Genomic DNA, 57671 nt, shown 5'->3' with positions numbered 1-57671 from the left:
CAATCTGAAAGTTGAGGCCGCCCACGAGCCAGCTAACCAGCCGGTTATCGGTGGCAAAGTTGGCCGTGGTGCGCACCTGGTGGATGGCCCATTCGTCTTCGAGCTTGTTGGTAACGGCGTGGGGCACGGGGAAGGCCGTTTCCTCCACCGTGTGGGCGAGCTGGAACACGATGCTGAGCACGAAACCGGCCACGGCGGCCGAGAGCACGAAGCCCGTGAGCCAGGGCAGGAACCCAACCATATAGATGGGCAGGGCCACGTAGAGCACCAGATTCAAGGCCTTGAAGCCCCAGAACACGAGGTGGTCGCTGGTATCCATGGGGCGCAGGGGGGCAGCGCCAATTTGACGCTTGAAGTACTTCTGGTAGTCCATCACGAAAATCCAGGAGATGTACAGCATGCAGTACAGAAACCAGAAGTAGAGGTGCTGGAAGCGGTGCAGGCGGTAGCGGGGCTGCTCGGCCGTCATGCGCATGAAGGGCCGGATGTCGATATCGTCGTCGTGGCCCTCGATGTTGGTGTAGGTGTGGTGGATGAGGTTGTGCTTGGCATTCCACATGTAGCTGCTGCCGCCCATCACGTTGAGGGTGAAGGAGGCTACTTTGTTGAGCCAGGGGTGGTTGGAAAAGCTGCCGTGGGCGCCGTCGTGCATCACGTTGAAGCCGATGCCGGCGATGCTGCAGCCCAGCACCACGCATTCGAGCAGGGCCCAGGCGGTGGGCGGCGTGAAGAACACGAGGTGGGTATAGAGCGCCACCACGGCACCGATGAGAATCACGGCCTTCACCACGATGCGGAAGTCTCCGGTCGTTTGCCGACCCGATTCCTCGAAATACTGATTGATTCTGGTACGAAGCTCAGTATGAAACGAGCGGGTAGCTGCAAACTTGGGGAGGGCCATAAATGATTGGGGACGGGGGATTCCGACAAAGATACCCCTCCCAACGTGGTGCCACTAAAGTTCGTTTGACTTTAACCGGGATTTAACCCAGGTAGGCGTGCCAGTTCTGGTCGAGGGTGCCCGCCGAGAGCTTCAGGAAGCCGGTGAGCGTAGGCTTGCGCGGCTGCTGGCGGATGGTGAGGCCGGCCTCGTTGGGCGTGCGTTGGCCCTTGGCGTGGTTGCAGCGGGCACAGGCCGTCAGCAGGTTAGTCCAGGAAGACTCGCCGCCGCGCGAACGGGGCTGCACGTGGTCCAAGGTCAGGTTCTTGCCCGAGCCGCAGTACTGGCACTCGAAGTGGTCGCGCTTGAAAATATTATGGCGGCTGAGGGCAATTCCCTTGTAGGGAACGCGCACGTAGCGCTGCAAACGGATGATGCTGGGCTTGGGATAGTCGCGCGAAATGGTGCGCATGGTGCCGTGGTCGGACTTGGCGACCATCTCAGCTTTATCGAGGAAAAGCAGCACGAAGGCTTTCTGCACGCTGCAGAGGGTGATGGCGGTATAGTCGCCATTCAGCACTAATACTTTTTGGTCCATACGCGCTCAAACAAACTAACCTGCCGAAAGCTAAGCTTTTCTAGCCACATAAACAAGAGCGTTGAGCTTAAGTTCAGCCGCCGGATGCCAAAAACCCAGCGGGCGGGCTCCGGGGAGCCTATCCGCTGGGTTTAAGAATGTATGACGCGGGTGGGTGCCGTCGGCGCCGACGGGCGTTTAGCAGGCCGCTAGCGCGCGCTTCTCCGACGCGTGCTGACTGGGTTCGAGCCTCAGGCTCGTTCGTCGGAACGATGCGCTGGGCAGGTCGTTCTACCAGCGAGTCGGAGACTCGAACCCAGTCGGCACGCGTCGGAGACGCGCGCCAGCAGGACCGACGGGCCGGCCCCTACCCTATTTCACGAAGCGCCGGGGAGCCTGGGTCTGGCCGTCGACGGTCAGCAGCAGGGTGTAGACGCCGCTGCGCAGGGCCGCTACGTCGAGGCTTTCGGCGCTGGCGGGGCCGCGGGCCACGGTCTGGCCCCAGGCGTCGAGCACCTGGTAGGTGCTGTTGCTGAGGCTGCGGGTGGCGCGCAGGTAGAGGCGGTCGGTGGCGGGGTTGGGGTAGAGCTCGATGTGCTCGGCGCTGGCGGCTACGTCGCCGGAGGTGGCGGCGCGGGCGCCGGCGGCTTTGCTGATGCGCACGTAGTTGAGGTTGTATCCTCCCGTTTGGGCGTAGATGCCGAAGTTGTAGGTGCCGGCGTTGATGGTGGCGGTTTTGGACACGGTGGTCCAGGTCTGCCAGCCGCCGGTGCCGGGGATGGTGGTGTTGCCGAACTGGATGGCGCCGGCGTTGAGGTCGGCGGAGATGGTGCCGCCGCTGGCGCCGCTGGCCACGCGGTACTCAATGGTGTAGGTGCCGGTGCTGGGGAAGGTGATGTTGTTCCACACGAGGTAGTCGCCCGGGTCGATGTAGCCCATGTTCTGGCCGCCGCCGGCGTCGGTGCAGGTTTCCACGGTCATGCCGTTGTTGACGCTGGCGGCTTCGGCCTGCAGGGTGAGGCTAAAGGCGGCGCTGGCAGTTTGCACGCGCAGGGAGGTGGTTTTGTCATTCCAGTTGCCGGCGCCGAGGGCGTTGTTCACCAGGCAGCTGTTGCTGCTGCTCACGGTGAGGGACGCGCCGCTGAAGTTGTCGTTTTCGTAGAGTACCACCTGGTAGCCGCCGTTCACCTGCAGCGACGACACGTCGTCGTTCAGAATGCCGCGGGCCTGCAGGGCGGCCAGGTTGTAGTCGCCGAGGGGCAGGCTCACGGCTGCACCGGTGTAGTTGCAGTCCTTATACACGGTGGCCACGCCGCCGCCCCCGGCGGGCGCATTGCCCGAGATGCTGTAGGTGCCCAGCGAGCCGTAGTCGGAGTAGCCGTCGGTGGCGGGGTTGCCGGAGCTGGTGCCGTCAATCTGCAGGTAGTAGGTGCCGGCGCCGAGGCTGGCGCTGAAGCTCACGTTGAGGTTGCCGCCGCCGCCGGCGTCGTAGGTGCCGATGAGGCCGCCGCCGCTGTTGAAGAGGCGGGCCACGATGTCGAGGTTGCCGTAGCGGCCCACGGTGTTGACGCTCATATTCAGCGTGCCGCCGGCGGTGCTGAAGCTGAAGTAGTCCTGGTCGGCGGTGCGCTCGATGAAGCCGTTGCCGGCGAGGTTGTTGCCGTTGCGGGCCAGGGCGGTGGCGCCGCTGATGGCCCCGCTGTGGTCGTCGTTGCGGTAGCCCACGTTGTAGGTGGCGCTGGCCATGATGGCCAGGTCGTCCTCGGTATTGTTGGCGAAGTTGTACTCGCCGCGGCTCCAGTGGGTCACGGGCTTGTAGTAGCCGGCGCCCATGATGGGCGCCCAAGCGCCGCTATTATCCTGGCCGGTGTAGTAGCCTTCGTTGGGGGTGGTGCGGCCGTCGTGGCCCAGGCCCAGGGTGTGGCCTACTTCGTGGGAGGCCGCTTCGCCGCCCGACTTGGGGTCGCTCATAAACACCCAGCAGGGCGTGTTGTCGTTCCAGCGGAACGAGCCGATGTAGGCGATGCCGCCCGCGCCCGAGGCGATGGTGCTGCCGCTGCCGGGCGAGATGACGCAGCGCATGCGCATGGTCAGGGGGTACGAGTTGTACACGTTCTCGTCGGTGGTCACGTTCATGCTGAAGGGGCGGAAGTCCTCGCTCACCAGCTCCCACATAGCCTGCACGTTGGCGTCGGTCATGTTGGCCGAGGGGGCGTTGTAGGCGTTGCCGTTGTTCCAGCCGGTGCCGGCGGGCAGGGCGTAGCCGTCGGTGTCGAGCAGGATGCAGCCGCGGGCGCCGGGGAAGCTCTGCAGCGATACCACGGCCAGGCGCTGGGCGGTGCTGCCCTTCACGATGGGCAGGGGCTGGTCGTCGAGGGGCCGGTTGTAGCCGATGCAGATAACTTTGTCGATAGCCACGGGCTGCACGAAGGCGTTGCCCCGGGCATCGGCCATGTACTGCCAGGCCTGCTTGCTCTGGCGCAGCACGATGTTGCCTTCCACGGTATTGCCCTCGACGCGCAGCATGAACGACGAACCGGCCACGCCGGGGATTTCGCCCACTACATACTCGCTGGTGGCCGACAGCGCATCGTGGTAGTTAACCTTGCCGGTGAAGGCCTGGGTGGGCGACACCCGGAGCATAACCGTGGGGGCGCTGCGCTGGGCGGCGCCCACCTGGGTTTCGAGCTGGCGGGCCAGGGCCTGGGTGGTGCCGAGCGGGTAGCTGGCGGCCCCCACCGGGTTGACGGGGCGGCCTTGCTGGGCCTGGGCGCCGAGCCCGCTCAGGAGCAGGGCCGCGCTCAGGCCGTAGGAATACAGACTTTTCATAAGGGTTGTGGTGAGAGGTGTGGGTTGGTGGGAATAAATGATGAAAGAAAACCGGCCCCGATGGCGCCATCGGGGAAGCGGGTAGCGGCAAGCGGCGGCTCCGGAGGGAGGCCTGCGCGGGCCGACGGTAATCACGCGTCGGGAGCGGGCGGGCGGGGAGCCATCGAGGGGTGCAAGCTAAGCGGCGGCGGCCAACCAAAAAAGCCCCGCTGCCTCGGCCGGGGGCGGCGGGAGGGCGGGGTTAAGCGCCTATTGCACACGCGGGCGGGGCCGGGCAAAGGCCTGTGCTATGCTGGTGGCGGGCGGCGGCGGGGATAAAAAACAATGGAGCGGGGGGAAGATTTTTCCGTCGGTCCCGCGCACCCCACCCCCCGGCCCCCCGCCGCTTGATGCGCGGAATCCTTCGGGAGAGGGGGAGCCTGACGATTCTATACTGCGCATAACCGGTGCCCCCTCTCCCGAAGGATTCCGCGCATCAAGCGGCGGGGGGCCGGGGGGTGGGGTGCGCGGGACTGCGCCTCCCTACCCCGGCAGGCACGCCTCCACCCCGAAGCCCCCGGTGCCCGGCGCCACGGTGAGGCTCCCTCCTACTGCCTCGGCCCGCTGCCGCATGCTGTTCAGCCCCTGGCCCCCGGCCCGACCCACCGGCGCGGGGCCGGGGGCATCGTCCTGCACGGCCAGGCAGAGCTGGCCCGCAGCGTTTACCCACAGCCGCACCGTGACCTGGGTGGCGTGGCGGGCGTGCTTCACGGCGTTGTGCAGGCACTCCTTATAGATAAGGTAAAGCTGCTGGCTGACTTCCTGGCCGGGCTGGGCGGCGGCGGCCTCCGGGCTCACCCCGAAGTCGATGGCCAGGTTGGCCGGGGGCAGCACCTCGTAGGCGTGGTCGCGCATGTGGGTCAGCATCTCGGGCCAGGTGGCGTTGCTGGCGTGCAGGCCCCACACCACGTCGGCCATCTGACGGGCGGCGCGGCGGCTGGTGTCGCGCAGGCGCTCCAGCCGGGCCAGGGTTTGGGCGGGGGTGGCGGTGCTGCTTTCGCGCAGCAGGTCGCTTTGCAGGGTTATCTGGGTAAGCAGGTTGCCCACGTCGTCGTGCAGGTCGGCAGCCAGGCGGGTGCGCAGAGCAATGGCGGCCTGGGTGCGCTGCTGCTGCTGGTGGCGGCGATACTGCCAGAACGTGCCACCGCCCAGCAGCAGCAGCAGCGCGACCAGGGCCCCGGTCCCCAAGCGTTCCTGGCGCTGGCGCAGGTGGGCCAGCTCGCGCTGCTGGGCGCTGAGGCGGCGGTCTTTACGCAGGTCGCGGATAGTGGCCTGCTGCCCCTGCATGTCATAGCGGGTTTGGGCATCGGCCAGGGCCTTGGTGCGCTCAGCGGTTTGCAGGTGCTGGCTCAGGAGCAGGTAGCTCAGCAGGGTGTCGTAGGCGGCGGGGTGGCCCAGGCGGTGCAGCACCTCGGCCAGGTTGCCCAAGGCTACTTGCAGGGGCTGTTGCTGGCGGCTGGCCCGGCCCACCCGTACGGCCTGCCGGGCGTAGTACTCTTGCTGGCGCAGGTCGGCCAGTTCGGTGGGGGCATAGCGCATGGTGAGGCTGTTGAGCAGCGTTATTTCGGCATACTGGTCGTTGGAGCGGCGGGCAAGGGCCAGCGCCTGGTGCAGCAGCAGCACCGCCGAATCGGGGCGGCCGGCGCGGGCCAGCTCGTCGGCAATGCCGGCCAGGGCGGCCAGGCGAACCTGGCCGAAGGCATCATTCTGGCCCTGGGTGCGGGCCAGCACCTGCCGAAAGGTGCGCAGGGCCGCGGCGCGCTGGCCCAGCGCCAGCTGCTCGTTAGCCATGTTGGCACGAGCGGAGAGCTCGCAGCGCAGGCAGGGGGGCATCAGCAGCCGAAAGGTGGAGTCAGCCTGCTGGTAGTACTGCAGGGCGCGGGCGTGGTCGCCGGCGAGCACGGCCACGGTGCCCAGGGCCTGCAACGACGAGCCCATGCCCTCACGGTTGCCGAGGTGGCGGAACAGACGCAGCGCCGCCAGGGTCTTGGTCTGGGAAGTGAGGGCATCGTTGCTGGCCGTAGCAATGCTACCCTGCATCAGCAGGGCGTTGGCTTCGCCCTGGCGGTAGCCCACGCGGCGGGCCAGGCTGAGGGCGAGGTCCACGTAGCGGTGGGCCTGGGTGGGGTCGGTTACCTGGGCAAAGCGGGCGAGGTTGTTGAGGTAGAGCACGCGCAGCGTATCGGGCAGGTCGGGGCGGCGCAGCGCGGCCTGGAAGGCTTCGGCGGTGGCGGGCAGCGGCGTGGACGGGGCGGCGACGGCCGGAACCGGCGGGGCAAGGGGGCCGGGGCGCTGCTGGGCGCGGGTGGGCGCCGCCAGTAGTACCAGCAGGACCAGCAGCAAGTAGCGTAGCGGGGGCATCGGGAGCAGTAGCAGCAGAGAAACAGGTATGCACTACAACATTACAACACGAAAGCCCAACCCGGCAAGGGGATGAGCGTTCGCACACTACAGAACCGTACCTTTCCAGCTGACTTAGAGTACCCGGCGCTTCACAGCGGCACTCAGCTGCGTGCAGCCGGCGGTGGTGATGGCCAGCACCCGAATCCAGGCCACGCGCCCCGACTCCAGCGTGAGCTTCTGGCGCAGCCGGGTGCCGCCGGTGCAAAAGCGGTACTCGTCGTCGGCGGGCTGCTCATCCCCGTAGGCCACAAACCATACCAGGGCGGTGAAGTCGCCGAAGGGTTCGCACACAAGGTCGAGCTCGCCCTCCTGCTCGCCGGTAGGTTTCTGGAGCACTGGGGCGTCTAGGCTGGGCCGGTTGGCGGTTTCGCGGCTGGGGTCGAGGCCGAGCAGCTCAATGTTGACCTTGTTATTATAGGCCACGTCGGTGCGGTTGGCCCAGTCGCGGTAGGCGCCGAATACTTGGTCGAAGCGGGTTTCGGCGGCCTCCTGCTGGGCGTAGGCTACCTTGCTTTTGCCCTGGGTGGCGCCGTGGGCTTTCACCAGGTCGTCGAGAGCCTCCTGCATCTCGGCCTGGGTGTAATCGTATGTTTTGGGGAATTTACCGGCACTGGCTTCGTACATCGGCAGGATGTAGATGCCTTTGGTAATCTTTTGCGCCACGGGCATGCTCGACAGCGGCAACACGGCAAGTAAGGGTCGGCTCATACGGGTATCAGAAAAAAAAGTGAGAGGTAAACGACTGACAGGCGGCCACCTGCCGTTTCGGGGGCCAAAATACACAGAAATTTGCAAACTGAGCTATTGCCGGCACGTGATGCAGACAGTATTTTTCACATCGGCAGCGGGATGGCCGGCTGGCGGCTGGTCAAAAACAGGCAACAGCCACCTGCTTAGGCTACTAGCATCGCGCTCGGAGCGCCTGCCGGTACGCCGGAGCCCGGCCGGCACGCAAGTGGCCCCCGCCGCCACTCCCCGGGGCCCATCGGAGGCCGCGCCGGGCCCGGCGCGGCCAAAAAATCGGAAAAACCGGCGGCGATGGGCCCGGCGGGGGCGCGCAGGGGGCCCAACGTGGCGCGGCCGGGCCCATCGTGCTACGTGACGGGCCCGGCGCGGTCTAAAAATCGGAAAAAACTGGCAGCGATGGGCCCGGCGTGGGCGCGCAGGGGACCAAACGTGGCGTGGCTGGGCCGCTGCTTGCCCGCGCCGGGCCCATCGCGGATAGTATTCGGGAAGCAGTACGCTGTTACCGAACTACGCGAGCCACGACAACCGCCACGCCGGCGTCCAACAAAAAGCCCCCGGCCACGAGGGCCGGGGGCTGTTGCTGGAAGGGGACTACCGCACCTCACCGGGCGGCGAGGGAGCAGCCAGGGCCGAGGCCGGGCTTAGAGCTCGCGGGTCCAGGCGCCGCCCACGAACACGAAGCGGGCCGTGGTACCGTTCGGAATGCTCACGGTGCCGAAGCCGTAGCTCACGGGCAGTGCCTGCGCATCGGTGTTGGCGATGTATACGAGCTGGCCTTCGGCCGCGCCGGTGTTGCTGAGAGCCACGGTGCCGTTGGTAGCGCTGCCGTTGTCGGTGTAGCGGTGAATGGCCGCCGTCACGGTGAGGGAAGCATTGGCCGTGGGTGCCGTCACGGCCGCCGCCGTGCTCAGCACCACCCGACCGCTGGTCTGGGTGATGGCACCACCGATGGTGGCCCCGCCGGTGGCCGTGAGCAGGCCGCCCACCGTGCCGGTGCCCGCCACGCGGAAGCCGCCGGCCTGGTCGGTGGCCGTCTGGTTCTGGATGAAACCCGCCGTAGTGGCTGCCGTCGTTTGGGTGGTGCCGTCGGGGAAGATGAGGCCGTTGCCGGCGGTGGCAATGCGGATGTTGCCGCCCGTCACGTCCAGGCGCTGGCCGGCGCCGCCGCCAATGCCCACGTTGCCGGTGCCGGTGATGCGCATCAGTTCCGCCGACGTGGCGGCGTCGCTGCCGCTGAAGAAGACGTGGCTGTCGGCGGTAGTGCCCACCTGGTAGCGCAGGGTGTTGCCGTTGATGCCGAAGCCGAAGTACTGGTTGTCATTGTTGGCGTTTTCATATAACACGATACGGCGGTTGTTCAGCACGTTGGCCAATTGCAGGGCGGCGTTGGGGGCGGTGGTACCGATGCCCACGTTGCCCGTGATGTTGGTGATGCCGCCGGGGCGGCCCAGGTTCACCGTGCCGCTGGTGGTGCCCAGGTTGGTGGTGCCGGGCACGGTTAGGCTACCGGCCGTAAAGAGGCCGTTCATGCTCACGCTGCCGGTGCCGTTGATGCGAAACAGCTCGGTCGAGGCCGTGGCACTGTTGCCGCTGAAGAAGACGTGGTTGTCGCCGGCGTTGGCCACCTGGTAGCGCAGGGTGTTGTTGTTGATGCCGAAGCCTAAGAACTGGTGGTCGTTGTTGGCAGCGTCATACAACACGATGCGGCGGCTGGCGATGACGTTGGCCAGTTGCAGGGCGGCGTTAGTGGTGGTGGTACCGATGCCCACGTTGCCCGTGATGAAGGCATTGCCCCCGATGGTGCCGTTGCCGCTGATGTTGAAATTGCCAGCTTGCTGCGCGGTGCCGTTCTGGATGAAGTTACCGCCAGAGGTCGCCGTGGTTTGGGTGGTGCCGTCGGGGAAGATGAGGCCGCTACCGACGCTGCTGATTTTGATGCTGCCGCCCGTCACGTCGAGCTTCTGGCCGGGCGTGGCGGTACCGATGCCCACGTTGCCGTTGTTGGCAATGCTCAGGCGGTTGTTGTAGTTGGTGAAGAAGTCGATGCCCGACTGGTTGCCGCCGGCGGTGCGCTTGCTGGCGATGCCCTCGCCGCTTCCGCTGCCCCCAAAGCGCAGTCCGCTGGCTATCGCACCATTGTTGGCGCCGTTGGCATCCACTGTCAGGTCGGTGCCCACCTGCTCGCTCCCAGTGATAGAGCTGTTGCCGCTCACCACGCTGCTGCCGCCTACCAGGCTGTTGCCGCTCATGCTGATGTTGCCGCGCACGTCGAGCTTCTGGCCAGGGGCATCGGTGCCGATGCCCACGTTGCCGGCACCGGTAATGCTCATGCGGTTGTTGTAGCCGGTGAAGAAGTCGAGGCCATTGACGTTGCCGCCGGCGGTGCGCTTGCTGGCCAGGCCCTCGCCACTGCCGAGGCCGCCAAAGCGCAGCCCGCTGGCCAGCGTGCCAGCGTTGGCGTTGTTGGCATCCACCGCCAGGTCGGTGCCTATCTGCCCAGCCCCGGTCACGAAGCTGTTGCCGCCGACGGTGCTGCTGCCGGTCACGGCGATGCTGCCGCCCACGGCGCTGTTGCCGCTCACGTTGGTATTGCCCTGCACGTCGAGAGCTTGGCTGGGGGCGAGGGTACCGATGCCCACGTTGGGGCCCACCACGTTCAGGCGGGGCGTATAGCCCGTGTAGAGGCTCAGGCCGCTCTGGCCCGGGCCGGCCGTGCGCCGGCTGCCGATGCCCTCGCCGCTGCCGCCGCCGCCGAAGCGGATGCCGCTGACTATCGTGCCATTGTTGGCGCCGTTGGCATCCACTATCAGGTCGGTGCCCACCTGCTCATAGCCGGTCACGAAGCTGTTGCCGCTCACCACTTCGCTGCCGCCTACGAGGTTGTTGCCGGTCATGCTGATGTTGCCGCGCACGTCGAGCTTCTGGGTGGGGGCGTCGGTGCCGATGCCCACGTTGCCGCTATTAGCAATGCTCAGGCGGTTGGTGAAAGCGGTGTAGAAGTCGAGGCCCGCCTGGTTGCCGCCGGTGGTGCGCTTGCTGGCTAGGCCCTCGCCACTACCGATGCCGCCAAAGCGCAGCCCGCTGGCTATCGAGCCGGTGTTGGTGCCGCTGGCATCTACCCCGAGGTCGGTACCTACCTGCCCATACCCGGTCACGAGGCTGTTACCCCCCACTACGTTGCTGCCCCCCACTACGTTGTTGCCGCCCACGTTGGCGTTGCCGCTCACGCTGCTGTTGCCGCGGACGTCGAGCTTCTGGCCAGGGGTGTCGGTGCCGATGCCCACGTTGCCGCCGTTGCTGACGGACAGGCGGGGGGTGAAGTTGGTGAAGAAGTCGAGGCCATTGACGTTGCCGCCGGCGGTACGCTTGCTGGCAATGCCCTCGCCACTACCCATGCCGCCAAAGCGTAGCCCGCTGGCTATCGAGCCGGTGTTGGTGCCGCTGGCATCTACCCCGAGGTCGGTACCCGCCTGCAGGACGCCGCCCGCCACCCCGTTGCCGCTGATGTTGAAGTTGCTGGTGGGCTGCTGGGCGGTGGTATTCTGAATGAAGTTGGCACCCGTGGACGTTACGGCCGCCGTGGTCTGGGTGGTGCCATCGGGGAAGATAAGCCCCTGCCCCGTGGTGCCGATACGGATGCTGCCGCCCGTCACGTCGAGCCGCTGGGTGGGCGTGCTGGTGCCGATGCCCACGTTGGCGCCGGGGCCGCCGCTGCTGCTGCCGCCGATGGTCATCAGGGCGGTGCCGGCTACGTTGGGCGTGTTCTGGCTCGACGTGTTGGCAATGGTCAAGGCGCCGGTGCTGTTATAGAGCGACACATGGGCCACGCCGTTGCGGAGCAGCTTCAGTTCCGAGCCGGTCACGTTGCCCCCGCCCATCTGCGCACTGTAGCCGCCGGTCGGCAGCACGTCCAGCGGCGCCAGCGGGGCCGTCGTGCCGATGCCCACGCTGCCGCCCACGGTGCTGTTGCCACTCACCGCTGCATTGCCGCCTACGAGGTTGTTACCGCTCACGCTGCTATTGCCCCGCACGTCAAGCGCCTGGGTAGGCGCGTTGGTGCCGATGCCCACGTTGTTACCGAAGCCGCCGCTGCTGTTGCCGCCGATGGTCATTAGCGTGGTGCCGGCCACGTTGGGCGCGGTTTGGCTGGAAGTGTTAGCAATGGTCAGCGCCCCGGTGTTGTTATAGAGCGACACGTGGGCCGCCCCACTGCGCACCAGCTTCAGTTCCGAGCCGGTGACGTTGCCCCCAGCCAGGAGCACGTTCTGGCCGCCGGCCGGCAGCACGTCCAGCGGCGCCAGCGGGCTGGTCGTGCCGATGCCCACGCGGCCCGTGCCGGAGAAGGAGAGGTTGTTTCCGTTCAGGGGCACTTCGGTGGCACCGGCGAGGGCGGTGCCGCCCAGCCCAATGGTGTTGCCGGTTTTGGAGAGGCCGTTGCCGGCCGCGATGGCCGCCCCGGCGGCGGTGGCAATCTGCTGCCACTGCCCGCCCACGTAGTAATAGAAGCCCGCCGGGGCCCCCGTTTGAAACACAATCAGGCCGGTGGCGGGGTTGGCCACAGCCGCCGCCGAGGCCACCCGGGGCAGCAGCGCCCCCTTGGTGGTGCTGATGATGTCGAGCGCCGCCGATGGGTCGGGCGCCGTAGTAGCGCCGATGGTGACGCCCGTTTGGGCCATTGCCTGGTAGGTACCCGGCAGCAGCAGGCCCAGCAGCACCGCCAGCCGGCGCTTGCAGAAAGGGTAAGAGTTGTTCATAAAAGAGAAGTAGTGTTCCCGCAGCAGTCAGTTCTCTGAGAGTGCTGCAAAGGTCGGCCCGGCCCGCATGCGGCGGTATGGCATAAAGATGTTGATTTTGGGGTGGGACGGGGCAGTAAGCGGGTGCGCCTTCGCGGCCCGTGCGCCCTCCCGGCCGGCCGCTGACCCGTGCCGGCAGCGCAGCCGGGACGGCACGGCGCCGCGCCGGCCAGCGGCCGGGGCCAGCGGGCACCCTCCTGCCCTAGTGCTGCTGCCGCCGCAGTGCGTGGGCCATCAACTCGCCCTTCGAGTTCACCTGCAGCTTGCGGTACACCGCCCGGATGTGGTTGCGCACCGTGTCGAGGCTGATGTGGTGCCGGTCGGCGATGAGCTTGTAGCTCAACCCGTCCTCGATGCCCCGCACCACCTCCAGCTCCCGCGCCGTGAGGGGCTCGGTGCTGCGCGCAGCGGCCGCCTGCTGCACCGGCCGCGCCGCCATGCGCTGAAAGGCCTGCACCACGTGCCGGGCCACGCCGGGGCTCATCGGCGAGCCGCCCGCCGCCACCTGCAGCAGGTGCTCCTTGAGCTGCACCAGCGGGGTGTTCTTTAACAGGTAGCCCACAGCGCCCGCGCACAGGGCTTCGTACACCCGCTCGGCATCGGCATACACGCTCAGCATGAGCACCTGGGCTCCGGGCAGCCGCGCGTGTATCAGCGGCAGCCCCTCGATGCCCGTGCGGCCGGGCAGGCCGATGTCGGAGAGAATAAGCTGGGGCGGCTCGGCCACCGTGTCGAGCCCGCTGAGGAAGGCTTCCATCGAGTCCACCACCAGCTCGCAGCGGAACTCGGGCTGCTCGCACAGGTACTCACTCAGCGCCTCCCGGATGGGGGCCTGGTCTTCGATAATCGCCAGCGAGAAGGTTTGCATGGGGCAAAGGTCGGCCTCTTACCCACGCGGCGGTATGGCATGAAGATGTTGATTTCGGGGGCCTACTCCGGCAGCACCCGCTTGATGAGGCGCAGCTTGTGCGTGTAGCGACCCCAGCCCCGGTTATAGATGCCGTTGTGGTCGAGCGTGTCGATGCGCACCTCGCCGTGGGCGTGCAGTATCTGGCCGTCTTCTATCACCAGGCCCACGTGCACGATGCGCCCCTCGGCATTGTCGAAGAAGGCGAGGTCGCCGGGCCGGGCCTGGGCCACGAAATGCACCGGCCGGCCGTGGTCAATCTGCTGCCGGGCATCGCGCGGCAGCTGGATACCCACCAGCCCGTAGAGCTGCTGCACCAGCCCCGAACAGTCGAGCCCAAACACGCTCTTGCCGCCCCACACGTAGGGCGCCTTGAGGTACATCAGGGCCGTTTTGCGCAGCAGGGTGGCCTGCCGGGCAGCATCGGGCGCGGCAGTGGGGTTGGTGGCCGTGCCGTTGAAGAAGAACTTCTGCTCCCCCACCCGCACGTTCATCCCGTCGAAGAACGGCAGGCGGCAGCCCAGGGTCAGCGGAATTTTGGTGGTGGCGTCGCTCACGGCCTGCACCACGTCGAGGGCGCGGGGGTGGTCCTGCGCGCCCCAGGCCGTATAGTATTCCGGGCTCACGGGGGTGTGCTGCTTCACGTCAATCCAGCCCAGGTAGTTATCGGCGGCCAGCTGCACCTGCACCCAGCTGCCCTGCGTGAGCAGGATAAGGTAGCACTCGCCAAAAAGCAGCTCGGTAACCAGCTCGGCCTTGTCGGAAGGCTCGGCGCGGACGGGGACGGCGCTCAGGGCGCAGATGCCAGGGTTCAAGGGGGAAACAAAAAGAAGTTAGGCTACAAATGTAGGCAGAAGCGGTATTAGTGTTGGGTGTTGGGTATTGGGTGTTGGGTATTGGGTATTGGGTATTAGGATACTCGTTTCACCCAACACCCAACACCCAACACCCAACACCCAACACCCAACACCCAACACCCAACACCCAACACCCAACTCCCAACACCCAACTCCCAACTCCCAACTCCCAACACCTACATCCGCTCCATATCCCGCCGCTGGGCCTTTTCCTTGAGGTCGTTGCGCTTGTCATAGAGCTTCTTGCCCTGAGCCAGGGCTATTTCAATCTTGGCGAAGCCCCGGTCATTCACGAACATGCGCAACGGGACGATGGTGAGGCCCTGGTCCTGGCTTTTGCCGGCCAGCTGCTTGAGCTCGCGCTTGGTGAGCAGCAGCTTGCGGTCGCGCATGGGGTCGTGGTTGTTGTAGGTGCCCTGCTTGTAGGGCGCAATGCGCAGCTGGTGAATCCAGAGGTCGCCGCGGTGGTCGAAGGTGCAGAAGCCGTCGGTCAGGTTCACCTCCCCGGCGCGGATGCTCTTTATTTCAGTGCCTTGCAGCATCACGCCCGCGTCGTACTTGGCCAGGAAGGAGTATTCGTGGCTGGCGCGGCGGTTTTTGATGTTGATAAAGTCGGGCTTGTCGTCTTTTTTGGTAGCCATGGCTTTGGGGTATGAGGGTGGGAGGGTATGGGTGCAGGAGTTTTGCAGGTTTGGGGGAAGACTTAGGGAGAATGAATATCCTGCCTTCCTCCTACCCTCACACCTTCCTACCCCCATACCCTACTCCCGGCGGGCATATACGCTGTGCCACTGATTCTGGTACACGCGCTGGTAGCGGCCGATGCGGGCCGGGGCCGTTTCGGGCACCAAGTACACGTGGTTGCGGCGACGGTGGTCGGTCACCACGTAGGCCACCGAGTCGCGGGCCGCGAGGTCGAAGAATTGGGGCAGCGACAGCTTGTTGTCGTAATCGCTGGCATTAAGGTAAGCGTAATAAGTGAGGCTGTGAATGCGGTAGTTGGCTTCCTGCCCAAAGAAGAAATCGAGCGGCCCGATAATGCGCGTGCCGTGGCGCGGCATGTAGCGGGCCAGGCGGGCATTCTCCACCTCGGGGCGAATGTAGGTCTGATTTTCCCGAAGCAGGTAATAGGTGCGCAAGCCCGCTCCCACCGGGTACAGCAGCAGTAGCGCCTGCAGCCAGCGGCGGCGTGCGCGGGATAGCCCGGCTGCCCGCTCCGTTACCCGCTCCACCACCACGATGATGAGGAAGGGCACGAACAGCAGGAAATAAAACGCCGAGTTGCTCTTGGTAAGCACCCAGAACACGCCCAGCAGCAGCAGCAGGTACAGCGTGGCCGCACTCAGCGGCGTGCGCCGCCCCTGCCAGGTGAGGGCCACCGTGCCCAGCGCGAGTACCGTCAGGAAAGTCTCGCCCTCGCTGTGCAGAAAGACGTGGTGATACCCCGCCATCACCGCCAGTTTAGACCACCAGTGCAGGTTGCTCTGCATCTCGGGGAAGTGCCCGAACTGGTAGAGAAACAAGGCAAACTGGCCCTCGAACACGCTCTCCAGCGCATAAAGGCTAACCGTGAGCCCGCCCGCCAGCCCAAATACAAAGGCCGCGCCCCAGCCCCGCCGCAGCAGCAGCCACAGCCCGCCCGCCCCCAGAAACACCAGCCCGTTGAGGGTGCTCAGCGCCGCCAGCCCGCCCGCCAGCCCCGCCAGCGCCAGCCGCCCCGCCCGCGCCCCCGGTGCCCGTAGCAGCATAAAGGAAGTCAACCCAAAGCTCATGCTCATCGTCTCGGGCCGCCCGTCGAAGCCAAACTGCATCAGCCCGCCGCAGCCCAGGTACAGCACGGCCGCCAGCCAGCGCGCCTCGGCGGTGCTACGGCGGAAGTAGCGCAGCAGCAGCAGTAAGCCCACTAGCCAGAAAATCAAAGCGGTGCTTTTGGCCACGTACGTACCGCTGCCAAACACGGCCATCAGTCCGGCCTGAAAGTATACGAACAGCTTATGGGTAATGAACTGGTGTTCCTCGGCCCGGTTGAGCCCCCGGAAGAATTCGGAATGCACGTGCCCGTCGCGCAGCAGCCAGTAGCTCTGCTCGGCCATCCAGGCATCGTCGAAGTGTACGATGCGGCCATAGAGCGTGGCAGCGAAGGCCAGCAGCAACAGCACCGCCAGCACATAGTAGTAGCGGGCAGAGAACAGGCGAAAAGCGGAAGAGTCGGGCACGGGGCACGAAATTAGGCACAACTGCACCGGCAGTCCGTGTACCGCGAATTGGAAATCTCGGGGTACACGGGCTGCCAGCCCTAGCTCAGCTTCAGCCGCGGGTCGGGGCTCACCAGCTGCGTGGCCACGTCCCCGGCCTCAAACTGGAAGTGCGCCGTCATGGCCACCATCGCCGCATTGTCGGTGCAAAAGGCAAACTCCGGAATAAACACCTCCCAGCCCTGCACCGCCGCCTCCTGCTGCAAGGCCGTGCGCAGGCCCGAGTTGGCCGCCACGCCGCCAGCCAGCGCCACCTGCGTCAGGCCCGTATCAGCCGCCGCGCGGCGCAGCTGCTTCAGCAACGTCGCCACGATAGTATGCTGAATGCCCGCGCACAGGTCGGCCAGATTTTCGGCGATGAACTCCGGATTCTTAGCCGTTTCCTTTTTCAGAAAGTACAGCACCGCCGTTTTCAGACCGCTGAAGGAGAAATCGTAGCCCGGCATGGCCCCCACCGGAAACGCAAACCGCGTCGGGTCGCCCTGCCGGGCCAGGCGGTCGAGGTGCGGGCCGCCGGGGTAGGGCAAGCCCAGCAGCTTGGCCGTCTTGTCGAAGGCTTCGCCCGCCGCGTCGTCGATGGTCTGGCCCAGAATTTCCATTTGCAGCGCCGAATGCACCCGCACCAGCTGCGTGTGCCCGCCGCTCACCGTGAGGCAGAGGAAGGGGAACGTGGGCTTGGGGTCGCGCAGGAAATGGGCCAAGATGTGCGCCCGCATGTGGTTGACGGCCAACAGCGGCTTATCCAGCGCCAGGGCCAGCGTTTTGGCAAACATACCGCCGACCAGCAGGGAACCCAGCAGGCCCGGGCCCTGCGTCACGGCCACGGCGTCAAGGTCATCCTTAGTAATGCCGGCCTCGCGCAAGGCGGCCGTTACCACCGGCAGCAGGTGCTGCTGGTGCGCCCGCGAAGCCAGTTCGGGCACCACACCGCCGTACTGCTCGTGTACTTTCTGGGTGGCTACCACGTTGCTGAGCAGCTCGCCGCCGGCCAGCACGGCTGCGCCGGTGTCGTCGCAGGATGATTCGATGGCGAGAATAATGGGATGAGCAGGCATAAATTAACAGGAGAAAGAGCAGGCCACTACTGGCGTCGGCAACGGCCGAAAGGCCAGCTTGGTCGATGAAATCCGCCGCCCGGTCTGGCACGGCGAACCACAAAGTTCGGGCGGCTGTCTTACTCATCCACTCAACCTCGGCCGGGCGGCATACGTTTCCCTGGCGCGGTAATTGGTTTAACCCATTAAAATGCCGCAACTTTGCGGATTCAACGGTATTTTGCTGTTGGTTTTCTACCTCGTTGTTCGGTGCGTCGCGTCTTCTCCATCCTGCTAAAAGTGCTGCTGAGCCTCGTGCTGCTGCTGGTGCTGCTGGTAGTGGGGGCGCTGGTAGCCTTGCGCATACCCAGCGTACAGACGCGCCTGGCCCACGAGGCTACCACCGTGCTCACCCGCAAGCTGGGCCAGCAGGTCACGATTGAGCGGGTCGATGTGCGCCCCTTCTCCCGGGTGCTACTCGACGGTGTGCGGGTACTCGACCGCGCCGGGGGCGAGCTGTTCAGCATCGGGCGGGCCGATGCGGATATTGCGCTTTTCTCGGTTTTCGACCCCAGCCACCTGCACATCGGCAAGCTCACACTGGAAGAGCCCCGCTTCGAGCTAAAAAACCTGGCCGGCCAGCCCGATTCTACTACCCTCGACCAGTTCATTTCATCAGTAAAGCGGCTGATGGGGCCTTCAACAGACACTACTAAGTCGAGCTTCGATTTCAAGATTAAAGACGTGAGTATCCGCAATGGTCACTTCGCCATTGAGGAGGTGGGCGACCCACTGGAGCCCTACTACGGCCGTAGTATCGACTACGACCACCTGGTGGCCGACAGCATCTACGCCGACATCACCAACCTGCACATTGGCGACACCCTGAGCGCCCACCTCGACCACCTGCACGCCGTCGAAACCCCGTCGCAGACGCAGCTACGCGAAATCACGGCCGACATTCAGTACCACGAGCATTTCTGGGAATTCAAGAACCTGAACCTGCGCGTGGGCCGCAGCCAGGTGAAAGACTACGTGCGCTTTGACTACCGTACGTTCAGCAATTTCACCGACTACAATGACTCGATGAAAACCACCGCGCGGCTGCGCGGCTCGCGGGTGTATTCGGACGACATTGCCAAGTTTGCCCCCCAGCTCAAGGACTTGCACGAAACAGTGCTCATCTCCGGCGACGCCGAAGGCTACGTGCGCGATTTCAAGGTCAATAACCTCGACGTGCGCTACGGCACCGGCACGCACATCGTGGCCAAGCATGCCTATGCCGATGGCCTCCCCGACTACCGCAAAACCCTCATCGACTTGCGCTTGCTGCCCTCGGTGGTCGAAACCCGCGACCTGCGCCGCTGGCTGCCCGCCTCGGCCAACGAGGTGGTGAGCAAGCTGGGCCGCGTGAAGCTGCAAGGCCAGGTGATGGGCTTTTATAGCGACTTCGTGGCCAACGCCAGCTTCGAAACCGCCCTCGGCAACGTGACGACGGACGTTAACCTCAAGACCAAAACCGACCTCACCCATGCCGCTTACTCCGGCACGGTACGCAGCAACAACTTTCAGCTGGGCAAATTCTTAGGCGACGAAAGCGTTATCCGCGATGTGACGCTGAACGGCCGCGTGAATGGGGTCGGCTTTCTGCCGCCCGACGCCCGGGGCAACGCCAACGTTACGGCCCAGCGCATCTGGCTCAATGGCTACCGCTACCAAAACGTTAGCTTCAACGGTGCCTTCGCTTACAACGACTTTCGGGGTAAGGTGAGCATCAACGACCCCAACGTCCGGCTGTCGGCCGCTGGGCACGTCAACCTCAGCCGCGCCCACCAAGTGGTGGATTTGCGCGCCACCATCGCCAAAGCCGATTTACGCGCCCTCAAGCTTACAAATCAGAATTTCACCGTAGCCACTACGGCCAATGTGCAGCTAAAAGGCGTGGAGCTCGATTCGCTGACCGGCTATGCCTACCTGCGCAGGTCGCGCTTCACCATGGATGGCCGCGTGCTCACGCTGGACACGCTGGACGTGGTGAGCACCCGCAATCGCCGCAACGAGCGCCGCGTGACCGTGCGCTCCGAAGCCGTGGATGCCAGCGTGAGCGGCATCTTCAACACTTCCGACGTAGTGCGCGATGTACGGACGCTCATCACCGAGTATGAGCTTAACTTTGAGAGTAATGACGTGGCCACGGCCGAGTATTACCGTAAGAAGCTGCAGCGGCCCTTGCCAGTGTACCAAGTCGACTTGCAGCTCAACCTGAAGCGCGCCAACCCGGTGCTGGCCCTATTCGTGCCGGAGTTGCGGATATCGGATAACAGCAAGCTCGACGGCTCGTTCCGCAACGGCGAAACGTCGATTTTTCAGTTTGGCGGCCATCTCGACAGCTTACGCTATGGAAATATCCAAACAGTTGACAACGAAATAGATTTTCTGACTTCCAAGCTGCCTTATCAGCCCGAAATCCTGGCCCAGGCCAGCGTGACCTCGGCGCGGCAGGTGCTGCCTGGGCTGGGGCGCACCGAGAAATTCGTGGTCGAAGGCGTGTGGGACCAGAATCATATCAACTTTTCAACTTCGCTGGCCCAGACCGGCACCACTAACCGGGCTACCATCAACGGGGCGCTGGCCTTTCTACCACGCATGGTAGAAATTGTTTTTCAGCGCTCTACAGTCAATCTACTGGATAAGGAATGGACCATCGCAGCCGATAACTCGGTGCGGATTTCGGACTACGGCCGCGAGTTCGACGTGACCAACCTGACCTTCAGCAACGGCAAGCAGTTTGTAGGTGCTCAGGGATTTATCTCGGGCGATGCTACCAAGCAGCCGCTGGAGCTGACGGTAAAAGACTTCGAGCTGGCCAACATCAACAGCCTGACCGGTCAGCGCCTGAGTGGCCGCGTGAATGCCCATGGCACGGTGGCGGGCGTGTACGGCCCATTGATGATTAACAGCACTTTGAGCGTCGATTCGCTGATTTACGATGGTACGCTCATCGGGCAGGTGGCCGGGCGCGGCGACTGGGACAACCGCGCCGGCAAGCTGCTGCTCAACCTTGATGTGGCCCGCAACGGGCAGTCGGTGCTGACCGTACTCGGCGACCTCGCCCCCAACGACCCCATCAACCAGTTCAACATCACCGGCAAGCTCAACGATGCGCCTATCGTGCTGGCACAGCCCTTTTTAGGCTCGTTGTTCAGCAACCTGGGCGGCACCGGCCGCGGCGAGCTGCGGCTGACGGGCAAGTTTGCCAGCCCCAACCTAGTGGGGGGCATCGATGTGAGCAACGGCCGGCTCACGTTTGATTATCTGAAGACTACCTATACGTTTGCCGACCGCATCAACTTCACGATGACCAGCATCGACTTCCGCAACGTGAAGCTGCGCGATGCGCTGGGCAACACGGGTACTGTGGACGGTGTCGTCCGGCACCGCGGTTTCAACGATATGAGTCTGGAAATTGCGGCTAATTTCCGTAAGCTCCAGGTGCTTAATACTACCCGCCGCGACAACGACATGTATTTCGGTACTGCCTATGCTACTGGTACCGCCCGCATAACCGGCCCTACCAACGACCTCAACGTAGTAGTGCGGGCTAGTAGCGAGGCAGGCACGCGTTTGTCGCTACCCTTCGATAACGCCGCCAAAGCCGAGAAAGCCGGCTACATTAAGTTCGTGAACAATAACACGGCCGATACCGTGGTGCGCAAGAAAGCCATACCACTGGCCGCGCAGGACAAGGTCGATTTGTCCGGCATCCGCCTGGACATGAACCTGACGGTGACGCCGGAAGCTTATCTGGAAATTCTGCTCGACGAAAGCACCGGCGACGTCATTCGCGGCTCGGCCGCCGGCCAACTGCGCATGAGCATCGATACCCGGGGCGAATTTAATATGTATGGGCAGGTGGAAATCGTGCGCGGCGCCTACAATTTCACCTTGCAAGGCCTGGTAAACAAGGAGTTCGTCGTCCGCCCCGGCGGCATCATCACCTGGAATGGCGACCCGCTGGCCGGCGAGATGAACGTGACGGCCACCTACACCCAGCGCACCTCGCTGGCGCCCGTCATCTACGGCGGCACTACTTCTTCGGGCAATGGGGCCGTGGTGCCCGTAACGGCTGTGATGACTCTGTCTGGCCCGCTACTGCTACCCACCATCAAGCTGGGCTTGGAATTCAACGATGCGCCCGGCACCCTACAGGGCGACTTGGCTGCTTTCACCACCGCTATTCGCAACGATGAGCAGGAGCTAAACCGCCAGGTTTTCAGCTTACTGGTATTCAAGCAACTGTCTCCGCTCGGCTCCTTCAACCAAATTTCCATCCGGGGACAGGACAATACCGTGGGTAATAGCCTGGGCCAGATTTTGAGCACGCAGCTGGGGCTGCTGACCTCGCAGATTGACCAGAACCTGGAAATTGACTTCAATATCAACGGTCTGACATCGGAGCAGCTCCAGGCCTTGCAGGTGCGGCTGAGCTACTCTTTTTTGAACGGCCGCCTGCGCGTAACGCGCGAAGGCGGCTTCACCAACAATAACGCACTCAATAACAATACCATTACTCCAGGCACCACGTCTAGCACTACCGGACAGAATGCACTTCTGGGCGACCTCAGCCTGGAGTATTTCCTACGAGCCGACGGTAAGTTCCGCGTCAAGCTCCGCTACGAAACCACGCCCCGCGACCTGCAAACGGTAAACCAGCCCCGTGCTGGCATTTCGCTACTGCATACTGAGCAGTTTAACACCTTTGGCGAGCTGTTTAGCCGTAAAAACCCCAAGCGCCGCGAGCGCAACACCATGAAGGCCCGCGAAAGCGGCAAGGAACGCCTGACGGTGGATGAAGACCCACGCACACCACTGTGATTCAATTAATAATGAGCAATTGGCAATGAGCAATTGACCGGCTTACTAGACGCCTGTTTTTATCGTTTGCGCTAGATTGCCAATTGCTCATTGCCAATTGCTCATTACCAGGAGTACCTTTGCCAAAATATGGCCGCCCCCACTCACCCTTCCACCCGCAAGAAAAAGCTAGGCTCCTACCCTACTTTGCTCGTGGTGTTCAGCATTACGCTGGCGCTGGTAGTTATTGGGCTATTCGGGTTACTGCTGCTACACGCCCACAAGCTCAGCGAGGTAGTACGCGAAAATCTGGAGGTGCAGGTGTACCTCGACCGTGACCTGCCCGAAACCGAGCTGTTGCGCCTGCAGCAGGACCTCGGCCAGCAGCCCTACGTGGCGGAGAAAAACGGCCGCCCGCAAATCCGCTTCGTAAGTAAGGAAGAAGGCGCCCGCCAGTTGCTGCAGAGCACCGGTGAAGATTTTCGCCAATTTCTGAGCGACAATCCATTGCGTGATGCTTACGTTCTAAAAATAAAGCCCGAATACACCGACACCATGCACCTGCACCAGCTCGACCGCTCGCTGGCGACCGAGCGGGGCGTGTTTGAGGTACAGTACCCGCAAAACCTGTTTGCCAGCATCAACGAAAACCTAACGCGGGTGAGTCTGGTGCTGCTGGGCTTTGCGGCGGTGCTCGTGTTTGTGGTAGTGATACTGATTAACAACACTATCAAGCTGGCGCTTTACTCCCAGCGTTTCCTGATTCGCTCCATGCAGCTGGTGGGGGCAACCCGGATGTTCATTCAGGGTCCTTTCCTGCGCCGGGCTACCTGGCAGGGCTTGGCCAGTGGCGTGGTAGCGGCGCTGATACTGGTAGCGCTGTTGCAATACGCCTACCTGGAAGTGAAAGAGTTGGAGCTCCTACGCGACGACCTGCGCATCGGTCTGCTGCTGCTGGCCGTGGTGGGCGTAGGCGTGGGTATTGGCTTCCTCAGCTCGGCCCGTGCCGTAAGTAAGTATTTGAAAATGTCGCTCGACGACCTGTACTAATCAATTAACAATGAATGATTAGCAATGAACAATCAGTAGTCGGCTGTCGACTTACCACTTCCCAAATTGTTCGTTGATACCCATTGCTCATTGTTAATTGCTCATTGTTAATTGTTAAAATGAATCCTACTCCTCCCGCTCCCCGCTTCGCCTTTGGGCCGCGCAACTTTCGCCTGATGTGGATTGGGCTGGCCCTGCTGGCTATTGGCTTCATCACCATGATGTTTGGCGACAAGGAAAACTACGGTGAAGACTTCGTGGGTATCACCCTGGGGCCGCTGCTACTCGTCATTGGTTTCGGTATCGAATTCGCTGCCATCATGGTGCGCGATAAAAACCTGGTCGTAACAGCTCCGATTTCTGCACCGGTTGCTCCGACCAGTGGCATTACGCCGCCGCCAGTGGCTCCGGTAGTAGCGCCTACTCCGGCCCCCGCTCCGACCTACAAGCGCCCGTAAGTACCCGGCATGACGTATTGGCAAGCTTTGCTTCTCGCTATTGTAGAAGGCATTACTGAATTTCTGCCGGTATCCAGCACCGGGCACATGATTATCAGCTCGGCGCTGCTGGGCATTCCGGTTACCACGTTTACCAAACTCTACCTGGTAGTTATTCAGCTGGGAGCCATCCTATCGGTGCTGGTAGTGTACTGGCGTCGCTTTTTCCAAAGTTTTGACTTCTACCTCAAGCTGTTGGTGGCGTTTCTGCCGATTGTAGTAATTGGGTTGCTGCTGAAAAAACACATCGACCAGTTGCTGGAATCAGTGGCTACGGTGGGCGCTATGCTGCTGCTCGGTGGCGTGGTGCTGATATTCATCGACCGCCTGTTTCCGCAGCAAAAGCCGCAGGAAGGCGGACATCCGGTAACCACGCCCAGCTTTCGGGAAGCCCTGATAATCGGGTTGTTTCAGTGCATTGCCATTGTGCCAGGTATTAGTCGCTCGGCCGCTACCATCATTGGCGGCCTCACCCAGAAGCTCACCCGGCAGGCTGCCGCCGAGTTTGCCTTCTTCCTGGCCATGCCCACCATGACGGCGGCGGCGGCCAAGGATTTATACGACTACTACAAGGAAGCGCACGCGAAAGGAATTGAGCTAAGCAACTTATTTTCGGGCCATGAAATAAAGCTACTGCTGCTTGGCAACGTGGTAGCTTTTGTGGTGGCGCTGCTGGCTATCCGGCTGTTTGTGGGCTTCGTGTCGAAGTATGGCTTCCGGGCCTTTGGTATCTACCGCGTCATCGTGGGCGGCCTGCTGCTGCTGATGCTGGGCTTTGGCATTGATTTAAAACTGGTTTAACAAAGAAGCTGTTGGCTAATAGCAGCTAGCTATTAGCGGGGCCAATACCGTATGCAAGAAGCTAACAGCCATCTGCTATCCGCTAAAAACCTGGACGAAGGTGTCGTGCTGCTGCTCGACAAGCCGCTGACCTGGACCTCGTTCGACGTGGTGCGCAAGGTCAAAAACACCTTACGGGTGAAGAAAATCGGCCACGCCGGCACGCTCGACCCGCTGGCGACCGGCCTGCTCATTCTTTGCACGGGCAAGAAAACCAAGGAAATCGACCAGATTCAGGCTCAGGAGAAAGAATACACTGGCACCATCCGGCTGGGCGAAACCACCCCCAGCTTCGACCTCGAAACGGCCGTGGACCAAACCCGTCCTTACAAGCACCTCACCGAGGAGCAGATTCAGGAAGCCACCCTACCGTTTGTGGGCCGTATTGAGCAGACGCCGCCACTGTTTTCGGCCGTTAAAATTGACGGCAAGCGGGCCTACGAGCTGGCGCGCCAGGGTCAGGAAGCTGAAATCAAATCCAAAACTGTCGAAATAAAAGCTTTCGAGCTGACTCGCATCGCCCTGCCAGACATTGACTTCCGCGTGGTGTGCTCCAAAGGCACCTACATCCGCAGCCTAGCCCGCGACCTGGGCGAGGCACTGGGCTGCGGCGGCCATCTCACCAAGCTGGTCCGTACGCGCATTGGCCAATATCAGCTGGCCGACGCCTTCAGCATTGCCGCCATTGAGGCTCTGCGGCCGCCTCGTCCCGAAGGCGCTGGCCCGGCGCGCCCGGAGCGCCGCCCGGAGGCCCGCGCCGGCCTCGACTTTTACGCCGCCAACCACGCCGCGCCAGCCGCTCCGGCGGCCGAAGATACCCCAGCCGACTAACTTGCTGCTTTCGCTTTAGCTGCGCCCTATGCTCGTCATCCGCGACCCCGCTGATTTTCCGCTGCTTCAGAATGCCGTCGTCACCAGCGGTACCTTTGATGGGGTGCACGTGGGGCATCAGCGCATTTTGCAGCGGCTGCACGAGGTGGCGCAGGCCAGCGGCGGGCCGTCGGTGGTGATTACCTACTGGCCGCACCCGCGACTGGTGCTCGGGCCGCCACCCACGCATCCTGAACTGCTGGCCTTGCAACTGCTCAACACGCTGGAGGAGCGCATTGCCAAACTAGCCGAGTTTGGGGTCGACTACCTGCTGATTGTACCCTTCACGAAGGATTTTGCCAGCTGGACTTCGGAGCAATATATTCAGCAGCTGCTGATTGACACTGTAGGGGCCCGGCGCTTGGTCATTGGTTACGACCACCGCTTTGGCAAAAACCGCGAGGGCGGGTTTGACTATCTCAGCCAGCACGCCGAACGCTACGGCTTCACGGTGGAGGAAATTCCCCGCGAAGATGTAGACGCCGTAGGAGTGAGTAGCACCCGCATTCGCCGGGCCCTGCTTGAGGGCGACATCGCTACCGCCAACCGCTACCTCGGCTATCAGTACCCGCTCACCGGGCGGGTGGTACATGGGCAGAAGCTCGGCCGCACCATCGGCTACCCCACTGCCAACCTGGAGATTGACGAGCCGCTGAAACTGGTGCCGGCGCAAGGAATCTACGCAGTGTGGGCCACCACGGCAGCGGGCACGCGCCATCCGGCCATGCTCAGCATTGGTGTGCGGCCAACCATTGGCGACGATTTGGCCCAGACCATCGAAGTCAATCTGCTGGATTTTGAAGGTGACCTGTACGACCAGTCGCTAACGCTGGAGTTTGTAGCCTGGCTGCGGGGCGAGGAAAAATACGACGGTTTGGACGCGTTAACGGCCCAATTGGCGTTAGATGCGCAAGCCACGCGGGCGGCGCTGGCGTAACTTGCACTTTTCTTATTTACTATCCTCCGGCAAATGAAATTATTTCGGCTGTTTCTGGTGATGATTGGCTTGGTAGCTATCAACTACGTAGCCCAGGCCCAGGGTAAAATAACCGGTGTAGCGCTCGATTCGGTGACCCGCGAGCCGCTGGCCTTCGCCAGCGTGTTTCTGGCCAATACCACTCAGGGCGAAACAACTACCGACGTTGGCAAATTTGAGTTCAAGCGCGTGCCACCCGGCACTTACGATTTGGTGGGCTCCTACGTAGGCTACCGCCTGGGCAAACAGAGCGTAACCGTGACGGCGGGCGGCACCCAGCAAGTTACGGTGCTGCTGGCCCCTACCGGCAACCAGCTGGCGGAAGTAGTAGTGCAGCCTGAGCCCAACAAGCCCGAGGAATATCAGGAATTCAGTAAGCTATTCCTGGGCGGCAGCACCTTCTCCGAGCAGTGCCACATCACGAACCCCGACGACGTGCGTGTGCTATATGATGCAGAGGACGATGAACTCTCGGCCCGCGCCAAAAACTACGCCCAGATTGAGAACGACGCCTTGGGTTACCGCCTGAAATACTACGGCTTGGAGTTCAACTACGATAAGGGTAGCCGCTCGGTATCGTACTACGGCCAGCCGGTGTTCGAGGAAATGAAGCCCCGTGATGAGGCTCAGCGCAAGCTTTGGGAAGCCAACCGCCTCATTGCCTACAAAGGCTCGTTTATGCACTTTCTGCGCAGCGTGTACCGCAACCGTCTGCGCACCGAGGGCTTTATGGCTCAGCAGGTCCGCGTTATTATCAACAACCGCTACGGCCAGACCGACAGCCTGCGCCGCATGCTGCTCGAGCGCCACCCTGACGGCAGCAACCTCACCAAAGCCGAAAAGGATTCACTGTCACTGTGGAGTCGTTCGGCCCCCATCTACGCTACGCTCAACCCCGCCGCCCTGCCCATCGACAGTATTCGCCGGGCTTCCGCCGATGGAAAGCGTGTGTATCTGCGTTTTACCGGCGAATTGCAAGTAACTTACTTTGGTGAGGCCCCCGACCCCAAGTACGGCAAACCGATGTCGTCACTCGGCACGCCGCCCAAGGGCACCACGTATCCGGCCAAGCGGCAGGTGTCGCGGCTGCGGCTGCAGGGCAAGCAGGCCGAAATTCAGGCCGACGGCTCGCTGCTCAACCCGCTCGATGTATCGAACGGTGAATATTGGGGTTTTGAGAAAATTGGTGAATTTTTGCCTTTCGATTACACGCCGCCCACCCCGGCCACTGGTGCCTCCTCCTCCCCTCCCACCCGCCCATGATAACCAAAACCGTATCTGACGCCACCGCCGCCCTCGAAGGCATTGCCGATGGCATGACCCTGATGCTCGGGGGCTTCGGCCTCTGCGGCATCCCCGAAAACTCCATCCAGGAGCTGCTACGCCTTGGCGTAAAAAACCTGACCTGCATCAGCAACAACGCCGGCGTCGATGATTTCGGCATTGGCCTGCTGCTGCAAACCAAGCAGGTGAAAAAGATGATTTCCAGCTATGTAGGCGAAAATGCCGAGTTTGAGCGCCAGCTCCTGAACGGCGAGCTGGAAGTAGAATTGATTCCGCAGGGCACACTGGCCGAGCGCTGCCGGGCCGGCGGCGCGGGCATCCCGGCCTTCTACACCCCGGCCGGCTACGGCACCGAAGTGGGCGAGGGCAAGGAAAGCCGCGAATTCAACGGCAAAATGTACCTGCTGGAAACCGCTTTACACGCCGATTTTGCCTTCGTGAAAGCCTGGCGCGGCGATACCGCCGGCAACCTTATCTACAAAGGCACCGCCCGCAATTTTAACCCGATGATGGCTACCGCCGGCAAAATTACGGTGGCCGAAGTGGAAGAGCTGGTGCCTGCCGGCGAGCTGGACCCCAACGAGATACACACGCCGGGCATTTTTGTGCAGCGCATTTTCGAAGGGAAGAATTACGAGAAGCGAATTGAACAACGTACGGTGCGGCAGGGGTAACTAACTGTCATGCTGACGAAGGAAGCATCTTATCACGAGGGCAAAAATTTGCCTCGCGCTTTGCTTCGTCAGAAATAGTATTCACTGCGGCGCTGGCGTGATAAGATGCTTCGCTCCGCTCAGCATGACACACTAATGCTCACCAAAAATCAAATTGCGCAACGCATCGCGCAGGAAGTAAAAGACAACTCCTACGTCAACCTCGGCATCGGCATTCCCACGCTGGTAGCCAACTACATCCCGGCGGGTATCAACGTTGAGTTGCAGTCCGAAAACGGGCTGCTCGGCATGGGCCCCTTCCCCACCGAAGCTGAAGTGGACCCCGACCTCATCAACGCTGGCAAGCAGACCGTGACTACGCTGCCCGGCTCCAGCATCTTCTCCTCGGCCGATTCGTTCGGTATGATTCGCGGCGAGCACGTCGATTTGACTATCCTCGGCGCGATGGAAGTATCGGAGCGCGGCGACATTGCCAACTGGAAGATTCCCGGCAAGATGGTGAAAGGTATGGGCGGTGCAATGGACCTCGTGGCCTCGGCCAAAAACATTATCGTGGCCATGCAGCACGTGGCCAAAGATGGCAGCAGCAAGCTACTGTCCGACTGTACCTTGCCCATCACCGGTCTGCGTTGCGTGAAGAAAATTGTGACTGAGCTGGCCGTGCTCGACGTGACGCCCGACGGCTTCGTATTGCGTGAGCGCGCCCCGGGCGTGACCGTGGAGCAGATTCGGGCGGCCACGGCCGGTAAACTGGTGGTGCCCACCGAGGAAATTCCGGAGATGACCTTCTAGGCGCTTGCCCGGCGTGGTGACGGGTGTATCTTCGGGAAAATTTCTTTTGACCTTATATGCGCCAATACTTTTACTCCTTGTTTGCCACCGCGCTGGGCCTGGCCGCTGTGCCAGCTATAGGGCAGGTGTCGCCCATCATTGACCGCACCGATATGCCGGTGCCCCTCGATACCCTGCGCCTCAGCGTGGCCGGGCCTATCCTGCCTGCAGGTACGCCCCCCCTCACGCAGCGCGGCGCCAACCAAACCTGGAACTACAGCGCTCTGACCGCCAATTCGCAACGCGTGGCGCGGTTTGTGGCGGTCAATACCCTGCCCGCATTCTACCAGCTTTCTTTCGGGGCACTGGGTGGGAGTAATCGCGCCACCGTGGCTTCGCCGCAGGCATTCCCATTGCCTGCCAATGCGCCCGTTGCGCTGCCATTCACCGACCCCTACCAATTCTACAACACCTCGGCGGCAGGGACGGCGAATCAGTCGTTCCGCTCGGTTGGCTTTGGGGCTACGGTAACGGGCGGCTTGCAGGTGCCCGTCACGTATGCCAGCCAGGCGCAACAGGATGTCATTTACCGCCTTCCGCTGAGCTTTGCCAGCGCAGCCGACTCCAGCAACTCCTTTTTCAGCATCAGTGTGCCCGGCACCGGGTACCTTAGCCAGCGGCGCAAGCGCGTGAACCGGCCCGATGCCTGGGGCACGCTCACGACGCCCTTCGGCACTTTCCAGACGGTGCGGGTGGTAACCCGACTGCTCGACCACGACAGCCTGGCCTTCGGCGCTATCCCGGGCACGGCCATCAACCCTCCGCTGACCCGCGAGTATAAGTGGCTGGCCAAAACCCATCATGTGCCGCTGCTCACTATCACTACCCAACAAGTGCTAGGTATTGAAACAATTACCGGCGTTGAGTACCGCGACATTTACCGCCGCATCATCCGCACGGGCACCCGCGACGCGGCTACCGATGCGGTGCTGACGGCCTACCCCAACCCTTCGTCTGTCGGCAATGAGCTCATGCTGACAGTGCCAGCTGGTAGCGGTGAGCTCACCGTGTCGGCTACCGATTTGGCGGGCCGCCGGCTATTCAGCCGCCAGCTAAATGGCAACTCGGGCCTCATCCTGCTGGAACCGAAGCTACTGGGTAATTTCCACGGCATGGCGCTACTGACCGTAACCACGGCCCACGGTACGGCCACGCGGCGCATTGTGCGGCAGTAAAACTCCAGCCGAATAATCTCCGCATTGGTCTGGCAGGTAACTTCTGCGCCCGTTTTGCAGTTTGCAATTGAGTTAGCAAACCCCGCTGGCACTTGTTGGCGGGGTTTTTCATGATAAATACGCTGAATTTCTATGGCTTCTTCTCCCACTCCCGGCGGCTCGCACGCCAAAAAGCAAACCCTCCCCGGTCTGCCCCAGACGGCCGATTTGGTAGCTCCTCCCGTTGAGCCTCTGCACCGTCTGGTACTGCGCACCTTGCGTCGTAACGACTTTAAAGCAGTGAAAGGCATCATGGATAAGGTGTATTCCAACATGGAAGGCTCCTGGTCGCAGGATGAGTACAACAACCTGATTCGCAAGTTTCCCGAAGGTCAGATTGGAATTGAGGACAACGGTCTGCTGGTAGCTGCCGCCTTAGCCATCATTGTGGATTACAGTCGTTTCGGCGACAAACACACGTATACCAAAATCACCGGCAACGGCAAGTTTGACACTCACGATGCGGACGGTGATACGCTGTATGGCGTCGATGTATTCGTTGACCCCGACTACCGCAACCTGCGCTTGGGCCGCCGCCTCTATGATGCTCGTAAGGAGCTGTGCGAGAACCTAAACCTGCGCGCCATGGTAGCTGGCGGGCGTATTCCCGGCTACGCTGCCTACGCCAACGAGCTGACGCCCGCCAAGTACGTGGAAATGGTGCGCAATAAGGAAATCACCGACCCGATTCTGACTTTCCAGCTGTCGAATGACTTCTACGTGCGCAAAATCATCCGCGGCTATCTACCTTACGACTCTGAAAGTAAGGCCTATGCCACCCTTCTGGAGTGGATTAACGTGTATTACGACGAGGAATCCGACAAGCTCATCGGCAACCAGAAGTCCAACGTGCGCATTGGCATTGTACAGTGGCAGATGCGAGCTACCCAAAGCCTGGAAGACTTTTTTCAGCAGATAGAGTTTTTCGTGGATACGGTAAGCGGCTACAAGGCTGACTGCGTACTGTTTCCGGAGTTTTTCAATGCGCCTATGATGGCCCTGACCAATGAGCAGTCGCCCTCGATGGCCATTCGCTCAATGGCAGCTTACACCGAGCCCATCAAAACCAAGATGATGGAACTGGCGGTGAGCTACAACATCAACGTCATTGCCGGCTCGATGCCACTTTATGATGATGGTAAGTTATACAACGTAAGCTATTTGTGCCGACGCGATGGCACGGTAGATGAGCAGTATAAGCTGCACGTGACGCCCGATGAGGCCAGCTATTGGGGCATGCGCGGGGGCGACAAGCTGCGCACATTTGACACGGATTTTGGTAAAATCGGCATCCTCATCTGCTACGATGTGGAATTCCCGGAGCTATCGCGCATGCTGAGTGACGAAGGCATGAAAATCCTATTCGTCCCCTTCTGGACCGATACCAAGAATGCCTACCAACGGGTACGCCTCTGCGCGCAGGCCCGGGCCATTGAAAATGAGTGCTATGTGGCCATCACGGGCTCGGTGGGCAACCTGCCGCGCGTCGAAAACATGGATATTCAGTACTCGCAGTCGGCGGTGTTCAGCCCTTCCGACTTCGCGTTCCCCCACGATGCCATTGTGGCCGAGGCGACGCCGAACACGGAGATGACCCTCATTGCCGACCTCGACCTTGACCTGCTGAAAGACCTGAATACCAGCGGAGCCGTGCGCAACCTACGCGACCGCCGCAAGGACCTGTACTCGGTGAGCTGGGTGAAGAAAACCGAGCGCGACGATGAGCTGCTGGAGCAGGGTACCGAGCGCCAGCCCAAAACCAGCAGCCGCCGCAAGGCCGTGGCAGCGGGATAAAGTGGCATTTTTTGATTTGAGAAGATTTTTCAGGTTAATAAAAAACTCTGGCTGCGCGACTTGCGGCCAGAGTTTTTTCTTTTACCTTAGTTCCGCCAACCTACTCAACTCTGCTATGCATCTTACTTTTACCTGTTGCTTGTTACTTCTGTTGAGCATCATTCGGCCGGCGGCCGCTCAAGTCATGTATGCGTTGCATATGCCGACTGACTATCGAGCTTTTTACGTGTTGTCGTTTGATATCACCACTCCTAATCAAATATATGGCCAGCACCAAGTTACAGGACTAGGACGTTTTGACCTGATTGGGCTGGAGGTGCAGCCTGGTACGGGGCGGCTATATGGCTTTGGCCTGAATGGTCAGGTGCAGCTATTCGAAGTGAATCCAACAACCGGGGCGGCCACTCCTATCGGTACACCCATAAGTTTACCTGGTATTTCCGATTTTAATGGGTTCTGTTTCGACCCTGTCAGCGGTGATATTCGTGTCATTACCACACAGGGCACTAACTACCGCCTCAGTCCCGTCGATGGTACGCTGCTGGGCACCGACGCGCCGGTTCAGTACGCCGCTAATGACCCTAATGCCGGGCAGGTAGTGGGTATTCATTCGCTGGCGTTCGACATTAATCAGGCAGGTGCTTCGACAGTTCGTTTGTTCGGCCTCGATTACTTGAACAGCCGCCTTGTTACGCTCGACAATCCTGCCGATGGCACACTACGTAGCCTTGGCAACTTAGGCGTTGATTTGTCAATGAGCGGGGGGACGCTTTCGGCTCTTGCCATTGGCAATGATGCAAATGGCCAACGCACTTTTTACATGGTCCGGTCTGAGTTGGTCGGCTCGATGAGTGGTTCTTTTGGCATGCCTAGTTTGTACTCCGTGAACGCTACTACCGGACAGGCTGCATTGCTGGGACCAATACTGGGAGGAATGTATGTCTTCGACCTGGCAATTCCCAATACAATCATCAGTGCCAGCCGCGACCGGATTAACCTGGTCCGCGACATTGCCGTGGCGCCCAACCCGGCGCAGGGAAGTACCAGCCTGCAGTTCAATCTATCCCGCCCTAGTCAGACTGAACTGACCGTGTTTGACAATCTGGGCCGCACCGTAGCCACCGTGCAGGCCAGCCTCCCGAGCGGCACTAATTCGCTGCGTTGGGATGCGGGAACGGCCCGGCCGGGTCTGTACCTGTTGCGGCTGGCCGTGAACGGACAGCCAGCGGCCACACGCCGGGTAGTGGTAGAATAACAATTTGATTACCTAAGCTTCTAAACTTGCTACTGCGTGGCCAAGTAGGCGTGGTCGCGCAACACAGTATCCAGAAAAGGTTGGTCGGGCAGGTCGGTCTGAATCCCGGTAAGCGCTTTTACTTTAGCGGATACTTCGTTTATCAGCAGGTAGTTGCCGTTCAAAGTAGCCCGGTGTAGCAGCTGGCGGATGGTGGCTACGTCGTGGTCGGCGAGCAGGGCAGCCTGGGGGAATACTACCTGGTAGCCACTGTTGGCCAGCTGCATACCCAGCGGCACGGCCTGCGGCCTGGGGCGTACGCTCACGACGGTGGTACCGGCGGCCATGTCGCCCAGGCGCTGGCCCTTGCTGCTCACGGCAATGGTGATGATGGCTACCAGACCACTAAACAAGCTTACGTCGATAAGCCGTAATAACCAGCGTAACAGGTAGTCACCCAAGCGCGGGGCAGTACCATCGAGGCGCACCACGCGGATATCGCGCGCTTTTTTACCGAGGCTCTGACCGTTGAAAAAAACCTCACACAGCAGGTCATAAAACACGTAGGGAATACCCGCTATAATGAATACAATGGTGATGGCAACGTTATCATTGATTTTCAGCAGCACCACCAGCAGCGTGCAGGCAGCCACCCAAGCCCCGATAATCAGATAATCGACGAGGGCGGCCACGATGCGCTCGCCGAGGCCAGCGACTTCGTATTCAAGCGTGACGTTTTGGGTAGTGTGAACGCGGATGGTGCTCATGCAGCAGGGCAGGGAGTGAAAAAGAGCCGAAAAATACGGCAGCCACCATGGAACTACCAAGGCCCGATTTGGTTGGACGGGCGGCGCTTGCCTGCCTACCTTTAGGGCTTCAAGTCTTTCCCATGCGAGAAGCCGTTTTTTTGCGTCAGAATGAGGAGCGTTGGCAGCAGTACGAGCGCACGCCGGCCCGCAACCCCGACGAGTTGGCCGCCCGCTTCGTGGCCCTGACCGACGATTTGGCTTATGCCCAGACGTTTTACCCGCAGTCGCCCACCACGGCATACCTTAATACGCTGGCCGGCAAGCTGCATCAGCGCCTCTACGCCAACAAACGCGAGGGCACCCAGCGCTTCGGCCATTTCTGGGTCGTAGAACTGCCGCTGCTGGTGGCCCGGCACCACCGCACGCTGGCGGTAGCAGCAGTTATATTTCTTGTATTCTGCCTGGTAGGCGCTTTGTCGGCGGCCTATGATGACTCCTTTGTGCGGGTGGTGATGGGCGATGGATACGTCGACCGCACCATTGCCAACATCCGCAAAGGCGACCCGATGGCCGTGTACAAAGGCGAGGATGAAACCGTAATGTTCCTGGGTATCACCGCCAACAACGTTAAGGTGGCCTTATTTACGTATGCGCTGGGCAGCACGGCCGGCCTGGGTACCATCTATATGCTGTTTGCCAACGGGGTTATGCTGGGGGCTTTCCAGTATTTTTTCTACCAATACCACGTGCTGCAGGCCTCGGTGCTCACCATCTGGATTCACGGCACGCTGGAAATTTCGGCTATCGTGCTGGCTGGCGGCGCGGGGCTGGTGATGGCGCGGGGCTTGCTGTTTCCGGGCACCTACAGCCGCTCCGAAGCCTTTCGCGCCGCCGCCCGCGACGGCCTGAAGCTGGCCATTGGGTTGGTGCCGGTGTTTGTGGTGGCGGGCTTCCTGGAAGGCTTCGTGACGCGCCACACCGAAATGCCCGTGCTGGCCAGCCTGAGTATCATTGGTCTGTCGGCAGTATTTATCATCTGGTATTTTGTAGTTTACCCAATCCGGTTGACGCGGCGACTACGCGAAAGCAGCCCGGACAATAACGCCCGTCGGGCAGAGCTGGTCGAGTTTGGCAACTCGCCGGCATAAGCCATTCACCAGCAGAATTATTTTCCGTCATTTTGGCCAAGACGCCTGGAACCAGACAAAAAACCTGAACCATACATTCAGCAATGAAACTGACTTTTACCCACGAAAGTGACTTCCGCCGCGAGCGGGACTTCAGCACGAAAATCAACGCCACGTTTGAGTTTATCGGCTCCCAGTTTCGGCCGCTGCTGAAGAGCCTGGCGTATTTTGTGCTGCCGGGGGCTTTGCTCTCGGGCATTGGCATGGGGCTGATGTTTGGCAATATCACGTCGATGGCCCCCAAGGCGGGCAGCAGCGGAGCGCCCGATGTCAACACCAGCACAGTTATCAGCGCGGTATCGGGCACCGGCCTGTTTATTTTGGGCATTACGGTAGCCGTGTTGTTGCTGATTAGCACCGCATACGGCTACGTGCGAGTGCGGCTAGCGACGCCGCCTGACGAGGAAGTGCAGCCAGCGCAGGTGTGGGCAGCCGTGCGTGCGCGGCTGGGCCGCATGCTGCTGAGCTGGCTGGTATTCGCCGGCATCGGCATTCTGATAATGGGTGGTATCGGCGCTGTGTCGTTTGGAATGATTAATGCGGCCGCAAGTGGCAACGACTTTGGCGCGGCGTTTTCTGTGTTCGGCATATTCTTCTTGGTTGTGCTGGTATTCATGTGGATTGGCACCACGCTGTCGCTTTATTTCCCCATCCTTCTGATTGAGGACGTCAGCATCGGCACGGCCCTGCGGCGGAGCTTTTATCTGGTGCAGGGCAAATGGTGGTCGACGTTTGGCTTGTTGATGATTTCCAGCATGATTCAGTCGTTTATTACCTATATTTTCGCCATTCCGATGTACGGTATCATCTTCGCGCAGGCGCTGAAAGTGCCGGGCCTTACCTCGCCCGTTATCAGCATCATCACCACTAGCTTTTACACGATAGGTCTGACATTTACTTACGTCATTCCACTGTTTGCCATTATGTTTCAGTATTTCAACCTGGTAGAGCGCAAAGAAGGTACCGGCCTGCGCCAGCTGGTGGATAGCCTGGGGCAGACCGCCGCCCCCGAGGTGAGCGGCACCTACTACCGCCCCGACGAGGAGGGCGAATACTAAACAATGCGCCCCCGTACTTTCGACAATATGATTCACGGTTGCGGCCAGCGGCATCACCGCCAAAAGCTCCTGCGAGCCAGCCTGCTATGCTGTGCCTTGGGGCTGGCAATGCCACTAGCCCGGGCTGCGCAGACCGACACCTTAGCCGTCAGCACCCTGGCTGAAGACCGGGAGGCCCCCACCCAAACCTTGCCCGTTGACCGTAGCACTACCCTGCCGCCGCGCCGGGCCGATGCCGAACGGCTCCGGGAGCTGGCCGCCCAGCGCGAGTTTCAATACCGCGAGGCGAAGACGGAATTGAGCTTCTGGGAGCGGTTCTGGAACTGGCTGTGGGAGTGGCTAGGCAAAATTTCGTCCACCAAGCAAGGCCGTACCACCTGGAAATATGGTTTTTACGCAGCACTCGCCGGCATTCTGGTATTTGCCGTGCTCAAGCTGCTGCAAGTGGACATCGGGGGCGTTTTTGGCCGCAAGCCGCGCCGCAGCACCTTGCCCTACGATGTGACAGGCGAGAATATTCACGAAGTTGATTTTCCCACCCGCATTGCCGAAGCGGAGGCAGCCGGCGACTTCCGGCTGGCCACGCGCCTGGGCTACCTCGCCATACTGAAAACCCTCACCGACCAGGGCTTAATCAACTGGCAACCCGACAAAACCAACCAGACGTACTTGCACGAGCTTAGCAATGGCGCGTTGCGCAATAGCTTCCGCGAAGCCACCCGGCAATTTGAGTACGTGTGGTATGGCGAGCTGCCGCTCACTGCCGCCCTCTACCAGCAGGTGCGCGCCGACCAGCGTGCCGTAACTGCGCCGCTCAACGGCCGCCGCCCTTCTACTCTCGCCCCCACCGCCTGATGCCCCGGATTTCGACTTTTCGCCTGTATCTGTTGGGGATAGCGCTGCTGTTTGCGGGCTACGTGGTGGTGGAGTACAACCGCCCCAAGCCGGTAGACTGGAAGCCGACGTACATCAACAAGGATAAAATTCCCTACGGCACGTTTGTACTCTTCGACCAACTGCCCCAGCTGCTTGGCACCGACTTGATTGACGTGGTGCGCCAGCCCATCTACAGCCAGCTCACCGGCCGCGGCCTGGAAGAGGCAATGGCCGAAGCCCTGGCCGCCGAGCCCGATTCGGCCGCCGAGGTAGCCGCGGCCGACTCCGCCAACGCCAACCCCGGCGGCGTGGAAGAAGACGCGGACGAGGCCGCCGCCACCATTGCCAGCGTGGAGTTTCCGGTGCGGCCCGAGCATGCCAATTACTTGTTTGTCAACGAGAGCTTCGAAGCCAGCGCTCTCGATGCGCGGGCACTTATGAAATACGTGGCCGTTGGCAACGACGCTTTCATCGCGGCCGAGCATCTGGGCAACTACCGGAGCGTGCTGGCCGACAGCCTCGGCGTACACACCCGCCTGGCGGAACGAGCCGAGTACACCGGCCCCAAAACCTTCGTTCTTCCCGACTCCGTCACGCTGCACTTTACCAACCCGGCCCTGGCCGCCGCCCGCTACCGCCTGCCCGGCACCATCGCCGACCGCCGCTTGCTGATTGACTCAGGCCGCGTGGGCAATACGCTGGCTACGGACGAGCAGGGCCGCGCCGTGTACGTGCGAATCGACCACGGCCTGGGGCATTTTTACATTTGCGCGGTGCCGCGGGCTTTCACCAATTATTACCTGTTGCGGCCCCGCACGCAGAGCTTTGCAGCGGCGGCGCTGGCTTATCTGCCCGCCCGGCAGGCCTGGTGGGATGAGTTTCAGAAGCAGGGTCCCATTGGCGAGCAGTCGCTGCTGCGGGTGCTGCTGGCCCACGATGCCCTACGGGCCGCGTACTACCTCTCGCTGCTGGGCACGCTGCTGTTTGTGGTGGTGTATGCCCGGCGGCGGCAGCGCATCATTCCCACCATCAAGCCTTTGCCTAATACTACGCTGCTTTTTACCCGCACCGTGGCCGGGCTCTACCGCCAGGGCAGCAACCATGCGCTGATTGCGGAGAAAAAAGTCGGCTTATTCCTTGATTTTCTGCGCACCCGCTTCCACGAAGCCAGCCCCGACCTGAGCGACGAGGACTTCCGTGAGCGACTAAGCCAGAAGGCCGGCCTGCCCCGCTCCCGCGTGGATGAGCTGCTGCGGCTGGTCAACTTTGCCCGCACCGCCCCGCAGCTCAACGACCAGCAGCTGCTCCGCCTCAGCCGGGCGCTGAGCGACTTCCGCCGCGAATCGCGCTAACTTTCCGGCTCATGCTCACGCTCCCCCACTTGCAGCTGCTCATCAAGTACCATTGGCGTGCCGAACGGTTTGCCCGCGAGGCCAGTGCCGCAGAAAAAGACCTGATGAATGAACTCGACTGGACACAGTTGGCCGAGCTGCTGACTGACTTGCAACTATATCATCAACAATTACTTTCTAAAGACTACGCCCGTCAAGTGCTCCATCGCCTGCTGGCGACCTGTGCCGACGAGGCCACTGCCCAAACCTTTATCGGCTACGCTGGCACGCTCGTGCCCGGTAACTAATGCCGCCGCCCTTCAATTCTGACATGGAACCCGAAAACACTCTCCCAACCCCGGAAAACCCAGCGCCCGCCGCGCCCGAAACAGCCGAGGTTTCCTTCGCCCCCCGCACCAATTTTGCCCGCCTCACGGCCCGCACCGAGGCCATCCGGCAGGAAATCGGCAAAATTATCGTGGGCCAGCAGGATTTGCTGGAACTGCTGCTCACCGCCCTGCTAGCCGACGGCCACGTGCTGCTGGAAGGCGTGCCCGGCGTAGCCAAAACCCTGATGGCAAAGCTACTGGCTCGCACGCTGGAAGTGCCCTTCAGCCGCATTCAATTCACGCCCGACCTCATGCCGTCGGACGTGCTGGGCACTTCGGTATTCCAGCAGAGCAAGTCTGACTTCGAGTTCCGGCCCGGTCCCATTTTCGCCAGCGTGGTGCTGATTGACGAAATCAACCGCGCCCCGGCAAAAACGCAAGCGGCTCTGTTTGAGGTGATGGAGGAACGCACCGTGACCCAGGACGGCACCACCTACCGCATGACCGAGCCTTTCCTGGTGCTGGCCACCCAAAACCCCGTGGAGCAGGAAGGTACCTACCGCCTGCCCGAGGCCCAGCTCGACCGTTTCCTCTTCAAGCTGCACGTGGGCTACCCGACTACGGCCGAGGAAGTGCAGATTCTGCAGGGCCACCACGTCGGTTTCGGCGGCACCGACCTCAATGTGGTGCAGCCCATTCTCTCGGCGGCCGACCTGCAGGCCCTGCGCCAGCAGGTGCGCGAGCAGCGCGTGGAAGTCAATATCCTGGAATACATCGCCAAAATCGTGGGCCAAACCCGCGCTCACAAGGCCCTGTACCTGGGCGCTTCGCCCCGCGCCTCGCTGGCGTTGCTGAATGGCGCCAAGGCCCTGGCCGCCCTGCGCGGTCGCGACTTCGTGACGCCGGAGGACGTGCAGTTCCTGGCGCCGAGCGTGTTGCGCCACCGCATCATGCTCACGCCGGAGCGCGAGATGGAAGGCGGCACGCCGGATGAGGTGGTGAAGCAGATTATCCAGACTATCGAGGTACCACGGTAGAAAGTTAAAAGTTGAGAGTTAAAAGTTAAAACAGCATGACGGCTGAAAACACAGTTCTTTTTAAGAGCTACGCTTTCGCTCAGCGGATTGTCAAACTGTATAAGCTTTTACTCAAGCAGAAACAGCCACGTGCTTTAGCAGAACAGCTTCTACGTAGCGGTACTTCTATCGGAGCCAATATTGAGGAAGCTACTGGTGGGTTTTCTAGGCGTGATTTTGCCGCCAAGTGTAGCATTGCTTACAAAGAAGCTCGCGAAACACATTATTGGCTGCGACTCTTACGCGACACCGAATGCCTTGATATCCGTTTAGCTGATTCATTGATTGGTAATGCTGAAGAGTTAAAAAGGATGCTGGCTGCCATCATTTTATCTACCCGCAATGAGGATATAAGTCAAGTTAAAGAAAATGAGCCACCCTTTTCAACTTTTAACTGATAACTTTTAACTTCACATTTTGTCCATTTTCCTCACGCAACGCTTTTTCCTGACCCTCGTCGCCCTCATCGTGGGCTTCGTGGTGGCCTTTTTCCTACCCTGGCTGCTGGGACCGATGTACATCAGCCTGGGTGCGCTGACGGTGCTTACGCTGCTGGATGCCCTGCTGCTGTATGCGCCAGTAAAAGGCCAGCTCAACCCGGTATTCGGCCGGCGCGTGCTGGGCGACAAGCTGGCCAACGGCTCGGAAAACGACGTGCGGATTTTTCTCGAAAACCACTACCGCTTCCCGGTGCGCACGGAGACGATTGACGAGATTCCGCACCAGTTTCAGCGGCGCGATGTGCTGTTCAAAACCGCCATTGGCGCCGGCGAAACGCAGGTGATTCACTACCAGCTGCGGCCGGTGAAGCGCGGGGAGTATGAGTTTGGGGCGCTGAATGTGTACGCGGCTTCGCCGCTGGGGCTGCTGCGGCGGCGCTTCCGCTACGAGCAGGGGCGCGTGGTGCCGGTGTACCCGTCGTTTCTGCAGATGCGGCAATACGAGCTGCTGGCCATCCACAACCGGCTGACGGAAGTGGGCGTCAAGCGCATCCGTCGCGTGGGGCACAGCATGGAGTTTGAGCAAATCCGGCCCTACGTGCCCGGCGACGACCCGCGCAGCATCAACTGGAAAGCCACGGCCCGGCGCAGCGGCACCGGCGCCGCCGACGCGCTGGTGGTGAACCACTTTCAGGACGAGCGGGCCCAGCAGGTATATTGCCTTATCGACAAAGGCCGGGTGATGCGCATGCCTTTCGACGGGCTAAGCCTGCTCGACTACGCTATCAATGCCACGCTGGTGGTGAGCAATATCGCGCTGCTCAAGCACGACAAGGCGGGCCTGGTCACGTTCTCGAACCGGCCTGGCGCCGTGCTGGCCGCCGACCGCCGCCCTGGCCACCTGCTAAAGCTGCTGGAAATCCTCTACCGCCAGAAAACCAGGTACCTCGAAACCGATTTCGAGCTACTCTACGCCACCGTGCGGGCCAAAATCAAGCAGCGCAGCCTGCTGATTCTCTTCACCAACTTCGAAACCCTGCACAGTATGCAGCGGCAGTTGCCTTACCTGCGCCGCCTGAGCAAGGACCATTTGCTGCTGGTGGTATTCTTCGAAAACACCGAGCTGCGCACCTACCTCGACACGCCGGCCAGCTCGACCGAGGACGTGTACAACCAAACCATCGCCGAGAAATTTGCGCAGGAAAAGCGGCAAATTGTACTCGAATTGCAGCGCTACGGCATCTACTCGCTGCTCACGGCACCGCAGGATTTGACGGTGAATACCATTAATAAGTATCTGGAATTTAAAGCCCGGGGATTAATATGACAGATTTCACGCAGAGGTTCGCCAAGGTCAACGCCGCGGTTCGCAAAGGTCTTCAAAGCATCTTCAGCGCACCTCGGCGGCTTTCCCCGGCGCGCCTCGGCGGAAATTTTTTTCTGCTCTGCCTGCTTTTTTCCTGCTCGGCCAAGGCGCACAACCTGCTGCCCGCGCCCACGGAAATGAGTTGGGGCAAGGGCCGCCTGAACCTGAAAACCCAGTTGCGCCTGGAGCTGCCCGCCACTGCCGACTCCAACCTGCGCAAAGCCGCCGAACAGGCCCTCACTTTCATTCAGGGACCAGGCAAGCCGGTCAGCGGGCCGCTGCTGCAGATTCGCTACGGCCGCGTGGGCTTGCCGGAAAAACTTGACGAAGAGCGCTATTCGCTGCGCGTGACGCCGATGGGCGTGAGCATCGATGCGCCGACCAGTCTGGGGGTGCTGCGGGCGCTGGCGACCTTGCGCCAACTGCCCGTTACCGAAAAAAAGCTGCGCTACCTGCCCGAGGTTGACATTCGGGACCAGCCGCGCTTTGCCTGGCGCGGGCTGCTGATGGACGCGGCCCGGCACTTCATGCCGCTGCCCGTCATCAAGCGCAACCTGGACGGCATGGCGGCAGTGAAGCTCAACGTGCTGCACTGGCACTTGTGCGACGACCAGGGCTGGCGGGTGGAAAGCCGCCTGTTTCCGCGCCTGCACACGGTGGCCGGCGCCAACGGCTACTACACCCAGGCCGAGGTGCGCGAGGTGGTGCGCTACGCGGCGGCGCGGGGCATTCGGGTAGTGCCGGAGTTCGACCTACCGGGGCACGCCGGGGCGCTGGTGACGGCTTATCCGCGCTTGGCCAGCAACGACTCCGTCAAGACCCTGCCGGTGCGCTGGGGCGTGCTCAACATTGCCATCGACCCCACCCGCGAATCGACTTACACCATGCTCGATTCGCTGCTGACGGAGATGAGCGGGCTGTTCCCTGACCCCTATTTCCATGTGGGCGGCGATGAGAATGACGGGCGGCAATGGCGGCGCAACCCGCGCATTGTGAGCTTTATGCGCGAGCATCGCATGTTTAAGGCCGACAGCCAGACTGTGGACAAGCACCGGCTGCAAACGTATTTCAACCGTCGCATTCTGCCCACGCTGCAGCGCAATGGGAAAATTATGGTGGGCTGGGATGAAATTCTGGGGGCCGACTTGCCCAAGGAAGTAGTTATCCAGAGCTGGAGCGGCAAGAAGGGCGTGACCCAGGCCGTGCAGCTGGGCCACCCCACCATCCTGTCAAACGGTTATTACATCGACCTTAACTTCCCGGCCGCCACGCATTACACCAACGACCCGCTGCCGGCGGGCACCACCCTCACGCCGGAGCAGCAGCGGTTGGTGCTGGGTGGCGAGGCCACCATGTGGGCCGAATTTGCCGATTCGGTGATGGTGGACTCGCGCATCTGGCCGCGGGCGGCGGCGGTGGCCGAGCGGCTGTGGTCGGCGCAGGCGGCTACGCAGGACGTGCCCGACATGTACCGGCGGCTGAACGTCGTCTCGGTCGAACTGGACCGGCTGGGCCTGCGCCACCGCCGGGTACCGCCGCTGCTGCTGCAGCAAATGGCCGTGCCCTTCGATGCCGCACCATTGCGCACGCTGGCCGAGGTGCTGGAGCCGGTGAAGGAGTACAAGCGCCATTTCCAGGGCTTTAAATACACCACCGAAACGCCGCTCAACCGGCTGGTCGATGCCGCACCGGCTGAGTCAGAAGTGGCGCGGCGCTTTGCGATGCTCGTGGATAGCGTGGTGGCGGGCGGCGGGCCGTTGCAGACGGGCGCCGGGCGGCAACGACAGCTAATGAGCTTGCGGACGCAACTGCTACTGTGGCAGGCCAACGAAACCAGCCTGACGCCGATACTGGCCCTCAACCCGGCTTTGGGCGAGTATGCGCCGCTGTCGAGCCGCCTCACGGCCGTCTCGAAGCTGCTGCTGGAGCGCCTGGTGCAGCTGGAAAAAGGACAGACGGCCCCCGCAAGATGGGTAGCGGGCGCCAAGGCCACCTTGGATGACGCGCAGAAACCGGCCGGGCAAGCAGAGCTGGCTATTGTGAAGGCGGCGCGTAAGCTGGCGGGGATATAAGGCTAGCGCGAACCGTAGGTTGCCGTCAGGCAAGCTCCAGCTGCCCCGCTAGCCTACCTTTGTGCTATGAAAACTGCCCTTACCCGCGCCCTGGCCTCGCTTGATTTCACGGCCATTGACTTCGAAACTGCCAACGAGCAGCGCGCCAGCGCCTGCGCTGTGGGGGTGGTGCGGGTACGCGGCGGCCAGATTGTGGAGGCTTACGAAACCCTGCTGCGCCCCCGCGAGCTGCGCGTGGATTGGCGTAACTACCAGGTGCATGGCATTGCGCTGGAGCAGCTGCGCGACGCGCCGACGCTGGCCGAAATATGGCCCGAGCTCCTGCCCTACCTGCACGAGCAGGCGGTGGTGGCGCACAACTCGGCCTTCGATGTGAGCGTGCTCGAATACAGCTGCCGCGATTTTGGGGTGCCCATTCCGTCGTTTCACAGTTTGTGCTCGGTAAAGCTGGCCAAGGCCGTGTGGCCGCAGCTGGGCAGCCACCGGCTCAATGTCTTAGCCGATTACTTCCAGCTGGAGCTCGACCACCACGACGCCCTGAGCGACGCCCGCGCCTGCGCTGAAATCACGGTGCGGGCCTTCCGGGCGGGGGTGGAGCTGCCGCTGTGTTTCAAGCAGCGCGAGCTGACGGCGGGCCTGGCCCGACGCCTGGGACAGAGCGTGCGGCGGCGCTAGTTGGCGGCCGGGGCGGGGAAATGCTCCTGGATTACCTGGCTGATTTTTTCCTGCGTGAGCGGCTTGCTCAGGAAGCCGGCAATGGGCAGCTGCTCCATGCGCTGCACATCCTGCGGGTGCAACGATGTGGTAAGCACCACGATAACGACGCGCTGCTGGCAGTCGAGCGGCAACTGCTCGTAGGCGGCCAGAAATTCGAAACCGTCCATGACGGGCATTTTCACGTCCAGCAACAGCAGGGCGGGCGTGGCGACGGGCGCCGCCTGCCGGCAGCGGTCCAGCAAGAGGCTGAGGGCCTGCTGACCATCCTGTGCTACTTCGATTACATCGGTAACGGCCAAGCGTTCCAGCAGCTTACGATTGAGGTAGTTGGTGGTTGGGTCGTCGTCGACGAGCAGGACAGAGGAGAGCTTTTGCATGAAACGGCCGACTACCTCTCTGGTGAACGCAGTAAGGGGGTCAGGCTGACAATACGTACTTCACGCAAAAAGGTAGGTAATTAACGCGGAAAAAAGATTGAAAAAGTGGAGCCTTCGCCCAATGCACTGTCCACGACGATGTAGCCGCCGGCGTTGCCCACCATTTTCTTCACCATGTAGAGCCCGATACCGGACCCTTCGACGTGGGTATGGAAGCGCTGGAACATGCTGAATATCCGCGGCTGCTGCGCCGCCGTGATGCCGAGGCCGTTGTCCGCCACAAGCAGGGCGGTGTAGTCGGCGCCGGGGCGGCAGGTGATGCGTATTTCGGGGTGGCGGTCGGGGTGGCGGTATTTGAGGGCGTTGCTGACGAGGTTGTAGATGATGGAGCGCAGATTCTTGACGGAGAAGGACACGGTGGGGCAGGCCTCGACGTCGACCAGCAGCGTGGCGCTGGTTTCGGCCAGCATCGGCGCCAGGTCGAGGCGCACGTCGCGGATGACGTCGGCCAGGCGCACGGGCTCGGGGTGGTAGTCCTGGGCTTGCTGCACCCGCGAGACGTCGGTGAGGTGGCCGATGGTAGTGCGGAAACGGTCCACGGCGCCCTGCATGAGGTCCAGAATCATATTGACATCGCCGGGACGGTTGGTGGGCGGCAGCTCGGCGAGGAGGGTGTGCAGCAGGCCTTCGATGTTGGTAATGGGCGCTTTGAGGTCGTGGCTGGCGGTGTAGACGAAGGTATCGAGGTCGGCGTTGGTGCGGGTGAGGCGGTTGTTGGTGCTGCCGAGCTCGTCATTGGAAGCCTGCAGCTCCTCGTTGGTGGCGGCCAGCTCTTCGTTGATGACGGCCAGCTCTTCGTTGAGCTCCTGCACCTGGCGGCGGGCCAGCACCTGCTCCGTTACGTCGTTGGCCACTACTATCACGCTGGTAAAGCGGCCATCGGGCTGGCGCAGCGGCTGGTAGACGAAGTCGTAGAAGCCGGTTTCGCCGGGCTGGTGCTGGGCCGTCTTTATTTCGCGCTCGTGGGCCACGAAGGGCACGCCGGTGCGCCGCACCTCGTCGAGCAGCTCGCGCAGGCCCTGGCCGCCAAGCTCGGGCAGGGCCTCGAAAAACGGCTGGCCGACCACTTGCGCGGGCGAGTAGCCCAGGAGGGCGCCCATTTCTGAGTTGAGGACCTCCAGCTGATACTCCTCGCCTTCGAACACGCAGATGGCCACCGGGGCCTGCTCGAACAGGTCGTTGAGCTGGCGCTGCTGCTGGGCGCGCTGCTGGCGGGCCAGGGTCTGGCCGGTGACGTCGTAGGCAAAGACGGAGATGCCGACGACGGCGCCGGCTTCGCGGAAGGGCTGGTAGGTGAAGTTGAAATAGAACGTGCGGGGCGGCTGGCCGTCAGGCTGGGCTACGCTGAGGGGCAGCTCGTTGCCGTAGTAGGTTTCGCCGGTCTGGTACACGCGGTCGAGCAGGGCCACGAAGCCTTGCTCGCTGGATTCGGGCTGCATTTCGGCGATGGTGCGGCCGTGCATGCGGCGGTCGGGGAAGAGCTGCTGGTAGGCTTCGTTGAAGTATTCCATGCGGTGCTCGGGGCCGCGCAGGATGGCCAGCGCGGCCGGGGTTTGCTCGAACACCTGGTAGTAGGTTTCGCGCTCCTGCACGAGGCGCTGGGCGCTGGCGAGCAGCTCGGCTTGCAGGGCTTCGTTGCGCAGGCGGGCCTGCACCGAGGACGTCACCTCAAACACAAACACTAGCAGGCCATCAATCTGGCCGGCTTCGTCGTAGCGGGCCTGCTGGATGAAGTTGAAATACCGGTCTTCGACCACCCCGTCCTCGGGGCGGGTAAACTGGACGAGTTCCTCCTGCTCCTCGTTGGTGCGGCCGCTGGCATACACCCGGCGCAGCATGGCGTACACGGGCTGGTCGGCGATTTCGGGCATGGCCGCCAGGATGGGCAGGCCCTGGAGCTGGCGGGTCGGGAAAATCTGCTGGTAGCCGGGGTTTACCAGCTCAAACACCATCTCCGGCCCGTCGAGAATGCAGATGCCGGCCGGGGCCTGCATGAAGAAGCGTTCGAGGCGGGCGCGCTGGCGCTCGGCTTCGGCCTGGGCCTGCTGGGCCGAGCGGGTGCGCTCGGCGACGCGGGCTTCGAGGGCTTCGTTGGTGCGGGCCAGCTCGTCGTTGAGGAGCTGGGTTTGCTGGCGGGCCACTACCTGCGGGGTTACTTCGTAGGCGAAGACGAGGATGCCGTCGATGGTGCCCTGGGCGTCGCGGCGGGCCTGGTAGGTGAAGTTGTAGTAGCGCTTTTCGAGGTTCTGCAGGCCTTCGTTGTGGTGGTCGAGCTGCACGAGCATCTCGGTGGCGAAGAAGGGTTCGCCGGTTTGGTAGACGCGGTCGAGCAGGGCGAAGATGGGCTGGCCGGCCAGCTCGGGCATGGCTTCGGCAATGGGCTTGCCGATGATGGGCCGGTCGCCGACCAGGGCCTGGTAGGGCGGATTGACGAACTGGAAGACGTGCTGCGGGCCGTCGAAGATGCAAATCATGGCCGGGGCCTGCTCGAACATGCGGTAGAGCTGCTGGCGCTGGCGCTCGGCCTCGGCCCAGGCGGCGCGCTCGCGGGCCTGGCTCTCGCGCAGGGCGTGCTCGGCGGCGGTGCGGTCGTGGTCGGCGGTGTCGGTGAAGCTCACCACCAGCTGCCCGCCGCTGCGCCGGGCGGCGAGGTGGAAGTAGTTGTCGAGGCCGTCGTGCTGGTAGTTGACGTTGTAGCGGCCGGCCTCGCCGCTCAGGAAGGTGTCGCGGTAGAAGGCGAAAATGCCGGCCTCGATGGCGCTCGGGTAGAGCGTGAGGAAGGTATCGGTGGGGCGCTCGGGCAGGGCCAGCATGCGCTGGGCGCTGGGGTTGAGGTAGTCATAGGCGAGGTCGCGGATGGTGCGGCCGTCGGCGGCGTACACGGGCCGGAACAGGATGACGCCGGTCAGCGACACGTCGAGCAGGGCGGTTAGCAGGTCGTCGTCAGAGGAAGCGGCGGGAGTGGGCACGGACGTCATAGCTGAGCGGTAGGCAAGGCGAGTTGTAAAACTACGACGGGGCTGGTAGTTGGCGGGGGTCGGTTGAGCGTTGTATTGGCCGGTTGAGTGTTGTATGGGTCGGTTGGGCGGTGGCAGGCACAGGTTGGGTGGTGGCAACGGTGCGCATGCGTTGGATTGACAAAGTTGGGCCGTGGCAACGTCCGGTTGGGCGGTGGCGGCGGCAGTTGGGCCGTGGGAATGAGAAGTTGGGCGGTGGCGGCAGCGGTTGGGCGGTGGCACCGAAAAGGAGGGCCGTGGCCGCGCTGCCCACGGGTTGTACAGCCTGGTTGGGCAGTGGAAACCGGCGGCAACTTAAAAAAGAGGACAGTGCAAGCGGTTGCCGTTTGGTTATACTGCAACTTTCTGTACATTAGCCCACGAATTTCCCACCTTTACCTTCTGTTTTTATGAAGAATGACCTCATTGAGTCGCGCAATCGACGCGACAACTCGCTCCTCGGCTTTCTGAACAGCAAGCTGGGCCGCTACACCGACATCGAAACGGATGTGGCCCCGCTTCGGGCCCGCCTGGCTGCCAACCAAACCAAGGTGAACGGCGTGGTGCAGCAAGTGCTGGGAGCCGATGCCACTGACAGCAGCGGGCGCACGCGCGGCCTGCGCGGGCAGCTCACCGACATCCTGTTGCGCCTGATACGCGGCTTGCGGGCGGAGGGCCTCAGCACCAATAATACGGACTTGATTGCACGCCTGCCCGACCGTCCGAGCGCGCTGCGGCGGCACCTGGGCGGCACCACGTTTGCTGAGGAGGCGCGCCGCCTGCTCGACCTGGGCGCGCCGCTGGCCGAGGCGTTGGTGAGGCGCCGCTACCCCCAGGCGCTGAACGCGCAGGCCGAGGGCTTACTGAAGCAGTACAATGACTCACTGGTAGACGGCCGCGAAACCGACAACGACGGCAGCACCGGCCGCCAGATGCTGGAGCGGCTGATTAAGGACAATGAGCGGATTAAGAAGGCGCTGGCGGTGTTCTTCGCGCTGTATCAGGACGATGAGGACGAGGCCGACGTGTACGACTTGTTTCGGGCGGCGGCCAAGGTGGTGCGGCGCGGGGGGCAGGAGGGGCCGCGGGAGACGCCGGGGGCGTAGAGCGAAGGAAGTGGTTGCAATGCAGCCACTTCCTTTTTTGTTTAATCCATTTTACTTACACAGCATATGGAATTCCTAGAACAAAAACTCTTTTCAGCTGGCGGCACATACAATCCTACTTTTTTCAAAATGCATGTTGGATGCGACAATTCTTTAGATGATTTGGCCAACCTAACAGATATTGAACTCTGTTTTTACTTCCACGAGTACATCCATTTTTTGCAAAACACAACAACAACTTATGGACTACTTCATTCATGCATAATCATCAACTACATCAAATACGCCAATGAAGTCGTAAGGAATAGCACATCTTCCGAGTTCAATGTCCCCATTGAGCCCATTAGCGACTTGTATGGCATTAGATTCAACCTTGATTCTTATAGTGTTTACCAAGGCATGTCCCATAACATTGGCTCCATTTCTTCTAATCAAATACAGGATATCAATCGAGTAGATTCTATTGTTCCTGACCCAATGAATCTAGGGAATTGTCTTAAAAAAATTCAAGTCACCTTTAGTAACAGTAACGAGCCTTATGACTTTGGAGCGACATGCATAATGGAAAGCATGGCTTACATAGCAGAGGACTTAATGTTCCCAAGTCTTATTGGTGTAAACAATTTTCTTTATAACTCAGCCGAACTTGTAACGCAAAAAATATATCCACAACTTACTGTAGACCGACTAAATGTATTTGCCCTTTGTGAGGTCAGCCTTATGATGTATCACCCTGCACTTGCATTCTTTGACATATTATACCTCATGAAAAATGAAAATTTTATACCATCATCACCTAGAGAAGTCTATAATTTCTTAGCTAGAATTAAAATCACCCACGAAGGCAAAGAAAAAGACGCCGTTCAACTTCTTATTGATACTGGAAATAAAGCAAGACAGTATTTACAAGATTTATTTACCGCCGACATTTTTGACAATAATAGACAATGGGCTAATTTATTAATTTATAATGCTGTCAGTGTTAGACTGAACAGGTACTTTTTTTTGATTGACCTATTACAAGCGGGCGACTTAAGGAACAATAATCATTTTGCTGATTTGCTCAATATTATTGGCTCTCCTATAACCACGAATAATTCTGACGACATGTTTTTTCATTTGGGTGATACATCAGAAATACCCGCTCTAAATTCAAAAACAATAAGAGTTGACCTTTTCTGGGCACTTCATCAGATATACTTATTATTCTTGGGAAAACAAAGGTCATGTAAGATGCGAGTATTCTGTAGTGAGATGTGTAATGAGAAGGGAATTCCCGATTACACAGACACTAGGTGCATAGAAAATCCATGGGAAAGAAGCTCTGATAAAGAATTATGCGCTTATGGCCAAATTTGGAAAATGTGGGGACTTACTGGAAAAGTACCTGTATTCCCAACAGCCTAAAACAGCACCGCCACCTGCATGCGGCCGGTGTGCACAATCTTCACCCCATTGGCCTTACGGCCGTCGTAGGCCACGGTGATGTTGAGGCCGTTGCTGAGGCGCTGCTCCACGTTGAGGTTCCAGGTGTAGTTGGCGCCGGGGCGTAGGGCGTTGAGGATTTCGAGGCCCACGACGGAGTTTTGCTCGCCCACGAAGGTGACGCCGGCGTAGCGGGCGGTGGCCGTGATGGTGCGCTTGCCCACCTGGCTAAGGCGGGCTTCGAGGCCCAGCTCGTCGAAGGTGCCGCGGGTGCCCGTGGTGTCTTCGGCGTAGGTGTTGCGCTTGGTGGTGTGCAGGTAGGTGGCGGTGAGGCGCAGGGCCGTGACGGGCTGGTAGCTGATTTCGGGCTGGGCGGTGTAGAGCAGCAGGCGGTAGTTGCGGGTGGCCAGGTAGGTGCTGGCCGCCTCGCGGATTTCGCGGGTGCCGGTGAGGCGGCCGGTGAAGGTGGTGGACAGCGTGCGCCGCACCAGCAAACTTTGGGTGGTGAAGTTGCGCAAATCGGAGCCCTGCGAGAGCAGCGTTTTCTGCTGGTTTTGCTGCAAGGTCAGCTCCGAGCCGAAGATGGGATTGGAGCGGTTGAAGTAAAGCGTATTGCGAAAGAGCTGATTAAACGCCAGCAGCTGGTCCGATTCCTTGTCATAGCTCAAGGGGTTGAGGCGCGAGGTGAGGTCGGTATCAGTGGTGCGGCGGTCGACGGTGATGCTGGTGAGGGTGGCGAAGCGCGAGGCGGCGGCCTTCCAGCCCCCGGCTTCGCGCCAGCCGCGCGGGGCGGCCGTGGTGAGGCGGTAGCTGAGGCGGTTGGTGAAGGCCAGCACGTAATCGGCGGTGGTGAGGTACACTTTGATGTAGGTGCGGAACTGCGCGTCAGCGGTTTGGGCCTCGAAGAACTCTTCTTTTTGCTGGCGGCCGTCGCCGTTGGTGTCCACGTAGTAGTGGGTGCCCTGGCCGGCGGGCACGGCCAGGAAGGAGTAGTCGCGCTTTTGCTCGCGGCCGGTGGCCACGCTGTAGGTCAGCTCCGAGCGAATCTGGTTTTGCAGCAGCCCCACGTTGTAGCTAAGTTGGCCGAGCACGGTGCGGGCGCGGGCCGAGTCGCGGGCCGCGAGGTCGCGGTAAGTGGCCAGCAGGCGAATATCCTGGGTTTTGCCGATGCGCGAGGCCAGGGTACCCTGCCAGGTCTGGGCCTCGCCGCGCAGGGCCAGGGCGGTTTGCTCGGCGGTGGGGGCCTGGTCGCGGCGGTAGCTGTAATCGAGGCGGAAGCTGGTGCGGGCCGAGTCGCGGCTTTCGATGAACACGTTGTGCTCGTCGAAGTAATTGGCCGAGCGCACGGTGTCGCTGCGGGCAGCCTGCACGCGGTTTTTGTCGAAGCGGTAGGTGTAGCCGGGCACGATGCGGCCGCTCACGAAGCGGCCGGTGGCCTCGCCCCGGGCCCAGTCGGAGTGGAAGCGTCCGGCCTCCGAATTGAGCAGAAACAGCGAGCCGCGCAGCTCCAGGTTGCCCAGCTTCTGGGCGCCGTCGAGCCAGTGCTGCAGGCCGTTTACCTCGCCGGGGCGGAAGCGGCGGCTCAGGCGGTAGTTGAAACTGTTGTTGGCATCCTTTACCACGCCCACGCTGAAGTTTAGGATATTGTCTTCGCGGGCGGTGGTGCCGGTGGTGGTGCTGGTCGTGCTCCAGTTGCGGTCGAATTCGATGTCGCGGTAACGGTCGATGGGCGCGAATTTTTCGGTCGTGTACTCGTAATCGAGCGTCGAGCGCAGGCGGTAGTTTTTCAGCAGGCCGATGCCGCGGATGCGCCTATCCTGCATGGCATAGCCCACGCGCACGGCGCTGCCCTGGTCGGCAGCGTCCGAAAACCGGTTGCGCTCCAGCCGCGAGCCGGCCGCATCCACGAATACCGTCGTGCTGCTGTCTACCCGGAAGCTCACGCCGCCCGCCACCATGCGCTTGAGCAGCGGCGTGGGGATGCGGCGCACCGGCCGGTAGCGGCCCAGGTTGGGGCCCACGTAGCTGTACACGCGGCCGTTCACGTTCAGCTCGGTCGTGCTTAGCTCGTAGTCGCCCAGGCCCTGCCCCACGTCGGTGAAGCGCACGTTGTAGACGTCCCGCGTCGAGTCGGGCGGGTAGGTGAAAGCCTTCGTGACCGGGTCCTGGTTATACTGCACTACGGTGCGGTTATAAGCGCCCAGCTCGCCACCGGCCGTTTCGGCCACGCCCACGTTGCCGGCCCGGCGCAGCACCACGCGGTCGGTGTCGTTGAGGTTGAGGTTGGTGGCGTTGTCGGGGTTGTCGGCCTCCTGGTAGAAATTGGCGCGCACGCTCAGCCGGTTCTGCTGCTGGTAGTGGCTGATGGCGTAGAGCGAGCGGGCGTAGTTGAGGTCGGAATACTCGAAATCGACCTTCAGGCGCGAGTTGCGGGTGATGAGGTGGCGCGGCGTGAAGGTCACCTCGGCCAGGTTGTAGTCGATGGTGTAGTCGGCGTCGAAGCCCCGGGTTTGCAGGCGGCCGTCGAGGTACACCTTCTCCGAGTTGGCCAGCACGATGATAAACTGCTCGCCATTGGGCCCGGTCAGGCGGTAGGGCCCCTGCACGTTCTCGATGGGCGCAATGTCGATGCTGGCAAACTTGCCCTTGGCCACGCCGCCCGCCACCGTGGTGGAGGAGCGCCATTTGCCGAACACCGAGTTGATGGTGTTGCTGCGCAGCGGCGCGCCCGCCCCGGCGGCACCGGGCACGGCGGCGCTGGTTTCGCTTTTTTCGCCTAGGCCGCCGGTGCCGCCCAGGGGGCGGTTGGGGTCCGTGAGCTGGGGCTGGCTCACGGCGGGCGGGTTCAGCGACGAGGGCGCGGTGGTGCTGCCGGGCGTCATCACCAGGCCGTTTTGCAGGAACGTGTTGTTCGCTACGCCCTGCGTAGCGCCTCCGCCCAGGCCCAGGATGGGCGGCCCGAAGTTGGCCTCGGCCGCCGCGCCCTGGATGTTTTTGTAATAGCGCAGGAAGTAGTCGGGCTTGTTGCGCAGCACCACGTCGCCGGCCGTCAGGTTCCAGGTCGGGTTGATGAGCGTGATATATATTCTATCGAACTGCTGCAGGCTCTGGGTATTGCCCTCCGGCTGGAAGGGCACGCTCTGGTCCGAAATAGCCGCCGTGAGCTGGATGTTATCCGAGAGCTTGCCCTCCAGCTGCAGGTTCAGGGCCGAGTTCACGAACACGTTCTGCGTATTGCCGAAGCTGATGCCCCGCGCCAGGTTACCCGTTTTGCTGATGCCCGGCGTGCTCAGAATCTGCTCCTTTACCGAGAAATCTTCCATCGTAAACACGCGTCGGCCGAAGTCGAGGCTGTCAATCAGACTCTGGGGCCGGCGGTAGCGTGGAGCGGTGAGGCGCAGAGGCAGCACCCGGTAGCAGAGCAGTACCGAATCAATTTTATCGCCGTTGCGCAGGAACTGGTAGCGGTCGGTGCGCGGGTCGTAAGCCACCGAGCGGCCATTGGCCGTCACCGACGAGGGCACGATGGTCAGGGAATCGGTGAGGGCAAAGCTGGTGGTGTCACGGCCGGGCGTCAGGCGCAGGTAGCGGCAGCGACGGGTGCTGGGCGGCGCGGTTTCGGCCAAGGCGGCGGGTTTCTGCTGCGCCCGGGCTGGTTCGGCTAGCATCGTCAGTGCCGCGATGAGCAGGCCCACGAAGGGGAAGCACAGACGGTAGCGACGAATCATGCAGTAAAGGTCGGGAACGGCAGGGCCACAACGCAGCGAAGGGGCTTTTCGTGCCCGCGCAATTAGTGGGCCGGGGGTTAACTTTACGTATCACCCTAGCCGTTTGCTATGACAGTCGCTACCCGTCGTCAGTTCGACTTAGACCGGACTTTCTCTTATGCCAACATGCTAAAGTGGCAACAGTTGCACCAGGTGGTGTTGTCAACTATTACCAATATCATACGCCAGTATCTTAAGGGCAGTATCGGTCAGGCATTTGTTGCTCCCTTCGATGTACGCCTGACCACCAACGGCGGCAACAGCGACCAGCAGATTACCACCGTCGTGCAACCTGACATTTTCGTAGTGTGCGACCGCAGCAAGCTTGACGACCGTGGCTGCCTGGGTGCGCCCGACTGGATTGTAGAAATCGTGTCGCCGGGCAATACCAGCCGCGATACCAAAACTAAGTTCGACCTCTATGAGGAAAGCGGCGTAAGCGAATACTGGATAGTGTATCCGGGCTTAAAATCGGTGGCCATTTACGTACTTGACAATGGGCAATACCGTCTATCGGCCGAGTACGCTGAGCCCGGCCCGGTGCCCGTGGCTACGCTGCCAGGTCTGGCGCTGGAATGGGAAGAAATATTTGCTGAATAAGGCCTTATCCTGCCAGCGGCAGCTCAATAAAAAACGTCGTCCCCTCCCCCACTACCGTCTCAAACCATATTTTGCCGCCGGCGCTTTCGATGCCGCGCTTGGCCACCGCCAGCCCGATGCCGGAGCCGCTTTCCTTGGTGGTGAAATTGGGCACGAATACTTTTTCCTGCACTTCCTCGGGAATGCCGGCGCCGTTGTCGCGGATGGTGACGCGCACACTGCCCGCGCCCACCGTCTCCAGCGCCACCGCAATGTGCGGAATCCGGTCGGCGGGCACGGCCTGCCGGGCATTGATAAGCAGGTTGTTGAAAGTGCGCACCAGCAGGTTTTCATCAGCAAAGACGACGTAGCGGCAGGTATCGGCATCGTCGGGCAGGCTCAAATCCAGGGAGCCGTCGGCGGCGTCGGGCTGGTGCAGGCCGGTGCAGCGCCGCAGGATGGGCGCCACGTCGAGGCGCTCGGGACGCATGGTGGGCAGGTTGGTGAAGGTGCTGAAGCTGGTGGCAATGTCGCTCAGCACGTCGATTTGGGTGATGAGCGTTTGAGAAATGCGGCCGATGAGCTCCTCGGCGTTGGGGCGGCGCTCGTTGATGGCTTTCTGTAAGAACTGGAGGCTCAGCTTCATGGGCGTGAGCGGATTCTTGATTTCGTGGGCTACCTGCCGGGCCATTTCGCGCCAGGCAGCTTCTTTTTCCTGGGCGGCCAGCTCTTGCTTGCTGGCCTCGAGCTTGGTAAGCATAGTATTGTACTCGCGCACCAGCAGGCCGATTTCGTCATCGGAGGATTGGTAGGTCAACAGCTCGTTTTCGCCCGTTAGGGTGGTGTGGGTCAGCTTCTCGGCGATGAGCTTGAGGGGGGCCGTGAGCTGCCGGGCCGCCACAAAAGCCAGCCCCAGGAACAGCAGAAACAGCAGTGTGAAGATGTTAAGAATAGTCGTAAACAGTTCCGTCAGCTTGGTATTCAACTCTTTCTCCGAGTCGAAAAACGGAATCCCCACGTAGCCGACAATGGGGCCAGTAGCGGCCGCCGACTCGTCGGCAGTGCCGGGCAGCTCGGCCAGCACAGCGGCAGTGCTTGAATCGGCCGCTGCGGCGGCACCGCCCGACTGTCCGCGAATCAGCCCCGCCACGCTGCCGCTGGAGGCACGAAGCGGCAGGTACAAGGCATTGAATGACAAAGAACCCGCCTGCTCCGTGAGCAGGGCCCGCTGCTGGCCGCGCTCGCGCAGGGCCACCACGGCCTGAGGGTTTAGCAGCGGCCCCAGCAGGCCCGCCTCGAAAATGAGCGGCTGGCTGCTGGCCAGGAGTTCGCCGCGCGCATCGTATAAGTTCAGGTCGGTCTCGGTGAGTGTGGCCACGTTGCGCACCACGCTCAACAGGCGCGACTGGCGGGTCGAGTCGCCCAGCAGGTTCTGGCGGCGGCGCAGGCTTTCGAGGGCCAACTGGCCGCGGCGCTCGTAGGCTTTGGCCAAGTCGCGCTGGTAGGCGGCAATAAGCTGGCTGGCCGTGGCCACGCTCACCACCAGTAGCGGAATCACAATGCCCGCGTTGAGCAGCAGCTGAATACGGGTGCTGAAATTGAGCCGGAGCCGCCGGGCTTCCGAGCCGCGCACCAGCAGATACAAGCTGCTCAGCAGCAGCCAGAAAATTGCCCCCGACAGAAACTGGAAGGAAAAATTGGCCAGCCAATCCGCCAAAGAGTAAGTGGCCGTCGTCACCACCACCGTGCGGCCGGCCGAGCCGCGCACGGCCAGGTGATGGAAGCCATTTACCACCACGCCGCCACTGTAGAGGCGCGGCTCCTGCAAGCGCGCCGGCATAAAGTCATTACCGTAATCGAAATCGCCTTCGCTGTACACCAGCTGGCCGTGGTCGTAGCCCGCGTAGCTGAGCTGGGTAGCCATGCCGGGTTCGGAGAACTTTTGGTCAACCAACAATTCCGGCAATACGCTGTAAGCGCTTAGCTTCTTCAGAGTCAACTCCACGCGCACCGTGCCCAGCACCGGACCGACGCCGCCCGCCGGGGCCCCCACCGTGGCCAGCGCCAGGTAGCGCCGCGAGCTAAACGAATTAGCCGAGCGTAGCAGGTAGATGCCGGGCTGGTCAGTTTGGGTGGCATTTTTTTGCAAATAAGCCTGCAAGGCCGCCAGCGAGGGGGTGCGCTCACCACGACCAAGGGGTTGGCCGGCCGCATCGTAGAGGCTGATGCTGCTTTCGTATTTGTCGAAATAAGCGCCGAGGTACTGCCGGGCCACGCGCCGCCGGATATTCTCCGGTTGGCTGAACGCGCTGAGCAAGGAACGCCGAACAAACGGGTCAGCGGCAATTTCCTGAATTCGCTCGCCCAGCAGAAACTCGCCCTGGAGGTCATTATCAACCAACAAGTTACTGGCAATTTGCTGCTTATCGAGCAGCAGCTGCTTTTCAAAGTGCCCGTACAGCGCCAGCGCCCCCGTGGCCGAGGCCAGCGCCAACAGCAGCACCAGCAGCACCGACGTCTGGTAATTGCCCGCCGTGGGGGCCGCTTGCAGCCCCACAGCCCGTACCAGCGCCGCAAACAACAGCAACACCCCCAGCAGCAATACCCACGGCTGCCCTAGGGTGAGGCCCAGCGCCAGCGCCAGCAGCGCCGCCAGCCCTGGTCCCAGCAGCAGTGCCCGGCGCGACAAATGCTGCAGCACCGCACCCGTCAGTTGAGTTA

The 57671-nt window shown here is 61.6% G+C and carries 41 protein-coding genes (2 of these 41 cut by a window edge); 25 read left to right on the top strand and 16 right to left on the bottom strand.

All coding sequences use genetic code 11. The annotated features are described in order from the left end of the window. The 11 genes from Q5H93_RS19605 to tsaD all read right to left on the bottom strand — a co-directional run. Positions 1–901, bottom strand: the 5' portion of a protein-coding gene (locus Q5H93_RS19605) for a fatty acid desaturase family protein (RefSeq protein ID WP_305008356.1). It extends 167 nt beyond the left edge of the window; 901 of the gene's 1068 nt are visible here — the first part of the coding sequence; the start codon lies at positions 899–901; its stop codon lies beyond the left edge, outside the window. 82 nt (positions 902–983) lie between these two features. Further along, entirely contained in the window at positions 984–1478 is a 495-nt protein-coding gene (locus Q5H93_RS19600; protein WP_305008355.1) for an HNH endonuclease, read from the bottom strand. Positions 1479–1829: 351 nt separating this feature from the next. Continuing rightward, positions 1830–4286, bottom strand: a complete 2457-nt coding sequence (locus Q5H93_RS19595; RefSeq protein ID WP_305008354.1) for a carbohydrate-binding protein — start codon at positions 4284–4286, stop codon at positions 1830–1832. Between the two features lie 522 nt (positions 4287–4808). After that, positions 4809–6686 (bottom strand): sensor histidine kinase, encoded by a 1878-nt coding sequence (locus tag Q5H93_RS19590; protein WP_305008353.1) that lies wholly within the window; start codon positions 6684–6686, stop codon positions 4809–4811. Positions 6687–6800: 114 nt separating this feature from the next. Beyond that, positions 6801–7436: a hypothetical protein gene (locus Q5H93_RS19585; protein WP_305008352.1), complete on the bottom strand. Its 636-nt coding sequence runs from the start codon at positions 7434–7436 to the stop codon at positions 6801–6803. 680 nt (positions 7437–8116) lie between these two features. Beyond that, positions 8117–12229: a beta strand repeat-containing protein gene (locus Q5H93_RS19580; protein ID WP_305008351.1), complete on the bottom strand. Its 4113-nt coding sequence runs from the start codon at positions 12227–12229 to the stop codon at positions 8117–8119. A gap of 241 nt (positions 12230–12470) precedes the next feature. Next, positions 12471–13136 carry a response regulator gene (locus tag Q5H93_RS19575; RefSeq protein ID WP_305008350.1) on the bottom strand — a complete coding sequence of 222 codons (666 nt, stop codon included), beginning with the start codon at positions 13134–13136 and terminating at the stop codon, positions 12471–12473. 62 nt (positions 13137–13198) lie between these two features. Continuing rightward, a complete protein-coding gene (locus Q5H93_RS19570; RefSeq protein WP_305008349.1) occupies positions 13199–13990 on the bottom strand; it encodes a C40 family peptidase in 792 nt (263 codons plus the stop codon). A gap of 218 nt (positions 13991–14208) precedes the next feature. Continuing rightward, a complete protein-coding gene (smpB, locus tag Q5H93_RS19565) occupies positions 14209–14673 on the bottom strand; it encodes an SsrA-binding protein SmpB (RefSeq protein WP_305008348.1) in 465 nt (154 codons plus the stop codon). A gap of 120 nt (positions 14674–14793) precedes the next feature. Beyond that, entirely contained in the window at positions 14794–16248 is a 1455-nt protein-coding gene (locus Q5H93_RS19560) for a hypothetical protein (RefSeq protein WP_305008347.1), read from the bottom strand. 80 nt (positions 16249–16328) lie between these two features. Then, positions 16329–17342 (bottom strand): tRNA (adenosine(37)-N6)-threonylcarbamoyltransferase complex transferase subunit TsaD, encoded by a 1014-nt coding sequence (gene tsaD, locus Q5H93_RS19555; RefSeq protein WP_305008346.1) that lies wholly within the window; start codon positions 17340–17342, stop codon positions 16329–16331. A 249-nt stretch (positions 17343–17591) separates the two neighbouring features. Between tsaD and Q5H93_RS19550 the strand changes: the two genes are divergently transcribed. The 12 genes from Q5H93_RS19550 (at position 17592) to Q5H93_RS19495 (ending at position 33460) form a co-directional block, all read left to right on the top strand. Continuing rightward, positions 17592–22196 carry a translocation/assembly module TamB domain-containing protein gene (locus Q5H93_RS19550; protein ID WP_305008345.1) on the top strand — a complete coding sequence of 1535 codons (4605 nt, stop codon included), beginning with the start codon at positions 17592–17594 and terminating at the stop codon, positions 22194–22196. A gap of 129 nt (positions 22197–22325) precedes the next feature. Beyond that, positions 22326–23225 carry a cell division protein FtsX gene (locus Q5H93_RS19545; RefSeq protein ID WP_305008344.1) on the top strand — a complete coding sequence of 300 codons (900 nt, stop codon included), beginning with the start codon at positions 22326–22328 and terminating at the stop codon, positions 23223–23225. Between the two features lie 119 nt (positions 23226–23344). Beyond that, positions 23345–23683: a DUF3098 domain-containing protein gene (locus Q5H93_RS19540; protein WP_305008343.1), complete on the top strand. Its 339-nt coding sequence runs from the start codon at positions 23345–23347 to the stop codon at positions 23681–23683. A gap of 9 nt (positions 23684–23692) precedes the next feature. Further along, complete coding sequence (locus tag Q5H93_RS19535; protein WP_305008342.1) at positions 23693–24523, top strand: undecaprenyl-diphosphate phosphatase; 831 nt, start codon at positions 23693–23695, stop codon at positions 24521–24523. 51 nt (positions 24524–24574) lie between these two features. Beyond that, positions 24575–25393, top strand: a complete 819-nt coding sequence (gene truB / locus Q5H93_RS19530; protein ID WP_305008341.1) for a tRNA pseudouridine(55) synthase TruB — start codon at positions 24575–24577, stop codon at positions 25391–25393. Positions 25394–25421: 28 nt separating this feature from the next. Then, the gene (locus tag Q5H93_RS19525) at positions 25422–26369 is read left to right on the top strand and encodes a bifunctional riboflavin kinase/FAD synthetase (RefSeq protein ID WP_305008340.1); all 948 of its coding nucleotides are present in this window, start codon (positions 25422–25424) and stop codon (positions 26367–26369) included. 33 nt (positions 26370–26402) lie between these two features. Beyond that, on the top strand, positions 26403–27671 hold the full coding sequence (locus tag Q5H93_RS19520; RefSeq protein WP_305008339.1) for a carboxypeptidase-like regulatory domain-containing protein: 1269 nt from the start codon (positions 26403–26405) through the stop codon (positions 27669–27671). Continuing rightward, positions 27668–28366, top strand: coding sequence for a CoA transferase subunit A (locus Q5H93_RS19515; protein ID WP_305008338.1), 699 nt, complete (start codon positions 27668–27670; stop codon positions 28364–28366). Before Q5H93_RS19520 ends, Q5H93_RS19515 begins: the two co-directional genes overlap by 4 nt. A gap of 135 nt (positions 28367–28501) precedes the next feature. Next, complete coding sequence (locus Q5H93_RS19510; protein WP_305008337.1) at positions 28502–29158, top strand: CoA transferase subunit B; 657 nt, start codon at positions 28502–28504, stop codon at positions 29156–29158. 56 nt (positions 29159–29214) lie between these two features. Next, positions 29215–30372: a T9SS type A sorting domain-containing protein gene (locus tag Q5H93_RS19505; protein ID WP_305008336.1), complete on the top strand. Its 1158-nt coding sequence runs from the start codon at positions 29215–29217 to the stop codon at positions 30370–30372. A 291-nt stretch (positions 30373–30663) separates the two neighbouring features. Continuing rightward, positions 30664–32205, top strand: a complete 1542-nt coding sequence (locus Q5H93_RS19500; RefSeq protein WP_305008397.1) for a bifunctional GNAT family N-acetyltransferase/carbon-nitrogen hydrolase family protein — start codon at positions 30664–30666, stop codon at positions 32203–32205. A 115-nt stretch (positions 32206–32320) separates the two neighbouring features. Further along, a complete protein-coding gene (locus tag Q5H93_RS19495; RefSeq protein WP_305008335.1) occupies positions 32321–33460 on the top strand; it encodes a DUF4394 domain-containing protein in 1140 nt (379 codons plus the stop codon). A 29-nt stretch (positions 33461–33489) separates the two neighbouring features. Here Q5H93_RS19495 and Q5H93_RS19490 read toward each other — a convergent pair whose 3' ends face one another. Beyond that, positions 33490–34206: an RDD family protein gene (locus Q5H93_RS19490; protein WP_305008333.1), complete on the bottom strand. Its 717-nt coding sequence runs from the start codon at positions 34204–34206 to the stop codon at positions 33490–33492. 122 nt (positions 34207–34328) lie between these two features. On the opposite strand from Q5H93_RS19490, the gene Q5H93_RS19485 reads away from it, so the two are divergent. The 10 genes from Q5H93_RS19485 to Q5H93_RS19440 all read left to right on the top strand — a co-directional run bounded on the left by Q5H93_RS19485 (position 34329) and on the right by Q5H93_RS19440 (position 44598). Next, positions 34329–35336, top strand: coding sequence for a stage II sporulation protein M (locus tag Q5H93_RS19485; protein ID WP_305008332.1), 1008 nt, complete (start codon positions 34329–34331; stop codon positions 35334–35336). Between the two features lie 83 nt (positions 35337–35419). After that, positions 35420–36433 carry a DUF7847 domain-containing protein gene (locus Q5H93_RS19480; RefSeq protein ID WP_305008331.1) on the top strand — a complete coding sequence of 338 codons (1014 nt, stop codon included), beginning with the start codon at positions 35420–35422 and terminating at the stop codon, positions 36431–36433. 108 nt (positions 36434–36541) lie between these two features. Further along, positions 36542–37288, top strand: coding sequence for a DUF4129 domain-containing protein (locus Q5H93_RS19475; protein WP_305008330.1), 747 nt, complete (start codon positions 36542–36544; stop codon positions 37286–37288). Further along, positions 37288–38661: a DUF4350 domain-containing protein gene (locus Q5H93_RS19470; protein ID WP_305008329.1), complete on the top strand. Its 1374-nt coding sequence runs from the start codon at positions 37288–37290 to the stop codon at positions 38659–38661. The genes Q5H93_RS19475 and Q5H93_RS19470 overlap by 1 nt, the downstream gene beginning before the upstream one ends. 11 nt (positions 38662–38672) lie before the next feature. Then, on the top strand, positions 38673–38948 hold the full coding sequence (locus Q5H93_RS19465) for a hypothetical protein (protein WP_305008328.1): 276 nt from the start codon (positions 38673–38675) through the stop codon (positions 38946–38948). A gap of 23 nt (positions 38949–38971) precedes the next feature. Beyond that, a complete protein-coding gene (locus Q5H93_RS19460; RefSeq protein ID WP_305008327.1) occupies positions 38972–40006 on the top strand; it encodes an AAA family ATPase in 1035 nt (344 codons plus the stop codon). Between the two features lie 35 nt (positions 40007–40041). Next, a complete protein-coding gene (locus Q5H93_RS19455) occupies positions 40042–40443 on the top strand; it encodes a four helix bundle protein (RefSeq protein ID WP_305008326.1) in 402 nt (133 codons plus the stop codon). Between the two features lie 19 nt (positions 40444–40462). Beyond that, positions 40463–41812 carry a DUF58 domain-containing protein gene (locus Q5H93_RS19450; RefSeq protein ID WP_305008325.1) on the top strand — a complete coding sequence of 450 codons (1350 nt, stop codon included), beginning with the start codon at positions 40463–40465 and terminating at the stop codon, positions 41810–41812. Further along, a complete protein-coding gene (locus Q5H93_RS19445; protein ID WP_305008324.1) occupies positions 41809–43923 on the top strand; it encodes a beta-N-acetylhexosaminidase in 2115 nt (704 codons plus the stop codon). The genes Q5H93_RS19450 and Q5H93_RS19445 overlap by 4 nt, the downstream gene beginning before the upstream one ends. 66 nt (positions 43924–43989) lie before the next feature. After that, on the top strand, positions 43990–44598 hold the full coding sequence (locus Q5H93_RS19440) for a 3'-5' exonuclease (RefSeq protein ID WP_305008323.1): 609 nt from the start codon (positions 43990–43992) through the stop codon (positions 44596–44598). Here the strand turns inward: Q5H93_RS19440 and Q5H93_RS19435 are convergent. Together Q5H93_RS19435 and Q5H93_RS19430 are read right to left on the bottom strand one after the other, a co-directional pair. Then, positions 44595–45017: a response regulator gene (locus tag Q5H93_RS19435; RefSeq protein ID WP_305008322.1), complete on the bottom strand. Its 423-nt coding sequence runs from the start codon at positions 45015–45017 to the stop codon at positions 44595–44597. The genes Q5H93_RS19440 and Q5H93_RS19435 overlap by 4 nt on opposite strands. A gap of 80 nt (positions 45018–45097) precedes the next feature. After that, complete coding sequence (locus Q5H93_RS19430; protein WP_305008321.1) at positions 45098–48055, bottom strand: PAS domain-containing sensor histidine kinase; 2958 nt, start codon at positions 48053–48055, stop codon at positions 45098–45100. Positions 48056–48483: 428 nt separating this feature from the next. Between Q5H93_RS19430 and Q5H93_RS19425 the strand changes: the two genes are divergently transcribed. Together Q5H93_RS19425 and Q5H93_RS19420 are read left to right on the top strand one after the other, a co-directional pair. Continuing rightward, entirely contained in the window at positions 48484–49179 is a 696-nt protein-coding gene (locus Q5H93_RS19425; protein WP_305008320.1) for a hypothetical protein, read from the top strand. Positions 49180–49245: 66 nt separating this feature from the next. Then, positions 49246–50586: a hypothetical protein gene (locus Q5H93_RS19420; protein WP_305008319.1), complete on the top strand. Its 1341-nt coding sequence runs from the start codon at positions 49246–49248 to the stop codon at positions 50584–50586. Here Q5H93_RS19420 and Q5H93_RS19415 read toward each other — a convergent pair. Beyond that, complete coding sequence (locus Q5H93_RS19415; protein ID WP_305008318.1) at positions 50583–54332, bottom strand: DUF8818 domain-containing protein; 3750 nt, start codon at positions 54330–54332, stop codon at positions 50583–50585. The genes Q5H93_RS19420 and Q5H93_RS19415 overlap by 4 nt on opposite strands. 108 nt (positions 54333–54440) lie before the next feature. Here Q5H93_RS19415 and Q5H93_RS19410 point away from each other — a divergent pair, with 108 nt between their 5' ends. Next, positions 54441–54971 (top strand): Uma2 family endonuclease, encoded by a 531-nt coding sequence (locus Q5H93_RS19410; protein ID WP_305008317.1) that lies wholly within the window; start codon positions 54441–54443, stop codon positions 54969–54971. A 4-nt stretch (positions 54972–54975) separates the two neighbouring features. Here Q5H93_RS19410 and Q5H93_RS19405 read toward each other — a convergent pair whose 3' ends face one another. Further along, positions 54976–57671, bottom strand: the 3' portion of a protein-coding gene (locus Q5H93_RS19405; RefSeq protein ID WP_305008316.1) for a sensor histidine kinase. It continues 1114 nt past the right edge of the window; 2696 of the gene's 3810 nt are visible here — the last part of the coding sequence; its start codon lies beyond the right edge, outside the window — the gene reads right to left on this strand; it ends in the stop codon at positions 54976–54978.

The organism is Hymenobacter aranciens (genome assembly GCF_030580865.1).
In the GTDB taxonomy this organism is placed as follows: domain Bacteria; phylum Bacteroidota; class Bacteroidia; order Cytophagales; family Hymenobacteraceae; genus Hymenobacter; species Hymenobacter aranciens.
This window is presented reverse-complemented; position numbering and strand designations above follow the sequence as displayed.

Coding starts and splice junctions, on each gene's coding strand:
- Q5H93_RS19600 (WP_305008355.1), bottom strand. CDS start 1,478: ATGGACCAAAAAGTATTAGTGCTGAATGGCGACTATACCGCCATCACC.
- Q5H93_RS19595 (WP_305008354.1), bottom strand. CDS start 4,286: ATGAAAAGTCTGTATTCCTACGGCCTGAGCGCGGCCCTGCTCCTGAGC.
- Q5H93_RS19590 (WP_305008353.1), bottom strand. CDS start 6,686: ATGCCCCCGCTACGCTACTTGCTGCTGGTCCTGCTGGTACTACTGGCG.
- Q5H93_RS19585 (WP_305008352.1), bottom strand. CDS start 7,436: ATGAGCCGACCCTTACTTGCCGTGTTGCCGCTGTCGAGCATGCCCGTG.
- Q5H93_RS19580 (WP_305008351.1), bottom strand. CDS start 12,229: ATGAACAACTCTTACCCTTTCTGCAAGCGCCGGCTGGCGGTGCTGCTG.
- Q5H93_RS19575 (WP_305008350.1), bottom strand. CDS start 13,136: ATGCAAACCTTCTCGCTGGCGATTATCGAAGACCAGGCCCCCATCCGG.
- smpB (WP_305008348.1), bottom strand. CDS start 14,673: ATGGCTACCAAAAAAGACGACAAGCCCGACTTTATCAACATCAAAAAC.
- tsaD (WP_305008346.1), bottom strand. CDS start 17,342: ATGCCTGCTCATCCCATTATTCTCGCCATCGAATCATCCTGCGACGAC.
- Q5H93_RS19545 (WP_305008344.1), top strand. CDS start 22,326: ATGGCCGCCCCCACTCACCCTTCCACCCGCAAGAAAAAGCTAGGCTCC.
- Q5H93_RS19540 (WP_305008343.1), top strand. CDS start 23,345: ATGAATCCTACTCCTCCCGCTCCCCGCTTCGCCTTTGGGCCGCGCAAC.
- Q5H93_RS19535 (WP_305008342.1), top strand. CDS start 23,693: ATGACGTATTGGCAAGCTTTGCTTCTCGCTATTGTAGAAGGCATTACT.
- truB (WP_305008341.1), top strand. CDS start 24,575: ATGCAAGAAGCTAACAGCCATCTGCTATCCGCTAAAAACCTGGACGAA.
- Q5H93_RS19525 (WP_305008340.1), top strand. CDS start 25,422: ATGCTCGTCATCCGCGACCCCGCTGATTTTCCGCTGCTTCAGAATGCC.
- Q5H93_RS19520 (WP_305008339.1), top strand. CDS start 26,403: ATGAAATTATTTCGGCTGTTTCTGGTGATGATTGGCTTGGTAGCTATC.
- Q5H93_RS19515 (WP_305008338.1), top strand. CDS start 27,668: ATGATAACCAAAACCGTATCTGACGCCACCGCCGCCCTCGAAGGCATT.
- Q5H93_RS19510 (WP_305008337.1), top strand. CDS start 28,502: ATGCTCACCAAAAATCAAATTGCGCAACGCATCGCGCAGGAAGTAAAA.
- Q5H93_RS19505 (WP_305008336.1), top strand. CDS start 29,215: ATGCGCCAATACTTTTACTCCTTGTTTGCCACCGCGCTGGGCCTGGCC.
- Q5H93_RS19500 (WP_305008397.1), top strand. CDS start 30,664: ATGGATAAGGTGTATTCCAACATGGAAGGCTCCTGGTCGCAGGATGAG.
- Q5H93_RS19495 (WP_305008335.1), top strand. CDS start 32,321: ATGCATCTTACTTTTACCTGTTGCTTGTTACTTCTGTTGAGCATCATT.
- Q5H93_RS19490 (WP_305008333.1), bottom strand. CDS start 34,206: ATGAGCACCATCCGCGTTCACACTACCCAAAACGTCACGCTTGAATAC.
- Q5H93_RS19485 (WP_305008332.1), top strand. CDS start 34,329: ATGCGAGAAGCCGTTTTTTTGCGTCAGAATGAGGAGCGTTGGCAGCAG.
- Q5H93_RS19480 (WP_305008331.1), top strand. CDS start 35,420: ATGAAACTGACTTTTACCCACGAAAGTGACTTCCGCCGCGAGCGGGAC.
- Q5H93_RS19475 (WP_305008330.1), top strand. CDS start 36,542: ATGCCACTAGCCCGGGCTGCGCAGACCGACACCTTAGCCGTCAGCACC.
- Q5H93_RS19470 (WP_305008329.1), top strand. CDS start 37,288: ATGCCCCGGATTTCGACTTTTCGCCTGTATCTGTTGGGGATAGCGCTG.
- Q5H93_RS19465 (WP_305008328.1), top strand. CDS start 38,673: ATGCTCACGCTCCCCCACTTGCAGCTGCTCATCAAGTACCATTGGCGT.
- Q5H93_RS19460 (WP_305008327.1), top strand. CDS start 38,972: ATGGAACCCGAAAACACTCTCCCAACCCCGGAAAACCCAGCGCCCGCC.
- Q5H93_RS19455 (WP_305008326.1), top strand. CDS start 40,042: ATGACGGCTGAAAACACAGTTCTTTTTAAGAGCTACGCTTTCGCTCAG.
- Q5H93_RS19445 (WP_305008324.1), top strand. CDS start 41,809: ATGACAGATTTCACGCAGAGGTTCGCCAAGGTCAACGCCGCGGTTCGC.
- Q5H93_RS19440 (WP_305008323.1), top strand. CDS start 43,990: ATGAAAACTGCCCTTACCCGCGCCCTGGCCTCGCTTGATTTCACGGCC.
- Q5H93_RS19435 (WP_305008322.1), bottom strand. CDS start 45,017: ATGCAAAAGCTCTCCTCTGTCCTGCTCGTCGACGACGACCCAACCACC.
- Q5H93_RS19430 (WP_305008321.1), bottom strand. CDS start 48,055: ATGACGTCCGTGCCCACTCCCGCCGCTTCCTCTGACGACGACCTGCTA.
- Q5H93_RS19425 (WP_305008320.1), top strand. CDS start 48,484: ATGAAGAATGACCTCATTGAGTCGCGCAATCGACGCGACAACTCGCTC.
- Q5H93_RS19420 (WP_305008319.1), top strand. CDS start 49,246: ATGGAATTCCTAGAACAAAAACTCTTTTCAGCTGGCGGCACATACAAT.
- Q5H93_RS19415 (WP_305008318.1), bottom strand. CDS start 54,332: ATGATTCGTCGCTACCGTCTGTGCTTCCCCTTCGTGGGCCTGCTCATC.
- Q5H93_RS19410 (WP_305008317.1), top strand. CDS start 54,441: ATGACAGTCGCTACCCGTCGTCAGTTCGACTTAGACCGGACTTTCTCT.